This window comes from Natronomonas sp. (genome assembly GCF_046483325.1).
GTDB lineage: Archaea > Halobacteriota > Halobacteria > Halobacteriales > Haloarculaceae > Natronomonas.
On record NZ_JAWODL010000033.1, the window covers coordinates 1 to 50,050 of the forward strand.

The following is a 50,050-nucleotide window of genomic DNA, read 5'->3' on the forward strand; positions in this document are numbered from 1 at the left end:
TGCAACAGAACCGTCGCCATGCGTCGCTACAGTTCGCTCCACTCGTCACTTTCCTTCCGCGCATCGACCGTCTCGGCGGTTTCGGGATCGAGTTCTGGAGCGACTTCGGCCCACCACCCGACAGCACGAGCGCCGAGTTTCTTCCGGCTCACGAGCCCCTCTTCAGCCATCACTTTGAGGCGGTTCCGAACTCCTTCCGAAGTCATGTGCTTCCCGAACCGCCGTAGCCCTTCCGCGACTTCCGAGGTCGTCAACACCGGATCATCCTCGTAGTCAAATACTTTCAAGATCTCCTGTTCGGTAACGGTCTCCTCAAACCGCCCCGCATCGTCCCGTCCTTGACTCATACGTCTACCATAGCGATTCAATTACATAACCGTTTGGTTCGTGCAAACCGGGATGGTGCTGATAGCGTCTTTTAGTTGAAAACCACCGGATAGCGAGGGTATTAAAACGATTCTTTCACGCGGCGTGACGAAACCCCGGCGAGTCCACTTATATACCTAAACCGCAAGACTGCGACAGGGTATTTATCATCTGACTACCAGAGAGTTCGTTATGATTCGTGTCGGGGGTGCTTGCTGGCTTGCGATTCGCAGATTCAACTCGGAGAGTGTGGGGGATAATCAATCGGCCTTTGAGCCTCAATTTCATGCGACCAGATCGTCTGAGAGGTACTGCGAACAATCAACCGGGATAGCATCCCAAGCTGCTCGAATCGCTTGATACCCCGTCCAGCCTTCACCACGAAGCATTTCCCCACAGGTCTGACAAAACTCTTCGACAGTACATTCTCCCGCATCAAGTAGTAGATACAGCAGGAATGTGGGAGCAACCGCCTTCCCAGTTGTTCCTTCTGCATCGTCAAAGACACGATTGATGGATCGTCGTCCGTGTTTATCCATCAGAATCGCAAATCGGTATGCGTCGATGTGCTGTTCGATCTCCGTCTGAATCGATTTCTCGCCAGCATCTTCTCCATGCGGTCGCGGGACACACGTGACCACGGTGAAGGAGTTACTCAGGTCATCATCGAACGGCTCAAGTGCGTTCTTGCTTCCCTCGTAGATCCATCGTTCCCTCGTTCCTTCGGGCGCGTACTCGGATCGCTCTCGGGTGTGTCGTTTTAGTTCCTGATAACAGACGTTCGTTGATGTGAGGTTCAGTGTTTCCCTGATACGAGGCCAGAGACTCGTGTTGGCTACGGCGATTAGAGCGTCAGTATCGACGATGACTGGGTAGCGCTTTTCGTCATCCGCCATCGCTACTGCTGGAAGACTCCCGTCCTGTCAAGCTCCGACGCCTCTTCGAAGGCTTCTCGCTCACGTTCGATCTCTTCTATGGCATCCCCGAGAAGGATCGTTGCAACCTCGTCAGAGAGGTCACCCTGCCTGTACCGCTGGTGAAGGGTGATCTTCTCCTCGTCGGAAAGAGCTTCTTGGAGTTTCTCTCGGAGCCCCTGTCGGGCCAACTCGCTGATGTTGATCCCCCCGAGCCGCATCTGATCGACGATCTGTGTCGCTTCCTTCTCGGCTTCCCCCCGGAACTGAATCTTGTCGTTGTTCGTCGCCATCTTTGACTGTATATTTGTCACCAACCGATATAGGTGTTGTGACAAGCCATCCGTGTCAGTACAAGCCGTTGTAAGCTGACTACCACTCACGAGATCCCCAGACAGCGGCAGAATTTAATCGGTTCTTTCGCGCGGCGTGACGAAACCCCGGCGAGTCCAATTATATACCTAAACCGCAAGACAGCGGCGAGGTATTTATATTCTTATTGCCAGAGAGTTCGTCACGATTCGTGTCGGGGGTGTTCGCCGGCTTGCGATTCGTCGATGCAACTCTGAACGTATGGGGGAAAATCAATCGCCCATTGAACGAACAGCCAGTTCTACTTCAACGTCTATCGCAGTTTGCTCGCAGGGAGAAGCAGAAGCCAGTACAGCGATAGCACCTCTCTGAGTTACCCAAAGGGCCCAAAGCAGACTCATTTCGGCCACGCGTTCGTCGATGTAAGCATATTTATTACACCATATGAGTACCATCAGTATGGCGAGATCCGTAATTGGATACTGACTCCAGCTTCGGTGTCTGAGTTGGTCCTATACTAGGTGCCAAGTTTCGAGCTGCCAGGTGGCTTGTCGTTGGCTGCCCTGAACTCGAGAAAGTCGTCGTACTGATCGACGACGAGAGTCGTGTCATCCCGTGGCTTTGCAGTGCAGAGCAGCACGTAGCCAGCTTCGCGGTCCTCGTCGTAGTACCGACGTGCGTTCGGGTGGACGACCTTACCGTCGATCAGGCGGGCAACACACGTGGTACACCACCCCTGCTGACAGTCCGCCGGAAGCCACACCCCCGCCGAACGCGCGGCCGCGAGGATCGTTTCGTTCTCGTTGACTTCGAGGTTCGCCGTTTTCCCGGCTGCATCCAGCGAGGACTCCTCGGGGATCTCAATCGTGACGGTCCACATTTCCTTCGACGACTGTTTCATAAGGGCGACAGGGGGGTATGTAACTGACTGTCAGCCGATCAGGCAGAGTCGTTGAACCGATTGTTCGTCGAGTACGGGGCGTCGCCGGGTTCACCACGAGCGAAGTGGCCGGCCGGATTGATCTCACCGTCGCGTTCCTTGCTCAGGAGCTCGATGAACCACGCCTCGTGATCCATCTCTTCGTTGAGGATCCGCTGAGCCATATCGTAGGTGCGCGGATCCGCTTCCCGAGTCATGTCACAGATCTCGCTCCAGGTCCGAATCGCACACCGCTCGGCTTCCAGCAGCACTTCCAGGATGTCTTCGACTTCGAGGTCAGAGGTGTCGAAGTTACCGCTATCGTCCATCGGTGTCGGCACTTCGGCATCAGGACAGGATGCTCGGTCGGCGAAATCGCGGATGTCGTTCGGGAGCGACCCTTCGAGTTCGTAGATCCGCGGAACGACGAGTTCGAAGTGCGCTCGGTCTTCGAGACGAGCGTCTTCAGTGATCTCCTTGTAGTCTTCCTCACCAGCGAGGTGCATCCGGAGATTCGTGTAGTAATAATAGGTCGTGAACTCCGCGCCGATGGCGTCGATCAGTTTCTCGCGCAACTCTTCGGGGTCGACACCGCGCTCGCGGATGACTTCGGCCCCAACTCGCTTGCTCGTATCTCCCGGTTCGACAGCACCGCTTCCGTGCTTTTTCTCGTTTGACATCGCAACTCAACATACTGCGGGGAGTGCAATCAGATTTGACTTAGCATAAGCTAATTTCAACTAGGTTGATAAAGAAAAGACCGTTAAAGCCGGGCTTTTGTTCTAGTATCTATTTATCAATAAGCAAGATGAGCCCAGATTCGACGGCGATAGAGGAAACACGTGAGTTCGAGTTCGTTCTCCGATTCGACTCTGGAGCAGACGAATTAATGGATGTCTTCCGTCGACACAGTAGCCTCTCGCTTTGGTCGTCTGCCATTTTTGTGGGCGGTGATCATATGTGGCGACTCGATCACGCTAAAGGGACTGCTGAAGCGCTGAGTGCCTTCAATGAGGTGTTTCTCGATGAAACCCGATGCAACGAGTGTTTTGATGTCGATAGTTGTGAGACATCTCGCACATACCACGTGCTTGATTCACAAGAAACAAGCCAAACGATCTACACGCTCCGCCGCGAAATTAGCGAGTGCCAATCTCTTCCAAACTTCATTCGAAACCACGTTCGGAAGGGAACTGTATTTAAATCACGTCGAACGGACGATGAGTACCGCTGGCGCGTTCTCTATCCAGGTAGCTACCCTATTGGCGATGTCTACGACCAAATGGAGTCACATCTTCGTGAGGGAGTGTCACTCTCGGTGTCACATATCACCAGTGCCGGCAACTGGCAAGCTGTTGAGAGGATCGTTGCGGAGCTCTCACCGGAGCACTGGCGTGTCCTAAATGCTGCTGCATCTCACGGCTACTATGAACGACCGCGAGCAGTTTCCGTCGCCGATCTTGCATCAATACTAGACGAGCCCCGTTCAACTGTTCAGTATCGGCTCCGGACTGCCGAGGATCGTATTATTTCCCAATTTGTCAAGCACACACTCTGAGCGTTGGTTAGCCGTAGAGAACTCACCGAATCCCGATTTTCGGTGCTCAACGCCTTCCCGCATTTCTGTACTGATGTATTATTGTGAGATCAAAACCAGAGAGGGGTTTCTTCGATCTCAAAATATAGTTGGTTAGCTTGTGCTAAACGGGAAGTCACAGATGTCCGAACGAACAGTAAGACAGTGATATCCAATGAGCAACACCGGCGGCTATTCAAGCCGTTTCACCGACGACGAGTCGATTGAGACGCTCCTCAGAACACTTGCGGACGGTGACTGCCGGCGTATTCTTCAGTCTCTCCAGCAAGCATCGATGTCCGCACCGGAGTTAGCCGAGTGCTGTGAAATTGCACGTTCGACAGTCTATCGGAAGCTCGATTTACTGGAACAGACTGGACTCGTGAGCACACGTATTCGACTGAGCAAAACTGGTACGCACACCACAGAGTACGACCTCAACTTACAAGCGTTGCGTGTCGAACATGGCCCGGATGGCATCGAACTCGTCGTCCGATATTACGATGAGGATAGCCAAGCCACCAAGCAAAGATTGCTACCCAAATCCGGCTCAAGTTCTAGTTAACATCGAATGTTTTGCTACACAACAGTCTACATCAGTTATTTCGGCCGAACCACCAGAATGCGCCGGGATTAAAACGATTCTTTCACGCGGCGTGACGAACCCCCCGGCGAGTCCATTCCTACTTATTTCCCGGTCAGAAGTGTTCTGTAACCGATTTTCGAAGGGTGCGATCAACTCCTCGTGAATCCATCACGCTCCATGAGGGATGCCATTTAATGAGTGGCACCTCCCCAGCGGCCGCTCTCGTGTTCAGTCCAGCGGCAAGATTTTGTATATGTAGGAGTAAAGCATGCGTATATGTCTAATGCAGATACCACGGTTGGCGACGACGGGCCAGAGATGGTCCAAATCAACCTCCGGCTGAGCAAGGCGTTTCTCGAAGATATCGACACAACGTGGAAAGAGGAAGGATTCAATTCTCGGAGTGAGTTCCTCCGATACGCAGCACGCGACGCGGTGAAACACCCTGAGTTTTCTCGCGAGGGATGGAAACAGATTGCTGCCAGTGAACACGAACTGCGGTCTGGCGACGCAGAGTTAGTGTCGCGTGAGGAAGTCGTGGAGATGATGGGTCGAGACGAAGATGCCGAGTGACGAGTGGACGTGGAACTTCACGACGAGGGTGGTCGATCAGTTCGAATCTCTCGATCCGCACGTACAGGACCGAATTGTCTCGAAGTTAGACGAGATCGTCGAGTCAGAGTGGCGCGACCCCGACGAGTTCCTCAAACCACTGACCGGTGGTCCGTTCTCGAAACTACGCGTCAGGCAGTACCGGTTAGCCTGCGTTCTCGACCGGAGTGAGTCGGTGCTGGAGGTACATCGAATCGGACATCGAAGCGGGGCCTACACTGCTGACGACGACTGAGGGAGCCGATCTGCAATCGCTTGACAGCACGGGGTTCGAACGGATTCTTTGAAGCAGTGTCCCGGAATCCCGGCGAGTCCATTTATATATCTAAACCACCAGAAAGCGGCGAGATATTTATATACTGACCGCCGGATCGTTCGTCATGATTCGTGTCGGAGGTGCTCGCCGGCTTGCGATTCGTCGATGCAACTCGAGCTGTTATCGAGGTTACCAATCCCTCATTGAAGATAGCTATGTCACCTTCAGATTCTATCACCCAGTTTGAGCACCGAGAAAGACGGGACGTGCTACGGCGTTTGAACCTATTCAACTACTGATAATAGGAAGCTGCTGAATAGAGACGATCAAAAGCTAAATGCCGTGCCCAATCTACCTCAGTAACGATAGTGTATCAGATCACCCCACAATTACCCATTAATGGGCTTGTCTTTCTCCTCGCTGTCTCACTGGCAGCGTACGGTGGGGTGCAGTATCACTGCCGCGGTCACCAGTCAGATCTGCTCGCATTCACCTCACTCATGCTTGCGATCGGCCTGTGGAATCTCACGACGATCTTCATCCATGTCGTAACGTCAGCCGAGCTGATGTTGCTGGGGTTCGATTTCCTCAACACCGTCGTCGTGTGGCTATTTGTCTACTCGTTCTTGTGGTTCGCATTGGCGTATTCCGACAACACCCGGTGGGTGAATCGCTGGACCGTCGGGATCGCCGTTACTACGATCCTCGTGACCAGTACTGCTGGCATCCTCAGACCAGGGTTCATGTACGACGTCAACGGACTCGTTACCCGAGGACCAGTGACTATTTTGGGTGTTACTTTTCAAGAATGGGTAGTTCTTGACAGAGATCTCAAATCTCCGTTTCTACTCTCCCAGCTGTACGGTTATGCCGTCATGCTAATCGGTGGTGGTGTCCTCGGTCAGTATCTCCATCGGAATCGCGGTGACCTATACACCGGACAAGCCACTGCCCTCGCTGTCGGCATCGGGACGCCACTGGTCGTCAACTTCCTGTTGTTTGCTGGGATAATACCGCCGGGGGTGGGTGCCACTAGTATTGCCTTCGCTGTTACCGGTATCGCCTTCGCAATCGCCATCTTTCGGTACCGGCTCTTGCGGGTCGCCCCCTTAGGACGGCAGCAACTCGTGGATCGAATGGCCGATGCAGTCGTGATGCTCGACGACGAGAGACGGGTCGTCGACTGCAACCTCGCTGCCAGAGGTCTAGTCGATGCACCCGCGAGATGGCGAGGGATGGCTGCTACGGAATTTTTCGCGCCGTTTCCCGAACAGGTCGAAGAGGTCGCTGGACAGGCGTCAGTCCCCACTGAGATCAGCATAGAGGACGATGGGCAGACACGTCACTTCGAGCTGAATCGTTCTCCCATTGAGGACGGAGAGAACATCGCTACGGGCCAGTTGATCGTACTGCGGAACGTTACCGAGCAGAGAGAACGCGAGCGACAACTGCAACGACAGAACGAGCGGCTCGATCAGTTCGCCAGCACTGTGGCTCACGATCTTCGAAACCCACTTCACGTGGCCCAAGGGTATCTTGAACTCGTACAGGGCGAGTCTGAGAGCGAACATCTTGCTTCTATCAAGAACGCACACGAGCGCATGGAAGCCCTGACTAATGATCTGCTGACGCTGGCCCGAGCCGGGCAGACCGTCGAAAACCCTGCGTTGATCGGACTCGCGAACGTTGCCGGAGCCGCTTGGACTCACACCGATCTTGCTAATTGTGAGTTCACCCCCGGTGTTCCAGCGGGGACGAAACTAGAGGCCGACCGTGATCGGCTGTTGCAGGTCTTTGAGAATCTCTATCGGAACGCAGCCGACCACAACGACACTCCAGTAACCGTGCGCGTCGGGATGCTTGGCGACCGCGAACCGTCCACTGACGGTGGCCAGCGAAGGGGCTTTTTTGTCGAAGACACTGGGGATGGCATCCTAGACGAGCAGCGTGAGGAGATTTTCGAGCACGGCTACACAACTAGCGCTGACGGGAGCGGATTCGGGCTCTCGATCGTCTGGGATATTGTCAAGGCGCACGGGTGGGACATTCGGGTGACAGCCGGATCCGACGGCGGCGCACGTTTCGAGATCACCGGCGTTGGGTTTACGGAAAATAGCGCTGAAATCACCCACCTGATCTCCGAGCGATAGCGGACCGATTCCCCCGTGTCCGCCCGAATCGTGATACGGGATACTCACAACGTGCGAACTACCGATGGAGGTGATCCGCGCCGTCGAAGTCAAACCCGACGTCCCCGACGAGTCCGCCTGAGCCGATTTTGTCGCCCGACGCGGGATCCATAGCATAGCGTTTCCACGGCGTCCGAGATCGGCGGTTCCGCGTACCTGGTTGGACCTCTCCCGTCTCCACAACGCACTAGTTTTTACCGCTCCCCCGAGACCACCCGCGCATGGATCGGACTCTGATCGCGGTCCCGAGAGACGAAGGCGGGGTCGAGGAGTCTCCCGAATGACGCTCAACAGGTTCCGATCGATTTCGAATCGGGTGATCGCGCCGTTCGTGTCGGTCGCCGACCGTCTCGGACTGACGCCAAACGCGGTGACGATGGCGTCGTTGGTGGTCGCCGTCCTCGCCGGCGTCGCCTTGGCGGCCGCCGGTGGCAACTCGCTGTGGTATCTGGTGGGTGGCGCGTTGGTGTTGTGCAACGGCTTTCTGGACGTACTCGACGGGGCGCTCGCGCGGCAAACGAACAGCGCGACGCCGGAGGGGGACTTCCTCGATCACGTGGTCGATCGCTACGCGGACGTCGTCATTCTTGGCGGATTGGTGGCCGGCGTCGGACGCTTCGATCTGGGTTTCGTCGCGATCGTCGGCGTGCTGTTGAACGCCTATCTCGGCACACAGGCGCAGGCGATCGGGCTCGGACGGATGTACGTGGGGCTCGTGACGCGGATCGAGGTCCTGCTGCTCGTCGGCGGGGTGAGCATCGCCGCGACGTGGATCCGCGCGGAATATCTCGGGATGACGATTGTGGGGTGGCTGCTCGTTTTCTTCGCGATCGCGAGCAACCTCACCGCACTCCAGCGCGTGGTTCAGTCGTGGCAGTTGCTTCGGGAGGAGTGAGCGTTTCGCCCGGTCGTGTCCCTCGACCGACGAATTTCACCTGCGGACGGGGATCGAGATGGGTATGACCGCTCACGTACTCCCGATTATCGAGTGCTACGCTCGAGCCACACTCCGCAGGTGCTGATCGGAGCGCGTCCCACGGTGGATCCCAACGACGGGCGTCCGGTGAACGCATACGGACGTACCCCGGGAATTCGATCGGTAAGAGAACCATACTAACTTTATAGGTGGATCCTAATGGTACCACAAGGCCGATGTCAGACATTCACTTTCCACAGGAAACGAAGGGCTGCTACTACCAGCGCCCCAAGAGCTGCTGTGCGCTCTGTTATTTCCGCCTCGTCCGCTCGATTCTGACACCCAACTGAGCGCCGTCTCCCGATCGACCTCGGCGGCGCGAAAGAGCCATGCCGGTCGCCTCTGAACGTCGCACATGGCCGTCGTGAGCCTCGACCTCGACGGGACGCTCGTCACCTGTCCCGAACCGCGCGAGCGCTCCTTCGAACACGCACGCGACGAAGCCGACCTCTCGGTCCCGCTCCCTCCCGTCGAACCGTATCGCAGCGCGTTTCACGAGTCGCTGCTCGGCCGGTTTCCCGAGCGTGCTCCCGACGCCCCTGTCCGCCGTCGCGCCCTCCGTCGGGCCTTCGAGAGCGCTGGAACAGCCGTTTCGGACGCTGACATCGCGGCGTTTGCCGACGCTTACCGTCGTCGTCGGCTGGATCGACTGATCCCGATGGACGGCGCTGAAGCCCTCCTCGACGCGCTTTCGGCGACCCACGCGGTCGTCGTCGTCACGAACGGTCCTGCCGAACTCCAGCGCGAGAAACTCGACCGAACCGGCCTCACGGCCCGCGTCGACGCGCTCGCGGTCGCTGGCTGCTGTGGGACGGCCAAACCCGACCCGACGCTCTTCGAGATCGCCTTCGAGCGCGCCGGCGAGTCGATGGCATCCGCAGTCCACGTCGGTGACGCCCGCTTCGACGTCGAGGGGGCGATTGCGGCCGGACTCGATCCGATCTTTCTCCGTCCCGGCCCTGTCCCCGAGTGGCTCCCGGCGGACGTACCGACGTGTCGATCGCTCGATGCGGTTCGCCGGTTAATACTAGATGACTCACCTCACTCGGCGTCCGGGTAGAGCCGTTCGACGCGCTCGCGGAGGTCGTGCGCCTCGATGTACGTCACGATCGGATCGGGAACGTGACTGGCCCACGGCTCTCTTTTTGCCATCGCTCGGCGGATCTCGGTACCGCTCACCGTTCGGGTCCCCCGTTTGTACCGAACGGCCCGACCGTGCTCGCGTAGCGTTTCGATCTTGTGTTCGTGCCACGCTTCGAGGACGTTGACGTAGTGGATCGCCCACGGCGGCGCGTAGGCGTCCCACAGCTCCGGGCGGTTGATCGGGAACGGTGTGATATCGATCGCACAGTTTAACGCGGCGTCGTCGAGCGCCTCTCGGATCATTCGCTGACGTTCGTAGTAGGTGAACGGGTTGTTCTCGGGACGGTGGCGATCGGGATCCGCGTCTTCTCGTGCCGTGTGCGCCGCGTCGGCGTTCGTTATCCCGACGACGAGCCGATCGCCCGAGTGCTCGCGTGCGGCCCACCGGACGTACGCGAGGTGCTCGTCGTGAAACGGTTGAAACCGCCCGTGGACGTGTGCGACCGGTGATTCGGAGCTCATACTCGATCCCCCTCGCCGACGCCACATGGGCGTTGCTACCGCGCCGGCGCTCCGACGTCGAGGTACCGATCGGCGTCGACGCCACGCTCCCACTGCAAATCGCCCTCAGTGGGGGTCAATTCGCCGATTCGTGTCGGGGCGGTCCCAGCGCAGTCTGTCAGTCGCCCTTCGAATCGGTCGAGTGCAGCCGGCGTTCCGATCGCCGCGATCGGACCGTTCGTCTCGACGGTCGCGTCGGGGACGAGCCACCGGTCGCGGACCGACGCGAGCGTCTCCCGGTCGGAAAGCGGAAGCGACGTGAGCCGCACGCCACACCCCGCGGCCTCCACCGCGTCAGCGAGCCCTCGAATACCCGGTCCGGAAACGTCACCCGCCCATTTCAGATGCCGATCCGGATCGAAGGGCTCGTCGGGTCGGGGACACGACGCCGCGATCGCCTCGGCGACGGCGGCGTGGTCTCGCGACAACGCCTCGATCGCACGGTCGCGAACCGCCGTTCCGGGTGACTCAGCCAACCCCACCCACCCCGCGTACAGCGCGAGGCCGCCCAGCGCCCGGTGGATCGACACTTCATCGCCCGGTTCGACGCCCCCGATCCGAACCGGCGGGATCCGATCCGTCGAGGCGACGACCGAGGCACCGAACTGCCAGCCGACACCGTCGTGAACGACGACAGACGGGTCGTACACCGACGTCTCCTCGGCGACCGCCGCCTCGTACCAACGCCGAACGCGATCGGCGGTCAGGGCCGTCCCGCGCGGGACGCCGACGATCGGTCGCAGCTCCCGCCCGGCCGCCGCCCCCTGCGTGTAGCAGTCGTTGAGGGCGTGTGCGGATGCGATCGCCGCCTGCGTCGTGGGATCGAGCCCCGGAAACGCGTGGATCACGTCGACGTTTACCGCACGATACCCGTCCGCCCGTCGGCCGGTCGGCCGGAGCGCCTCGCCCCAGACGACCGAGCCACCGTCGGTTTCCACTTGAATCGAGTGCCCTTTCAGGATCGTCGCCCCGCGCTCGCCCGCCCACCGTCCGTACACGTCCGCGAGCAGCGATCGAAACGCCTCGACGTCCGAACCGGCTGCGGCATCGACGAACGCCGCGGCGACGAATCGGCCCCTCCCGCGGTTCACAACGTCGTGATCCGTTTCGACGACGGTGCGATCCAGCCCGGTGGTGTTCGGAAGCAATCCGGCTTCCAGATCGCCGGCCACGTCGACCGGGGCTGACTCGCTTCGGATCGCCGCGAGTGCCGGCCGAACGATGCGGTCCAATGGGGTCTTTCCCGCACACCCACATCTGGTCGAAACGGCTTCGATCGGGTTCCCTCCCGTCGGTTCGCTTTCACGACCCGTCCGTCCGCTCTCACTCCCCATCGCGGCTCATCCCTCCCCCGGTCAGCGGGCGAACGTCGATCGTCGGCACCGTCCCGTCCCGTGGTGTCCGCCTGAGCCCGTCGAGGAGCACCCGATCACCGAGCGCGCGGGCGATCCTGAGCAGGTCGTCCCCCGCGATCCGACCGACCCCGCCACCCGCTGCGGGACGCTCGCCGACGCGGTCGACGCCGTCGGTCCGGGCCGTCGGTGCGACCATCGTCACCGGGACCGGCTCTCCGGAGTGGACGACGTTCCTCTCGCTCGGCGTCGTGTGGTCGGCGGTCACGACCGTGACGAGGTCGTCGTCGAGGACGTGATCGACGAGGGTCGCAAGCGACGCGTCGATCGCCTCGATCTCACACGCCTTGTCGGTCGGCGTCTCCGCGTGAGCGACCTCGTCTGGTTCGGGGTAGTGGGCGTGGACGAACTCGTGGGATTCGAGCGCGTCGAGGACGGCCGCCGCGCGCTCGTCGTATCCCTCGGGCGGGTCGATCACGTCCATGCCGAGCGTTGCCGCAAGCCCCGCGAGCACCGGCTTCGACGTCAGAGAGGCCGCGCTCATCCCCTGCGTCTCGGCGAACGGTTCCGGGTGGGTGGGCGCGCCCGCCCACTTCGAAAGGACGGCGTCGCTTTCGCCCTCGTTGAGTCGGTCGATCGACCAGCGGGTGTACGTCGCGAGCGCGTCGGCGGTTCGAGTCGCCGCCTCGGAATCGTCTGCCGCTACCGTCGGCTCGGGGTGGGTGATCGGAAGCCCCGACTCGAACGGATCAGTGTCCGTCACGCCCGGGTCGAGCGGTTCGTCGGCGGTTAATCGGAGTATCCCACGATTCTTCCAGGTGTATTCGAGCGATATCGTAACGCCGTCCGTATCGAACGCCGAGACGAGTTCGGCATCGTCGCGACAGCGCGAACGGACTTCGGAGAGGGAGCGATCCCCGACCGTCCACGATCCGTCCGACGATGATTCGATCCGCGCGAAGTTCGCACTGGCGGTCACGCCGCTGTCGGGTACGTCGACGCCGAGCCCCCGCGCTTCCAGGACGCCGCGACGCGGAACGCTCGCGGGATCGTATCCGAAGAGCCGCGCGTGGGCGCGGTCGCTCGGCATCGGCACCCCTGGCGGACCGATATCCGCGATCCCCGAGATGCCGGCCGTCGCGAGCCGATCGAGTGTCGGCGTCTCGGCGGCTTCCAGCGGCGTCCGTCCACCGAGTTCCGCCGCGGGCCGGTCCGCCGCACCGTCGAGGAGGACGAGCAGGATTCGATGGCCGTCGCCCCGCATCTCACTCCCCGAGGCCGAGCGTCTTCGCGATCGTCGATTTCTGTATCTCCGTCGCGCCGGCCGGAATCCGGAGGTTTCGGGCGACGCGGAAGACCCGTTCGACGCCGCCCGCCCGCATGAGCCCGTGGCCGCCGAGTACCTGTATGGCCCGGTCGGACCACTCGAACAGTTGGTCCTCGGGGTAGTACTTCAGCATCGACAGCAGCTGTCTCGCCTCGGGCGGTTGGCGGAGGTCCTCGAGGCTCGCGATCGACTCGTACTCCTCGATCAGTTGGATCGCGAACGCTCGCGTCGCCTTCAGCTCCGTCGCCGTCTCGACGATCGGCCACTGGACGGCCTGGTTGTGCCCGATCGGCTCGCCGAAGGCCTCCCGGTTCTCGGCGTGCGAGAGCATCCGATCGAGCAGGTACTCGCCCATGCCGACGCACATCCCGCCGCGGTTGATCCGTCGCCAGTTGATCCACGCGAGTGCGAGCTGAAGTCCCTGGCCCACTTCGCCGACCACCTGATCGTCGCCGACTCGGCAGTCGTCGAGGTGGACGTCCGAAGTGATCCCGTCCATCATGAGGTTGGTGTTGATCTTACCCGAGCGGATGCCCGGATTCTCGTTCATGTCCACGAGGAACATCGCCATTCCATCCGCGCCGTCGGCCCGGTCGGTTTTGGCGAGAATCTGGGCGGTGTCGGCGTAGGGGCCGTTCGTGATGTAGCGTTTGTGCCCGTTGAGCACCCAGCCGTCGCCGTCGCGTTCGGCGGTCGTCTGTATCGCGCCGACGTCCGAGCCGGCACCGGGTTCCGTGATCCCGATGCAGGCGGTCTTTCGCCCCTCGACGAGCGGCGCGAGCCACTCTTCGCGTTGCTCCTCGTCGAGATGTAAAAGCGGTGCGGAGGGCCCTTCGGTCCACGCCAAGACGGACTTCGTCAGCCCCGACCCGTGCCCGGTGCCGTACCGGAACACCTCCTCGATCACGTAGAAGTGTTCGAGCTGTGAGAGCCCGCCGCCGCCGACTCCCTCCGGGAGGTGGAGCGCGTAAATCCCCTCCTCGGCCGATCGTCGCCGGACTTTCGATTGGGCCTCGTGGAGCTCCGGGATGAGCTTGGCGTTCTCGTCGAGGTGATTGACCGGATCGCCGAAGTACTCCTCGTACTCCTTTTCGATCTCCTTGACGTCCGTTCGGACGAACTCTCGGACGCGCTCTACGGTGGGTCGAACCGACTCCGGCGGCTCGAAATCGCCCGCGAGTTGGTCTGGGTTCCAAGACATACGTTGACAATCCGACACCGCACAGATCAATGTTCCCCCAGCGGTGTTCACCCCCGCGGAACCGCGTCGACTGATCGAGGCTCTCGTCACGCGGTCGTCGTTCCGGTGGAAGAGCTACGACTCGCGTTGCCGTTTCGCACCCTTTTATACACCGCGGACGGTTGTACCGAGCAGGCTAACATATGAAACTGGGTCAATTCACAACGACGGACAGCACGCGACCGAGAGCGGGCGCGATCACGGACGCCGGTATCGTCGACCTCGCCGACGCCGGCGAGCGGGCGGGCGTGGCGCTCCCGAGTGAGACGTGCGAGATGTTCGGCGTCTGGAACTGGCGTGAGAAGGCCGAACTCGCCGTCGAATACGCGACGGAAACCGGCGAGGCGGTTCGCCCCCGTGGGGAAGTCACCGCGTCCGCGCCGATCACGGACCCACAGAAGATCATCGCCATCGGTCTGAACTACATGGATCACGCCGACGAGGGCGACATGGACGTCCCCGAATCGCCGCTGATCTTCTCGAAGTTCCCACAGGCGATCGTCGGGCCGAACGACCCGGTCGAGTGGGATCCCGAACTGACGGCGGAGGTAGACTACGAGGCCGAACTGGTCGCCATCATCGGCGACCGTGCCCGCAACGTCGACGTCGACGAGGCGCTGGAGTACGTCGCCGGATACACCGTCGGAAACGACGTCTCCGCACGCGATCTGCAGATGTCGGACGAGCAGTGGGTCCGCGGCAAGAGCCTCGACACCTTCGCGCCACTGGGTCCGCACGTTGTCACCCCCGACGAGCTCGACGACGTCGGTTCGCTCGACATCTGGACGGAGGTTAACGGGGAGCGACTGCAGGATGCGAACACCGAACAGCTGATCTTCTCGATCGCCGAACTCGTCTCCTTTTGCAGTGAGGCGTTCACACTCGAACCCGGTGACGTGATTTTCACCGGGACGCCCGACGGCGTCGGTTACTTCCGAGAGCCGCGTATCACGCTGGAGGACGGGGACACGATGACAGTCGCCGTAGAGGGCATCGGCGAGCTCACGAACGAGTGTCGTCACACCCCCTAAGAACGGTCGAGTAAACGCAGTTCAGTTCGGGTACTTCGGCTGTCGCTTTTCGGCGCGTCCGAGCGCCGTCTCGACGACGTCTCGAACGTCGCCGTGGAACTCGTCGCCGTGGCCGGCGTACATGTGTTCGACGTCGTCGCCTATCGCGTCCAACAGCGTTTCGATACTCCCTATGAGCCGCTCTCTGGACTGGCCGGCCATGTCGGTCCGTCCGAAGCTTCCGTAGTCGAACGCGCCGTCGTTGTGGACGACGACGTCGCCGCTGAACAGCGTCGTCTCGGAGACGAACGAGACGTGGTCGTCGGCGTGGCCGGGCGTGTAGACCACGTCGAACGCCTCGTCGCCGATGAATACCTGATCGCCCTCGTCCAGTTCGCCCGCACGTTGTGGGTGATCGGCGTAGGCGTACAGGGGCGCGTCGAAGGCGTCCAAGACGGCGTCCAACTGTGCGATGTGGTCGCTGTGTTGGTGCGTCAACATGATCGCATCGAGCGTTTCGGTGTGCGCTTCGACGGCGTCGATGACGCCGTTCCACGCGCCCGCATCGACGAGCACCGTCCGATCCCCACCGACGAGGTAGGCGTTGCAGGTGAACACGTCCGCGTCCGCCGTGACGTTGAATACGTCCATACCGGTCGCTCGGCCCGCGGTGTATTCATACCCACGGACGGGACCGCCACGTCGCGCCACCGGATCGCCGTGTGATTTACAACCCCGACGGTGGTACGTACACCCATGGGGTTCGGAAGCTACGACGAGTCCGAACAGGGAAACCACGACATCGACACCGAAGACCTCGACGGTGACGGCCCGAAAACGGCCGCTGCCCACGACGGCGAACTCAACTTCGAGTACGGCGACGCCTCGAGTGAGGACCTGCTCGAAGCCTACGAGGAGTTCAAGAGCCGGTGAAAGCCGGCCGCCGGGCGCTCGGGATCGCCGAGTCGTACCGTGGTACCGACGACGGAGCGACGAGCACGCTCGGCGGAGCCGTCGTTCGCGCGAACCGCGCCGTCGACGACTTCGCGCTCTCGACGTGCACCGTCGGCGGCCGCGATTCGACCGACGCCGCCGTCGATCTGTGGGACCGACTCGATCGCCCCGACGTTCGGTACCTCTTCGTCGCGGGCGTCGCCCCGGCGTGGTACAACGTCCTCGATCTCGACGCGCTGGCGACCGCGACCGACCGACCCGCGTTGTCGATCTCCTTCGAGGAGAGCGACGGCCTCGAAGCGGGCATCGAGGACGCTTTCGACGGCGACGAGCGATCGGCTCGCCTCGACGCCTACCGATCGCTTCCCGATCGCTCTCGGGTCTCCGTCGACGGAGACCCGCTGTTCGTTCGGAGCGTCGGTCTCGACGACCGGGACGCGAAAGCCGTCGTCGAGGCGTACACCCACGAGCGCCGGCCGGAGCCGCTTCGCGTCGCGAGAGCGCTCGCGAGGCGGGTCGACGCCGCTCGCCGCGACGGCCGCCTCGCCCCCGACTGATCCGGGGAGGTTAACTCCCGCCCCGCCGATCGGGTTGACGTGACCGACGAGATCGACGTGGTCGACTGTACGCGGTGTGCGGAGCTTTGCGCCTCGCGGAGCCGGATCGTCAACGGCGTCGGCCCGACCGACGCGGCGCTTTTGTTCGTCGGCGAGGCTCCCGGGCGGCAGGAGGACGAGACGGGCGAGCCCTTCGTCGGCCGCTCCGGCGACGTACTCGACGAGGCGCTCCGCGACCGCGGGCTCGCCCGTCTCGACGTCCGGATCACGAACTGCGTCCGGTGTCGCCCCCCGGACAACCGGGATCCGCGCGCCGAGGAGCTGGAGAACTGTCGATCGCATCTCGAACGCGAGATCGACGCCGTCGATCCGGACGTGATCGTCACGCTCGGAAAGGTTCCATCGGAGCACCTGCTCGGCCGATCGGTCGCGGTGACTGCCGAAGCGGGGTCGATCCACGACGTTCGAATCGCCGGGACGCCCCGACGAACCCTCGTTTGCGTCCACCCCGCCGCGACGCTGTACGACCCGAGCCAGCGCGAGACGTTCGCCGCGGCGCTCGACGCGGCTGTGGAGTTCGTCGACGGCGGCGATCAGTCACAACTCGGCGACTTTTGACGCCTCGCCACCGCCGGGATGGAAACTCACTTTGCCGGCCGCCGCGGATCGGGACGTATGAGCACCACCCAGCGGACGGCGGAGGTCGTCCTCGTCGATTACGGGCTCGGTAACCTCCGAAGCGTCACCCGGGGGTTAGAGCGAGCCGGCGCGGACGTGACGCTAACGGACGACCCGGCCGACTTCGCCGCCGCCGACGGCATCGTGTTGCCGGGCGTCGGGGCGTTCAGCGAGGGGATGGAGAACGCCGGACCGTTCCGTGACGCGCTCGTCGATGTAGCCGAGGAGGGGCGCCCGCTGTTCGGGATCTGTCTCGGCATGCAGATGCTTCTCACCTCCAGTGAGGAGGCCGAAACCGTCGGACAAGGCGACGTCACGGGACTCGCTCTCGTTCCGGGAACGAACCTTCGGTTCGACGGGGGACAGAAGGTGCCGCACATGGGATGGAACGAACTGACCGTCCGGCGCGAGCATCCGATCGCCGAGGGGATCGACGGCGAGTACGCCTACTTCGTCCACTCCTATTACGCCGAGCCCGACGACGAGAACGCCGTCGTCGCGACGACCGACTACGGTGTCAACTTTCCCGCGATCGTCGCCGACGAGGCCGGCAACGTCTTCGGCACGCAGTTTCACCCCGAGAAATCGGGCGAAACGGGGTTGAGGATCCTCCGGAACTTCGTCCGGTACTGTCTTGAGTGAGCGGTCGATGCTGGTGACGACGTCGGACGAGTTCGAACGAGGACCTCGCCATCTTCCGATACCGTTGGTACTCGTCGACCGCTTTCAGAGATAGTATCACTGAACCGATAAAAGATCTATATATCTCTGTATATCGGTACTGTGGTATTTTAACCGCTATGATGAGCTCGTATCACCCGTTACGTCTAACAAGTGATTCGTGCTTCCCTGTGTCCGAACATATAAATATTATTATAATTTAATATCGCGAGGCGGATGTCGTCGTACGATGGGAACCAACGACCCACAACGGCGTCGACAGTTATTGAAAACCTCGGCAGCGGCGGTGACGTTCGGTTTAGCAGGTTGTATCGGTTCGGAGTCTGCCGACATCGGCGGCAACGGGGGAGGCGAAGATCCCATGCTGGCCGACGACAGCGAGTTCGAGTTCTCCAACCCGAACTGGGCCGAGAACAACTACCTCGCCTCGCCGCTGATCGACGCCGGCTACGAACGGGGCCAGAAAGCCGACCTCGAAAACATGGGCGACCGCGAGGTCGACGAAGTCCCGCACGGTGAGCCGGTCCGCGAGCCATCGGGCGACGAGTATCTCGATCCCGACACGCTTGTCTTTACTGAGAGCCCCAGCGAGGACGTCGAGGGTCGCTACGAAGAGGACTTCGAGGCCGTCTTCGAACGCATCCGCGAGGAAACCGGTAAAGAGGTCGAGTACAGCCGCGTCGACAGCTATGCGGCCTCCGTCGAGGCGATGCGCTCGGAGCGGGCCCACATCGCCAACTTCTCGACCGGCGCGACGGCGTTCGCGGTCAACCTCGCCGGCGCGGTGCCGTTCGCGGTCGGCCTCGCCAGCGACGGCGCGTTCGGATATCGGCTGTTCGCGACGACGCGGGCCGAGGCCCACGACATCCAGAGCGTCGACGACTTCGCCCGCGATGAGGTAACCGTCGGTCACGCCGAAGAGTCCTCGAACTCCGGGCACCAGGCACCCTCGGCGCTGTTCGACCAGCAGTTCGACGTAACGCCCGGCGAGGACTACGAAGTCAACTTCTCCGGCGGCCACTCCAACACCGCTCGGGGGATCGCTGCCGGCGACTACGACGCCGGGCCGATCTGTTCGACCTGTCTGAAAGACACCGTCGATGGCGACAGCAGCCTCGAATTCGACGATTTCAAAGTCGTCTGGGCGTCGAACCCGTTCCCGAACGGTCCGATCACCTACCGGTACAACCTCCATCCAGACATCGTCGAAGGGGTCGAAGCGGCGTGGCTCGACAGCGACTTCTCGGGGACGGACTACGCCGAACGAACCGATTACACCGAGTTCCTCCCGATCGAGTACCGGCGACACTGGTACGACATCATGACGATTCAGGGATACAACGACGTTCAGTACGAAGAAGGTGCGCTGAGTGAGTAATGCTGACAGTCTCTGACCTACGGAAGACCTATCCGACCGGCGACGAGGCCCTGCAAGGCGTCGATCTCTCGGTCGAAGGCAGTGAGACCGTAGCGATGATCGGGCCGAGCGGCGCAGGCAAGAGCACGTTCATCCGGTGTGTCAACCGGCTCACCGAGCCGACCGCCGGGAGCGTCGTGCTCGACGGGGAAGATCTAACGGCCCTCGATGACGATGCACTCCGCGCGGCTCGCCGCGACATCGGCATGATCTTTCAGGAGTACAACCTAGTTGAACGTCTCACCGTGATGGAGAATGTTTTGACGGGACGACTCGGATACGTCTCGGCGTGGGCTGCATTCAGGCGGGACTTTCCGTCGACATCGATCGAACGCGCCTACGATATCCTCGACCGGGTGGGTCTCGGTGAGATGGCCGACAAACGCGTCGACGAACTCTCCGGCGGGCAACGACAGCGGGTCGGTATCGCGCGGGCGGTGATCCAGGAACCGAAGATCCTGCTGGTCGACGAGCCGACGTCGAGCCTCGATCCGGAGACCTCCGAGACCGTCATGCGTCTGCTGACGGAGATCGCCGCAGAGCGCGAGGTGCCCGTCCTCATCAACATCCACGAGGTCGACCTGGCGATCGAGCACGCCGATCGGATCGTCGGCCTCCACGACGGTGAACTCGTCTTCGAGGGGACACCGGACGACCTCGACGAACGCGGACTCGATACCGTGTACCGCGGCGCGGATTCGAGAAGCACGAATTCGCGGGCCGCGAACGACGACGCCGAGCAGACCGACGGCGACCGTCTCGTGCTCGGTCAAACTGAACCGGCCGACGGAGGGCTCTGAGGTGTCGACCGGTCGATCGACGTGGGACCGCCCGACCGTCTTTCCGCGCCGGGAATTCAAGTGGCTCACCTACCTCGCCGTCGTCGCGTTCTTCCTCTGGTCGGCGTGGGGCCTCGGTGCCGCGCCCGGACGCGTCCTCGAGGGGATCGGGAACGCCGTCACGCTGGCCGGCGATTTCGTCCCGCCGGAGGCGACGCCACGACAGCGAAACAGAATCATAGAGAAGATGCTCGAGAGCGTCGCGATCGCCATGGTGTCGACGCTGACCGGCGTCCTCATCAGCGTGCCGATCGCGTTCATGGCGGCCGAGAACATCTCACCGCGGCCGCTGTACGCTCTCAACCGCGGACTCATCGCCATTTCGCGGGCGTTCAACGCGATCATCGTCGCCATCATCGCGGTCAAAGCCGTCGGCTTCGGCCCGCTGGCCGGCATCCTCACGATCACGTTCAAGACCGTCGGCTTCTTTTCGAAGCTGCTGGCCGAAGACATCGAAGACATCGATATGGGAAGCGTCGAGGCTGTGCGGGCGACCGGTAGTTCGCCGATCCAGACGTTACTGTACGGCGTCGTCCCGCAGATCGTCCCGCGCTTTGCGGGCCTGTCGATCTACCGGTGGGACATCAACATCCGAACCTCGACTATCATCGGCATCGTCGGCGCAGGGGGGATCGGATCGGTGCTTCTCACCGCGTTCAACCGCTATGACTACGGCTACGTCTCGGCGATCCTGCTCGCGATCATCGCGGTCGTGCTGGTCGCCGAGGGCGTGAGCGCCGTCGTCAGACGGAGGTACCAGTGATGTCGAGTGAAACACCGACGTGGGAACGGTTCGATCGGCGTCGTCGATTCGGTCGGTTCTTCGCCCTCCTCACAACCGCGGTGACGGTCCTCGTCTCGTGGCGGTTTCTCTCCATTGAATTCGTCGCCCTCGATACCGTCCCGCGGGAGGTCGCGGACCTCCTCACTCGGATGTATCCGCCCGACGTGGCGTACACTCCGGAGATCGTCGGCCCGCTGATCGAGACGGTCCACATCGCCGCGCTCGGCACCATCGGCGCGGTCGTGCTCGCGATCCCGGTCGCGCTGTTGGCCGCCGAGAACACGACGCCGAACGCCCTCACGTACTGGCTCGGCAAGGTGCTCGTGACGGTGAGCCGCTCGGTGAACACCATCATCTGGGCGCTGATCTTCGTCGTCATGTTCGGGGCCGGCCCGCTCCCCGGCGCGATCGCGATCGCCTTCCGGTCGGTCGGCTTTCTCGGCAAACTGCTCGGCGAGGAGATCGAGGAGATCGACTTCGGCCAGGTCGAGGCGGTGCGGGCCGCGGGCGCGTCGCCGGTCCAGACGCTGCTCTACGGGATCCTCCCGCAGGTCAAACCCGCGCTTGTCGGGCTCACCGTCTACCGGTGGGAGATCAACATCCGGGACTCGACCGTCCTCGGGTTCGTCGGCGCGGGGGGAATCGGTGTCGAACTCTTCCGGGCGATCGACGCCTTCGCGTGGCGTTCCGTCTCGATGATGTTGATCGCGATTCTCGGTATCGTCGTCCTCAGCGAACTCATCTCGAAACAGACCAGAGGGATGGTGCGCTGAGATGGCTCACCGACACGCCAATACGGCTCCGGCGTCACGATCGGGTGTGGACGACATGGGCCGACGACTGCTGTTGTTCGATATGGATGGCGTGGTGATCGAAGGTCACGGTACCGATCCGGCGGTACACGATCACGCTCTCGAAGATGCCATCGCGGAAGCCGACCTCGCGGTCGACAGCGAGACCCGATCGTTACTGGCCGGCTACGAGTACGACACCGACTTCGTTCGCGGCTGCAAGCGCCTCGGAATCGACCCCGTCGAGTTCTACGGCCGCCGGGAACGACACAGCGCGAGCCGCGCGATCGAGCGACTCAAATCCGGCCACCGAACACCGTACCCGGACAGCGACGCCCTCGACGAGCTGGCCGACGACTGCAATCTCGGCCTCGTGAGCAACAACTACGACGCCGTCACCACGTTCGTTGTCGACCACTACGGACTCGACGCCTTCGATTACGTCTGTGGCCGTGAACCGGGCGTAAGTGGGTTCTACCGCCGAAAACCGGATCCGCACTACCTCCTGACCGGTCGTGACGCCCTCGGCGGCGTCGGGGGTATCTACGTCGGCGATCGGGCGACCGATGTACTCGCAGCGACGCGTGCAGGGCTGAACGCCGTCTTCGTCAGACGTGCGCACAACAGTGACGTATCGCTCCCGCACGAACCGGTGGCCGAAATCGAGTCGCTGACCGAACTGCCAACGCTTCTCCGCGGGTCGCTCGACGGTCTATGAACGACCCGACCGTGCTCGTCGTCGGCGGCGGTGCGACCGGCGCCGGCACCGCTCGAGACCTCGCCCTTCGAGGCGTCGACGTCACGCTGGTCGACCGCGCTGGACTCGGAAGCGGGACCTCAGGTCGATCGCACGGTCTGCTCCACAGCGGGGCTCGCTATGCTGAGTCGGACCCTGAAGGTGCGAGGGAGTGTCTCGAGGAGAACCGCATCCTCAGAGAGATCGCCGGCGCGTGCATCCGCGAGACGGGCGGCCTCTTCGTCCAGCTCGCCGCCGACGACCCCGAGTACTTCGACACCGAACGCGACCGGTGTGCGTCGACTGGAATCCCGACGAGGGTTCTCGATGGCGACGAAGCTGGAGCGATCGTTCCGGAGCTCTCCGACGACGTCGCCCGCGCGATGGAGGTGCCCGATGCCGTCGTGTATCCCTCGCGATTGGTCGCCGCCAACGCGGCCGACGCCCGCGATCACGGCGCGACGGTCGCCGTCGGTGCGCCGGTCGGAGGGATGATCGTAACAGACGGGCGGATCACGAGCGTCGAACTCGGCGGCGGCGAGCGGATCGAACCGGACTACGTCGTCAACGCGGCCGGCGCCTGGGCCGATCGGATCGCCACGATGGTCGGTCTCGATATCGAGATGCGACCGACGCGCGGGGTGATGATTTCGATCGAATACGACGACCTCGGGCCGGTGTTGAACCGATGCCGACCCCCGAACGACGGGGATATCATCGTGCCGCACGGGTCGGCCGTCGTCCTCGGAACAACCAGCGTTCCGGTCGCGGACCCTGATGACTACCCGGTCGGCGAGTGGGAGATCGAGCGAACCCGCAGGGAGTGCGGCGCTATGCTCCCGCCGATCGTCGACGCTCCGGCCGCCCGCACGTGGTGGGGCGTCCGTCCGCTGTACGCACCCGACGAAGACGGGCGCAACGGGCGTGGGATTTCCCGCGGATTCTTCAGACTGGACCACGCCGAGGACGGCGTCGAGAACTTCGCCAGCATCGTCGGCGGCAAGCTCACGACCTATCGGAAGATGGCGCAAGAGACCGCCGACCTCGCCTGTGAGCGTCTGGGCATCGATGCCGAGTGCACGACCGCCGAGCGCCGCTTGCCCGGTTCGGACGACCCCGCTCAACTCGACGCCTTCGTCACTGAGTTCGACGGACAGGGACCGACTGACGCCGACGTGGTCGGTTCCGAACGCTGAGGGCGAACCGAGCGGAGGCTCCCCACGATAGAGATACATCTCTCCGCCGACGGGTGTGTTACGGGGCGCTCATCGCAACGTGGGTGCGGCCCCGCCCTCAGTACTCCAGGTCGAACTGCTGGTTCTCGGCGACCGTGTTGAGCACGACGCTCGTGTTCGACTCCTTGATATCCGGGTCGATGAGGAGCTCTTTGATCTGTTCGTTCATGTGATCCGTGTCGGTGAACTTGCCGATCGCGATGATGTCGTGGTCGCCGGTGACTTCGTACACCGAGACCATGTGTGTGTGTCCCTGTAGTCGGTCCGTGATGTCGGGCAGCGCGCTCCCCTCGACTTTCAGCTGGATGATCGCGGTCACGTCGTATCCCAACTCGCCGTAGTCGACGATCGGGGCGTATCCGCGGATGATCCCCTCCTCTTCGAGATCGGAGATGTGGTTCGACACCGTCGTAACCGAGACGTCGAGATCCTCCCCGAGCGATCGGAGCGAGGCACGGCCGTCTTCGAGGAGTGCGTTTACCAATTTACGGTCGAGATTTTCGTACGTCATTATACCCCGATACTGGATGCAGGGATTAGAAGTTTACGAATATTCAGTTCCCTAGCGAAGTCGGGGAGATTTGCGCAGATCAGCAAGGTTTTAGTACGGGGACACGTCGAAACGAGCGACGAGAAATATGACGAACGAAAACGTAACCGCCGATGGCGGCCTCACCGCGGAAGCACAGGCCGTCCTCGACGAGATCGACGAGCAGAACGTCGGGTTCCTCCGACTGCAGTTTACGGATATTCTCGGAACGGTCAAGAACGTGGCCGTCCCGGCGGCCCAGGCTGAGAAGGCATTTACTGACGGTATCTACTTTGACGGCTCCTCGATCGAGGGGTTCGTTCGCATTCAGGAGTCCGACATGCGGCTCATTCCCGATGCGAGCACCTTCGCCGTCCTGCCGTGGAGAAAACGCGAGGACGGCGCATCGGCCCGAATGATCTGCGACGTCTACAACACCTCGACCGGCGAGCCATTCGAAGGTGACCCCCGCTACGTCCTCAAGCGCGCGATTTCGCGCGCCGAGGAGATGGGCTACGAGATCAACTTCGCACCGGAGCCGGAGTTCTTCCTCTTCGAGGAGGACGAAGACGGCCGCGCGACGACCGAAACCGCCGACCAGGGCGGTTACTTCGACCTCGCGCCGAAGGACCTCGCGTCCGACGTTCGCCGCGACATCATCTACGGGCTCGAGGACATGGGCTTCGAGATCGAGGCCTCCCACCACGAGGTCGCCCGCGGACAACACGAGATCAACTTCGAGTACGACGACGCCCTTACGACGGCGGACAACGTCGCCACGTTCCGGACGGTCGTCCGCGCGATCGCCGCCCAACACGACCTGCACGCGACGTTCATGCCAAAGCCGATTCCGAAGATCAACGGCTCCGGTATGCACACTCACCAATCGCTGTTCAAGGACGGCGAGAACGCCTTCCACGACGAGGACGACGAGTTCAACCTCTCGGAGACGGCGCACTCGTATCTCGCCGGCATTCTCGAGCACGCCCCGGCGATCACGGCGGTTTCGAACCCCACGGTCAACAGCTACAAGCGACTCGTCCCCGGCTACGAGGCACCCGTCTACGTGGCGTGGTCCGATCGCAACCGCTCGGCGCTCATCCGCAAGCCGGCCGCACGCGTTCCCGCGGCGAGTCGGATCGAGGCGCGTTTCCCCGACCCCTCGTGTAATCCGTATCTCGCCTTCGCGGCGCTGATCCATGCGGGTCTCGACGGCATCGAGCAGGGTCTCGAAGCGCCCGATCCGATCCGCGAGAACATCTACGAGTTCGACGAGACCAAACGCCAAGAGTACGGCATCAGCACGCTCCCGAGCAACCTCGGCGACGCCGTCGAGGCGCTCGAAAGCGATTCGGTCATCCTCAATGCCCTCGGCGATCATATCAGCGAGAAGTTCATCGAGGCCAAAACGCAGGAGTTCGAGGAGTACCTGGTCGACGTCTCCCAGTGGGAGATCGATCGGTATCTCGAGACGTTCTAAACGCGGTCAACCGTCCCATTTCTTTCGTGCGCTTTCGCCGTAGCGACGCGTTCGCTCGATCCCGACGCTGGTTGGACCACGGAACATCGAGGAGGAAGCCCGCGAGTTCAATCGTGGGGCACTGACGCGGTTCAACCGATACGGTAGCTCGGCGTCCGCTTCCTCAAGAAACGAGCGAAGCGCCCACCGAACGCTCGAACAGCCGAGTGGCCGCGAACGTCGCCACGTCCGCAACGTGGTAAATGGAGCCTCGAACGGGTTCGTAGATGAAGCACTCCGATACGAGTGTGACGTTTTCGCGTTCGATGACGTGACCCACATCCGCGAACGGACTGGTGCGTCGTGGGGGCACACGTGGGCGTTCCGAACGCTGTATTAACAGGTGGCGTACAGGGCCGAAGCGGTCGACATCTCGGTGAAGTAAGTCGGTTCGGCGTACACGTCGACGCGGCGTGCCGAGTGTGGATTCCCTGCAGACGGGCATCGCCCGACTCGCGACGATCTCCGGTGTCAAAAGCGCGACTCGGAAGCGAACGCAGAGTACGACGCGGCGAAGAACACCGGTATGCGATATGTCCGTCGAGGCCAACAGTCGTCCCGGCGGACGGGCAACAGTCAGCTCGCCCTGAAGGCTGGAACGATGACGTCCGCAGGTTCCGTGGAAACCCGATGGGCCGCACGAGAGCGTGGCCCCGGTGAACACCGAGTGGCGGATCACCGCCCGCCTGAATGGGTTCGAGCCCGAGCGTATCGACGACCAACGCGGTCGAATATCCCCCGCCCGCCGCATTGAAGTCGGCCCTCCGTCGGGCCGACAGGCCCCCGAGGTCGCCCCGGACATGACACTGCGCGTCGAGGACATCCGTGCGACGGCCGACGCCCGAGTCCGCTCGACGGCCTGACGAGCGGCGTCTTGTACGTCGGTACGGGCGCGGTCCGGCCGTCGTCGCCGTCGCGTTGCTCGTCTCCACCGCCGCGATGTGGTTGTGGACCGGGACGGCCGATCCGTCCGCAACGGGCGCGCCGACCGACTGATTCGGTATCGAACAGGGTCGTCGCCAACGGTGATATATATATATGGGGTCGAAACGCCACACATGGATCGTCTGCGAATCGGGGTCGCGCTTTACAACACCGGTCACTACCTGGCCGCCCACGAACCGCTGGAAGCGTTGTGGCTCGACGCGCCGGCGGGCGAGCGCGACGACTGCCTCCAGGGGGTGCTTCAGGCGAGCGTTGCGATATATAAGGCGCGAAACGGCAACGACGCAGGCGCTGTCGGACTCGCTGAGAGCGCGGTCGGGTACTTAAATAACTGCGGCGATCTCGCCGTCGACGACCTCGCGGCGTGGCTCGACCGGCTCGCCGTCGATCCGGATCTCGGTCGCTCCGAGCGCTCGCCCGAACTCCGGATCGACGGCGTGGCGATCGATGTCTACGACCTCGCACCCGACGAGGTGATCATCGCGGGCGAGGCGGTCGCCGAAACTGCGTCCGATAGCCTACTTAAAAATGCTGTGGCGTACGCCGAATCGGATTTCGAAGACGGCGAGGAGTCGACCCCGTTCGTGGGGCTGACACTGGAGTATCTAAACGACCCTCGGCCGGTCGTCCGACGGCGCCTGCGGGGGCACGTCGAACGGCGGCGGACACGCGAGTCGGACGTCGAAGGGCTTTTTTGATCGATCTCTTTGAATTAATTTTAATATCCTCGAATATGTTCTCCCGGATGAATATGACAAAGCCACTCAAGGCGAGCGGGTTTCTCGGACTCGCAGTCATGATGGCAGTTGGGGTACATCAGTTCGTACTGCTTTCGCGGGGCGGGACGGTGCCACCGTGGATGATCGGCGGGCACGCACACCTCGGCATCCTCTCGATCCGGGCGATCGTGATGGGCTTCGCCGTCCCGGCGCTCGACGTGACGGGGACGCTCCGAACCGCCGTCACCGTCCTCTTCATCGCGGGACAGTGAGGCATCCCCGGAATCGTCTGGCTGGGTGAGGGCTTCGGCCTGCTGTTTTTGCTGCCGACCGGCTTCCTGTGGGGCGGGGCGCTCATCGTTTCGATGCTCATCATGCTGTACGCGACGGTGACGCAGGATACGTCGTCGATCGGCGGCACACAGGGACCGTCGCCCGCCGACGACTGAACGGGTCACTCCGTTCGTTCGTCGCCGTTCCACTCCGCGGAATTGTCCCGTGGCTGGTAGCCAAGCACTTTTTTGGCGCGCTCCAAGGAGTAGTACTTGCGGTCGTTATCCGAGATGCCGTAGACGATCTCGTAATCGTACTTCGCTTGCAGCGCTCGGTCGTGGATGTGCGCACAGTCGCGGTAGGAGAGCCACATCGCCTGTCCGCGCTCGTAGTCGATGGGGGGGTGGCCGCGGGTGAGGTTGCCGATCCGGATGTTGCAGACGTCGATGCCGTACTCGTCGTGGTAGTAACGACCGATGACCTCGCCGGTCGCCTTCGAGACGCCGTAGTGGTTGCCGGGGCGGGGCAGTTCCGTTCCGTCGAGCCTGAACTCGTCGTCGGTTCGATAGAGGTCGGGCTTGCGCTCGGTTTCGAAGTGGCCGACGGCGTGGTTCGAGGAGGCGAAGACGAACTTCTCGACGTCGGCCTCGACGGCGGCGTCGTAGAGGACTTTCGTCCCGTGGATGTTGTTCTCGAGGACCGAGTTCCACGGCGCGTCACGGCGGGGATCGCCGGCCAGATGGATCACCGCACCGACGTCTTCACAGGCCTCGGCGACGAGTTCCTCGTCGGTCACGTCCCCGACGAGGTAGGGGTGATCCGGCTCGAACGGCGGCGGGTTGTGAAACAGGTAGCGCCAGTCGTACTCGCCGGCCAATCCATCGCGGATCGCCGTCCCGACGGATCCCTTGGCCCCGGTGAGCAGTACGGTCTCGTCCATTTGGCTACGAGGACGCGACAGTCGGGTAAGAAACGTGCGGTTCCGGCCCGACGACCCACTCGCGTACCTTTGACAGGGCCCTCCGTCGTCGATACGCGGGAAACCTTCTTTGCCGTCCTCCCCGACGAATCGCGTATGTTCAAGGGGTTTCGCGTCGGCTCCATCGCCGGGATTCCGATCAAACTCGACATTACGCTCCTTTTGATCCTCCCCGTGTTGGCGTATCTCATCGGTAACGGGATGGGCGAGGTCGTGAACGCGCTCAACGTCGGCCTCGACGCGGGCATCGACGCCGCCGCGTTGTCGCAAGGGATGGTTCCGTGGGGGCTCGGCTTGGCCTCGGCGATCGGTCTCTTCGTCTGCGTCCTCCTCCACGAACTGGGCCACGCCGCCGTTGCTCGACGCTACGGATACGAGATCGAGTCGATCACGCTGTGGCTGCTCGGAGGGCTCGCGAGGACCGTAGAGCAGCCCCGTCGGTGGAACCACGAGCTGTGGATCGCGTTGGCCGGTCCGATCGTCAGCGTCGCCGTCGGCGTGGGCTGTTTTCTCGCCTTCGACGCCGTCCCGTCCGATCCCGCACGCTTCGTGTTGGGCTACCTCGCGGCCTTGAACGTCGTCCTCGCCGGGTTCAACATGATCCCGGCGTTCCCGCTCGACGGCGGACGGGTGCTCAGGGCGTTGCTCGGCCGAACGCGAACCCGCGCGGCGGCGACAGAGCGCGCCGTCAGCATCGGAAAATTCTTTGCGATCGTACTGGGCCTGTTCGGCGTCCTCGTGTTCAACCCGTTTCTCGTGGCCGTCGCCTTCTTCGTCTACATCGCGGCGGCCGCGGAGGGTCGACAGACGGCGATCGAAGCGACGTTCGAGGGCGTCCGCGTGGGTGACGTGATGACGCCGGCCGCGCAGATCCGAACCGTCGAGCCGACGCACTCGCTCGCCGACGTGCTCGATCGGATGTTCCGCGAGCGCCACACGGGCTATCCGGTGTTGGACGACGGCCGGCTCGTCGGTATCGTGACGCTCGACGATATCCGTGACGTCGATCCTGACTCGCGGGCGATGGTGACCGTCGGCGAGACGATGAGTACCGATCTGGAGACGATCGCTTCCGATACCGAGGCGATGGATGCGATGCGCCGGATCGGGTCCGGCGACGTCGGCCGATTGCCGGTCGTCGACGACGCCGGTTCGCTCGTCGGTCTCGTGACTCGTTCGGATCTCGTGACGGCGATGAACGTCATCCGCGAACGGCGGTCGGTCGGCGACGTGGCGATGTCTTCGGAGTGACTATCTCCCTTCGAACTCCGGCTCCCGATCGGCGCTGAACGCGGCGATCCCTTCGACGAAATCGGCGCTGTCGAACAGACGCTCCTGTGCGCGCGCCTCCGCCTGGAGACTCTCCTCGAGCGATCGGTCGTGGCTCCGGTAGGTCAGCCGCTTCGTCTCGCCGATAGCGAGCGTCGGCCGACTCGCGAGGGTTTCGACCCGTTCGTCGACCGTCGACTCGAACGCCGAGACCGGGATGCATTCGGTCGCGATTCCCTCTTCGACCGCGGCGTCGGCGTCGACCCGCTCGCCGAACGCGAACAGCTCCATCGCCCGGCGCGTGCCGACCAGCCGCGGGAGGACGTACGTCGCGCCGGTGTCGGGTCCGAGTCCGACGTTCGTGAAACTCCACTGGAAGAACGCGTCCTCGGCGGCGTAGACGAAATCGCACGCGGTGGCGATCGACGCGCCGGCGCCCACCGCCGCTCCCCTGACTTTGGCGACGGTCGGCTTAGACATTCGGAGCAGCCGTCTGACGATGGCGTTCAGCCCGATTTCGAGCTCTCCCTCGACGCCCAGCGAACCCATATCGCCGGCCAGATCCAACCCCGAACAGAACGTGTCGCCCCCGCCCGTCACGACGACACAGCGGATCGAATCGTCGTGTGCGAGTTCGTTGACGCGTTCGGCCATCGTCTCGGCGCCCGGCGCGTCGATGGCGTTCTTTCGGCCCGGGTTCGAGACGGTCAGCGTCGCGATCGGCGGGTCGCGCGTACAGTCGATTTCCATGGTCGATTCCGCCCCGCCAGTGACTTGAGTGTACCCGTCGGATGCTGTCGACCTCGCCTGCCAGTCACCGCCAGTGTTTGAAGATGAGCCGCTTGATGTCGTCTTTCGTCCGTACGCCGGTCGTCGAGCCGTTCGGCAGATCGACCTCGTAGGGCTCCTCACCGTCGGATTCGCGCCAGCGGTCGTCGTGGGCGTCGAGGAGGCTCATCGCCTGCTGGAGGGTGTCCTCGGGTGATTCCGCCCCCGCCCCGTCACGCCCATCACCGGCGTCGCCTTCGCCGTCGTCGCCGCTGTCGGATCCATTCGCCGCCTCCGCCTCCGCCTCCGCCTCGCCGATGGTCGCCGCCGCGGCCGCGATATCGATGGCCTGTTCGGGACCGATCCCGTCGACCTCGGCGAGCGCTTCCGGATCGGCGTCTCGAACCGCCGCGACGGACTCGAATCCGGCCGAAACGAGCGCAGTCGCGGTCACCTCGCCGACGCCGTCGATCGCGGTCAAGCTCTCGATCGCCGCATCGGATGTGTCCGCGTTCGCCTCGTCGTTCGCGTCCGCGTCCGGCGACGTGTACGTGTCCAGTAGATACTCCAGCGCGTCCGCGGGCCGGACGGAGCCGTAGTCGCCGACGTAGACGGCTTCGAGTTCCACTGCGATCTCCTCGAGTCGCTCGAGTTGCGCGTCGGAGACGGAGAGGTCGGGCATACCCGAGATGGGTGCGCCCGCTGGCAATAAGCTATCGGGCGGTTCGGAAGGTAGTGTTCAGCCACGCGATGAACGGCGTCAGTGAGCCGGCGGTGTGGAAGCCACCGGCGGCCTCGCGCACGCGCAGCCGCACATTTCTCACCCCGTTCGATCGCGAGCACGCCCAAGAGGCATTGTGTCGTGACCTGCTCGAACGACTGTACGCTGAGGGCGTTGATACCGTGTATCCCGGATATCTGACCGACGTGTTGGACACCCACTGGTCGGTTGAGACGAACGCAACGACCCACAACTTCTGGGCGTTTAAGCAGTTTACCGAGCGACTGGCCTGTACCTCCGCAGAATACGGTAGCTCGGTCGAGGGTCGGTCGGAAGCGTGGACCAGCCAAGTGTGCCCGCAGTGCGGTTCGACAGACCGAACGACACGCCAGCAGGATACGCTCACCTGTCCGCGTGGGTTCGAGGGCCACGCCGACCTCACGGCGTCGGAAACATTCCTAAAGCGGCAAACGAGCAACGCAGTCAGGCCGATGGCACGGCCCGTGCGGTTCCAGTGGGACGACCACGCGTGCTCGGAGTCACCACGCTCTCACCGTCCCAACGAACAGCGCACAGACCCGAGTACCGTCCACCACAACGGGAATGGTGCCTCCGGGGACTCTCTGGCCGTCTGAGACTCCCGTCGGAGAGGAAACCGTGCCGTTCAGGACGCGGAGGATGTCATAGTTCCGTCCTCCTCATTCGAACACCGTCGTTCGTGGAGTGATGCGTCGATTTATCCGAAGGGCCACCCTGTCTGAAGTATGGACGAACGGAATTCAGCGCCAGCGAGGCGGTCGGATGCGTCTGTCGACGCCGCCGTCCCCACGGACGCCCCCGACGAAGGGCTCGTCAGCATCCGCCGCGGACTCGTCGGCTTGGGGTTCATCTGGCTGACCGCGGTGTCGGTCGTCGGCGCGGTCGGCGCTGCGGCCTACGGCGTAACGGCGTCGACCGTCTACCTCCTCGTCGCCGCCGTCGCCGTGGCCGTCGCGATCGCGGCCGGATCCGCCTCGCTCAAACAGTTCGGCTATCGGTAACGTCTTTTCGACGCTGAAACACGGGGCTTCCTCCTCGCACTCCGGCAACCGCCGAGCGCTTGCGTTCGCACGAGACGTTTACCGCACCCCTCACGTGGACCTTCACTCCTCGTCGGTGCGGATGCCGCGTCGATTGGTGATCCCTCGATCCGACTGCCGCGTGCGCGGGGTAGGCCGGCCGTCGCCCACCGCTCGACGACGCCGATCTCCGAGCTCCGCCGGTTCGCGAACTGGCGGGCGGCGCCGGCGCGTCGGGGACGCCGGGACGGGAGATGGACGGCCGATCTCGTTTTTTCATGTGGCGCGCCCCTCTTTCCGCGCGCGCTCGCGCGAAGGGTTCAACCGTCTCCGAGCCCTAAACTACGTATGAGTGATCGCGAGATCGGCAAAGAGGCTCGTTCCGTCGAGTACGACCGCGTCGACGTGTCCGTGCTCGTTATCGGCGCCGGTGCCGCCGGTGCGAGGGCCGCCATCGAACTTACCGAACGCGGCGTCGACGACGTGCTGGTGATCGGGAAGCGCAGCCACGGCGACGCCCACACCACGTGGGCCCGCGGCGGAATCAACGGCGCGCTCGGAACCCACGACCCGGAGGACTCGCCGGCGATTCACGCGGCCGACACGCTCAACGAGGGGCACTTCCTCAACCATCCTGCGAAAGTCGAAACGGTGACCGAACAGATGCCCGACCGGCTTCGGGAACTCGACGAGTGGGGGATGGAGTACTCTCGAACCGACGACGGGCGGATCGACCAGCGGTTCTTCGGGGCCCAGTCGTTCCGGCGGACCGCCTTTGCCGGTGACCACACCGGCGAGTCGATGTTGGATGCGCTTGTCAACCGCGCACGGGAGCTGTCGGTCCCCTACCGCGAGAACGTTATGATCACTAGGCTCGTGTCCGACGGCGATCGCGCGTACGGCGCGGTCGGATTCGACATGGACACCGGGGAATACGTGCTGTTCAACGCCGGGCAGATCGTGCTCGCTGCCGGGGGACACGCCGCCGTGTACAACCGGCACACCTCCCGAGACGACGAGAACAACGGTGACGGGGCCGCGCTGGCACACGACGCTGGAGCGTCGTTGATGGACATGGAGTTCGTTCAGTTTCACCCGACCGGGATGGCCGTGGATGAAGACGATTCGGAGTGGTCACCGTGGAGCGGTCGGCTCGTCACCGAAGCCGTCCGCGGCGAAGGGGGCCGCCTGTTCAACGCCGACGGCGAGCGGTTCATGGAGCGATACTCGCCGGACCAAATGGAGCTGGACGCCCGAGACGTGGTGGCCCGCGCTATCGCGCGGGAGGTCGCGGAGGGGCGAGGGACGGAGAACGGTGGCGTCTATCTCGACATTTCGCACCGCGACGCCACGTTTATCGGTGAACGGCTGCCGCGGATGTACGAGCGGTTCTCGGAGCTCGGGGTCGATATGGCCGCGGAACCGGTCGAGGTCGCTCCGACCGCTCACTACGGGATGGGCGGCGTCGCCGTCGACAGCGACGGGGAGACCGATATCGACGACCTGTTCGCGATCGGCGAGACGATGGCCGGCGTGCACGGGGCAAACCGGCTCGGCGGGAACTCGTTGGCCGAGACCGTCGCGTTCGGCGTCGTCGCGGGCGAGCGCATCGCCGAGCGGGCCGCCGGTCCCGGCGATATCCCGGACGAGCTCCTTGCGGATGTCGTCGAACCGCATTTCCGTGACCTGACCGAGACGGCCGGCCGGAGTGGTGAGCACGATGTGGAGACAGTGATCGCGGAGCTACGGCAGCTGATGTGGGATCACGCCGGGATCCTCCGTGACGAGTCGGCGCTCCGCGAAGGGCTCGCCGCCCTCGACGACCTGCGCGAGAAGGCGGAACGTGTCGACGTCGGTCCGGTGGCGAGCGAGTCGTTCGAGTTCGCCATCGACCTCGGGTTCATGCTCACGGTCGCGGAAGCGATCTTCCGCGGAGCGCTCGAACGGACGGAGTCGCGGGGTGCACACTACCGCACAGATCACCCCGAAACCGACCCCGACTGGCGGGTGAACGTCTATTTCGACGCCGCTGACATCGGCGGGATGATCCCTCGCACCGACTCGATTCCGGAGCCGAGCGAACGTGTTCAGGCGGCCCTCGACGAGGGACACGAACTGGACTACCACCAACTGGAGTGACTGCGCCGGAGGTCCTCGTCGTCGCGCGGTGTGGGTCGACGACGGACGTCGACCGGACGCGCCGACAGTTCGAGGACCCATCGATCGTCCCGGCTGGGACGAGCTGAGCGTCGTCGGACACGATCGGGTGTACGTCGACGGGAGCGCGCACCTCGCCGGATCGACGTCGCGGCTCGTCGACGCGGTCGAACGGCTCGCGGCGCTGCGTCATCCCGAGACGTTCGGGACGGTACCGTCCGATGTCCTCACGTCGTAATCGACCGGCTACGCCGCCTCTTACACGTTCGGTTCGTCGCTGACGCGGACTGTGAGCACCGGAATCTCCGCCCCTCGAACCACGCGTTCCGTGACGCTTCCGAGCAGGTATCGATCCAGCCCGCTCCGACCGTGGGTCCCCATCACGATGAGGTCCGCACCTTCGTCGTCGGCGTACTCCAGTATGGCGCGGTGTGGCGTTCCGTCCTCGATCGCCGTCTCGATCTCGACGCCTGCGTCGTCGGCGCGTTCGCGGATGTCTTCGATCGCGTCCTCGCCGATCTGTCGGAGGCGGGCCTCGACTTCGCCGTCCATCATCTCCGGGGCGTAAGGGATGTCCTCGACGACGAAGAGCACGTGGAGTTCGGCATCGGTCTCCGCCGCGAGCCCGATCGCCTGCTTGACCGCGCGGCTGTTTCCACGGCTTCCGTCCGTCGGGAGGAGGATTCGTTCGTACATATAGGCGCTATCGGCACGAATATATAAAGACGTGATCCCGTGTCGCATCGCGTGGGATCGATCGGTCGGACGGAACTCGGCTCACGCGTCTCCTTCCGATTGGTAGGGCTCCCCGACCGCCTCGCGCGGAAGCACGTTGTGCAACGCCGTTTCGATATCGGTGCTGGAGTCGAACGTCTCGCTGTCGATCTCCGAGATCAGGTCACCGAGGTTCTCTTCCCCGTCGGCCAACAGCAGCGTGACTTCCGAGAACTCGGCGGCGGCGTTCGCCTGTTCGATTGGGTACTCCAGTTCGTCGAGCGATTCCTCGATGCGGCTGAGTTTTACTTCTTCCACCATACCGCGGAAATACGCGCGCAGGTATCTTCAGCGTATCTCCGGTTCTCATTGCTTCGACGGCGTCACCCACGATTCGCCCTCACGCGAGCAGTTCGGCGTGTTTCTCCCGCAGTTTGGCCAGCTTCGGGTTGATGTTCACCGTACAGTAGGTGTCGTTCGGGTGTTTCTCGAAGTAGTCTTGGTGGTACTCCTCGGCCGGGTAGAACCTCTCCAATGGTGCGACCTCGGTGACGATCTCGTCGTCGTACAGCGGCTCCAGATCACCGATAACCGCCCCCACGGTTTCTCGTTGTTTCTCGTCGTGGTAGTAGACGGCCGATCGGTACTGGCTGCCGACGTCCGGTCCCTGTCTGTTCAATGTCGTCGGGTCGTGGATCGCAAAGAACACTTCGAGCAGGTCTCGGTAGCTGATTATCTGGGGATCGAACGTCACTTGAACGACCTCCGCGTGTCCGGTTTCGCCCCGACAGACCGCCTCGTAGCTCGGGTCGTCGACGTGACCGCCGGCGTAGCCGGAAGTGACGCGCTCGACGCCGCGTAGCTCTTTCAACGCCGCCTCGATGCACCAAAAACAGCCGCCGGCGAGGGTCGCGGTTTCGGATTCTGACATACCGCCTCTTGGGGCTCGAGGGTATTGAATCGTCTCCCCCGCAGTTTCCCGACTGGAGCCTACCGCCGGCCGAACAGCCGTTCACGAAGTGAGCGATCGGTCGGTCGTTCGGCCATGAGCACCGACGTGTCGAGATCGAACAGTTCCTCGATCCCCCGGTGTGAGAAGACGGTCCTCGTTTCGGTCTCGACGCCCGTCGTCGCCGCATCGGCCGTCGCTGCATCGAGCAATCGTTCGGATTCGGCTCTGAGCCGGTCGTCCTCGGTGGTCTGTGTCATCGCCTGTCGGCTTCACCGCCGCGCCCAACACGGGGCTTTCTCCTTGCACTTCGATAGAGAACGCTGCAGAGCCGTATCTCCGGCGAGGCCACCAATCGTCTGGTCGGAGGAGCGTCAGTCAATACGCTCCGAAGGCCGGTTCGAGGATGCCGAGGTAGCCAGATACACTGGCTCACCCCACCGGGGTCAGAGGCCGGGGACACTGACAAGCCCCGGGACTTGATCCCGGGGCGACTGACCGGCTGTACACTGTTCTGTTGCCGGCCAACGGGCCAAAATCAACTCCTCGTGACTAGTTCTGTGACCCCGTAAATAGGAGCTCATGGCGATTCCGTCGGCTTTGGACTCGTAAAGTTAGTTCATTGGGCGACGCTCTTTCCTTCCTGGAATTTGATGTCGAGCGGGTCTTCGATCTCACCCATCACCGCTTCGAGGGCGTCCGTCGCGGTGATCAGTCCCACGATGTTCTCTTCGTGCTCTTCGTACACGAGCGCGAGTTCTTGGTGTTCGTCCTGAAACCGGTCGACGGCATCGCTGATGAGCGTGTCTGCACGGAGCGTCATCGGCGAAGCCGCGATATCCTCGAACGTGACCTCGCCGCGCCGGAGCTCGTCGACTTGCTCGACAACTGCAGGGACGTAGACAACCCCTCGATACTCGGCTGGATCGTCACCAATCAAGGGAAATCGCGTGTGCGGGCTCGCTCCGATTCGATCGAAGTTTTCCCGCGCGGAGACGGCTGTCGAGAGAAAAATAATGTCCTCACGATCGGTCATGACTTCACTGACGGGCCGTTCGCCGACAGTGAAGGCGTTCAGGATCTCTTCTTGCCGTTCCTCGGAGAGGTTCCCTCGGTCGAGCAAACTCCCGAGGCGGTGGCGGAGGTCTGCCCGCGATTCGACCCGGTCGGTTTCGGTCTCCAGCCAGGCACCGGTCATCTCGACGCCAAACAGCCCGAGTGTCCATTTGGCGACGCTGTCTCCGAGCACGATAACCGGGTAGAGCAGTTTGGCAAACCAATAAAGCGGTGTCGCGCCGTATCGAGCGACGAACTTTGTCCGCTCGACCCCGAGATACGTGGGGGTCTGTTCGCCGTGGGTCAGGTGGAGCAGATTGATAATGACGAACGCGAGGATGCCACCCGCACCAATCGACGTGAACAGCGTATTCTCGAACACTGGATCGATCAACGATGCCAGGGCCGGTTCCGCGACGATGCCGACGGCGATACTCGTCGCAGAGATACCGACCTGACAGCTGGTGAGATAGATTTCGAGGTCCTGCGTCATCTCCCAGGCCCGCTCGAGTCCCGGGGTGTCGAACTCGGATTCTGGATACTGCCGCACGCGAGTGAGCGCGAACTCGATTGCGACGAAGAACCCGTTCGCGAGGATGAGTAAAACACCGCTGACCAGGCGGAGCGTTAGTTCGAGACCATTCATTTACTAGGGCTATCCCCCTTGGCATCAAGAATTCCACTATCTCGCTCGCCGGGACGAGCCGATTCACCGAGCGAGGGCTCGGTATCTCCTGTATCGGGGTCGGGTCCCCGGACCGTCAACACCGGAATCGGCGCATCCGAACGAGATATTCGGTGACACTAGCAAGGGCGTATCGATCAACCCCCGTTCAACCGTGGGTGTCGACGACGACGAGGTCGACATCCAGGAGTCGAGATCGGTCCGCTCAATGCATGGCAGTAGTTGATCGAGCGAATCAGTCGTGTGGAGGATGTTCTTTATCAAACAAAAGCGTAGTACAGACGGTGTGACCGGAAAATCAGTACTACGGCTCAGTTGCTGTCGTATGATGATTGCGTGGGTTGGGTAATAACAGCCCTTATCACCCATACAATACAATACAGTATTGTGACGTATACACAAAACAATTCGGCGAGTCGGATAGGATCACTCACTCAGCTCCAGTGGCTGGCAGTTGCGTTGGTCGTCATCACTGGTGTCCTCCACGTGTATGCTGGTATCGTCGAGGGGCGGATTCCTGTTGCACTCGCAGGCGTTGGTTACGCCGGTGCACTTGTGCTGTTCTTCTTCGACTATCGGCGTCGACTGCTCTACCTGATCGGGATTCCGTACACGGCCGTCCAGATCCCGCTCTGGCTCGTGGCCAAGTCGGAGTACGGGTTGATCGACTACGTCGACAAGGCGGCTCAAGTCGTCTTGATCCTCGTGTTGATCTACCTCTATTTGAACACGCCCTCCGGGTCGGCCGGAAACACGGCAACGGCAGCGGACTGAGCTAACAGATTCACGGAGCGTATACCACTTTTAATTATCTCGAATTACCATCGTTTTCACCCGGTTGACCCCGTCGAAGTCACGAAGGCGGTAGGTCAGTTCCCGAACGCGCTCGCCGGTTCCCTGGCAGAACAGGGACTCGAGACACCACTCACCCTGGTGTGTGTGACTCGTGTTGAGAATCACGTCCTGATAGTCGTGCTGGACACCGTGGAGTTCCCCAATCACCGCGTGATGGCGGTAGTCAAAGGCGACCAGCGCGATAACGTCCTCGTTGAGGTTTTCGAGTCGAGAATGCGACTCGATATACTCCTGCATCGCTTCACGAACTGCCCGTGATCGGTTGTCCATTCCCTCGTCCCGCCAGACTTGGTCGAACTCCTCGACGACCGAATCCGGGATATTGAAACTCGTCCGCATACAGTTCCGTTCAGTCTCCGCGCACAAGAGTCCCGAGTATGACGGTCCGCTTAATTATTATCCCAACGCTCGGAAATCCTCGCCCGTTAGGGCGGGGAGGATATCAAGCATCGACAACGGGTATTCGGCGCTCTTGTCGAGTCCAGGGGACGATGATGGTATCAAGAGACGCTTTCGGTCTGTTGCTCGGTGCGGTCGCCCTTGGGGCTGTCCGTGAGGTGAAGCCGGGCCATGGGTGGCCTGTCGCCGCCTCGTATGCCCTGGACCAAACGAACAACTAGCTCTACGGCTTTGCGGCGAGTTTTATGATCGGTGTCGGGTATCTTGTCACGGGTCTCGCAGTGGTTGGCGTGTTCTCCCATACGAAATCATATTTCAGTCTCACCCAAATCAACGAGCCACTCGCGATCCTCGGTGGTCCCCAGATCGGCGGGCCGGTCAGTCTGGTTGCGGGTGTCCCGCTGATCGGCCTCGGTGTTCGAGAACACCGCTACGATCACCCGCATGGCGGCCACGATACCGAGAACTCCTGCCAGTACGAGAGTCCCAACCACGAGTCGACGAACTTGCGTACGACCTCCTCCTGGGACTTCCTCGTCCACCAGAGTCGCGGACTCCGCTCGCGGGTCGTCCGCGGCTCGCTCGTCTTGGACGTCCTCTACGACGTCGATTGCTCGGTGCTGTTGGCTGAGACGAAACACGAACGGGGGCTTCGAGAGCGGCTCTCCGGCGCTCGGACGAACGCAAAAAAGGTCGTGTCGGGGCGACGACTGGTACGGATCGTTGTACCGATGTACCGGCTCTCCTCGGTATGGATCGGCGACGGTCAGTGGGCGACCACAACGATCCGTATGACGGCCGCTGAGATGGGGATCGTCTCGACGGGCGGTTAGGAGGTGGTGAATCCGGCCCCGCCGTCGTACTCCTCGAGAACCCATTCGAGCTCTTCGATCGCTCGGAGGATCGCTATCTCGGCCGTATCCTCCAGTTCCGAGGATGGCGGGTCGTAGTCGTCGTATCGTGATTCCAGTTTCTCGATCCGTTCGCGGATCTCCGCTTCGGTGCGCATACTCGAACGGAGCGTCGCAGCCCCCTTTGTGTTTGCGGCACGCTGCGCTTCGTCTCCGGCACAACGACAAAGCCCTTCGAGCGCCAAGAAGGGGTATGGATGGCGATATCCCCACGACCGACGCGGAGTGGCGCGAACGGCTCACCGACGAGGAGTATCGGATCCTCCGCGAACGGGGGACCGAACCGAAGTTCTCCGGAGAGTACCTCGGCAAACACGACGACGGCACCTACCGGTGTGCCGCCTGCGGGGCCGAACTCTTCGACTCGGAGACGAAGTTCGACTCGAACTCGGGGTGGCCGTCGTTTTATGACGCCGAGGAGGGCGCGGTCGAACTCCGCGAGGATCGGAGCCACGGTATGGTGCGAACCGAGGTCGTCTGTGCGCGCTGTGGTGGCCACCTCGGGCACGTTTTCGACGACGGACCCGACCCGACCGGCAAGCGCTACTGCATGAACTCGGTCGCCCTCGATTTCGACGACGAGGCCTGATTCTCGACCGGACTCCCCCGAAGTTTATATACGACGACGGGACCAGACCGCCTGTGAGCTAACTGACGGACGGCGATCCTCCGAGGCGGGAGCGCGGTGAACGGATCGTCAAAGCGACTGCACCGCCTGTACGCACGCATCCGGGTCGAGGACTGCCGCGTCGCAGACACCCCGGCGGATTTATACGTGGGAATCCAACAGGCCCCCATGTCCGACCTCTCGCTCGACGCGGAGCAACTCGATCGGTACTCCCGACACATCATCATGGACGAGATCGGCCCTGCGGGACAAAAACGGCTCCTCGACGCGTCGATCCTCTGTATCGGCGCGGGGGGCCTCGGCTCACCGATCCTGCAGTACCTCGCGGCCGCCGGAGTCGGAACGATCGGCATCGCCGACGACGACGTCGTCGAACGATCGAACCTCCAGCGGCAGGTCATCCACGGCGACCCTGACGTCGGGCGTCCAAAGGTCGACTCGGCGCGCGAGTTCATCGAACGGCAGAACCCCGACGTGACCGTCCACACCCACGAGACGCGCGTCACCGAGGACAATATCGAGGGGCTGCTCGACGAGTACGATATCGTCGTCGACGGCTCCGACAACTTCGCCACCCGGTATCTCGTCAACGACGCCTGCACGCTCGCGGGTGTGCCGTTCGCCCACGGCGCGATCCTCCGTTTCGAGGGGCAGGTGACGACGTTCGAAGCGAACGAGGGCGGCCCCTGCTATCGATGTCTCTTCCCCGAGGCTCCGGAACCTGGCACCGTTCCCGACTGTGCGACAGCGGGCGTATTGGGCGTCCTCCCCGGCACCGTCGGCTGTATCCAAGCGACCGAGGGGATCAAACTCGCCCTCGGGTACGGCGAAACGCTCGACGGTCGGATGGTGTTCTACGACGCCGCAGACATGACCTTCGAGGAGATCCGGATCGAACCCCGTCCCGACTGTCCGATCTGCGGCGAGGACGGGATCGAATCGATCCACGACGTCGCGTACGAGGAGACCTGCGCGATCTAGTTTTGATCGCCCACCGACGAACCTGTCGGCCCGATCGGCGGCTCGCGCTGATCCCGCGTCATCGCCCGGTAGTGGCGAACGATCCGATCGACGAGTTCGGCGTCGACGCCGAACTCCTCTCGGATCCGATCGCGAGTCCAGCCGGCGTCGACGAATCCGTAGAGGACAGCATCGATCGTTTCGAGCGGGGCATCGATCCCGTAGTTCCCGGACTGTCCGGGAAACTGTCCAACCATCGGTTGCGCCTCCGTGACGAACGACGGGAGGTCGAGGTCGTCGCCGAGCGCTTCGGCTTCGCTTCCGTAGAGTCCGCCCAACGGAAACAGATCGGCAGCTCCATCGCCGTGTTTCGTGACCGACCCGAGGAGGAACGCAGTCCGAGTCGCTGACCCGACGACGAGGCGGTCCGTCGCGTTCGCCGCGAGATACGTCATCGCCATCCGAAGCCGGGCGACGAGGTCGGCTCGGACGATCGGGTCGCCGTGGAGGTCCGTATGCGCCGGAACGATATCGCTGACGCACATCAAGAGGGGCTGGAGGTGTATGGTATCCGCTTCGATATCCAGCGCCGTGGCGATCGCCTCGGCGTCCTGAGCGCTCCTCGAGCCGAGTTTACTGCTCGGGAGGACGATCCCGTAGACGCGCTCTGATCCGAGCGCGTCCACCGCCATCGTCGCGATAGCACTCGATTCGAGCCCGCCGTCGAGTCGGACGACGACGCCCTCGGCTCCGGCGTCCTCGACGGTCGTCTTGATGAACGACGTACACTCGGCCCGTAGCTCGGAACCGTCGCGCCGGAACGCCGCCGTTCCGTTCGGAACCACATCTCTCATGAGCGTCGATCGCCCCAGCGGCGATCGGACGTTCTTGCTTCGAGCATTTCAATTACGAATACAGTATTAGCGCCGTATAAATGTTATCTGTGGTCATGTTATTATTCATTTTATATTCATATGGTCGTTGTTTGTTGAAAATAATGAAATATTCACACAGGCGCGATTGGCTCGAGACGGGTGGATCGTCGAACAGTTCGATCGCTCGACTCGACCGGTCAGGCCGTGCGAAGCGGGATCACGAGCGTTTGGCGGTCCGTTTCCGTGATCACGTCTTGGGAGACGCTGCCGAGCATTCGACGCTCGTGGCCGTCCGCACCGCGGGTACCCATCACGATGAGGTCGGCCCCGATCTCGTCGGCGTACGCGAGGATCTCCTCCCCGGGGCGGCCGCGGCGGACGACCGCTTCGTGTTCGAGTCCGGCGGCTGTCGCGGCGTCCGTGGCCGCTCGGACCGCGGATTCGGCGTTCGCGGTGAGTTCGTCCTCGACCGCGTCGGTCAGCCCCTCGTCGAGCGTGAGAAACACGCCCCGGTCGATGACCGAGAGTGCGTGGACGGTCGCCCCGCGCTGTGCTGCGATATCGACGGCCGCGTCTATAACGGAGTCCATCTGTTCGCCGCCGTCCGTCGGAACGAGAATGTCGTCGTACATCGGTTTCGTCTGGCCGTTGCCGCCGCGGGAAGTAAACGGATTCGAATGTCGTTCGAATAGATGAGACGCTCCGAGCGACGCCGTTCAGTGACCCATTCCACCACCGAGTGGCTGGTAATGTGGTAGCCGGGGGTGCGGGAGGTGGATCCCGATCGCCATCAGCCCGTGCGCCAACAGAACGTATCCGAGAACGACGAATACGGCACCGAGCAAGCGGTGCAATCGGCGGCGGTGAACGGCATCGACCGACTCGATGAGCGTTCCGTACAGGAACACCGCCGGAATCGTCCCAATCCCGAGCGCGGCGAGCGCGACCGCGCCGGAGATCGCCGATCCGGTGGCGAAGGCGAACAGATATGCGGGGTACAACATCGGGCACGGAAGCAGCGCGTGGAGCGCGCCGAGGCCGACGATGCTGGGGCCGTTCACCAACCGCTGGACCCGAACGGCGAGCCAGCTTATTCCTCGCCCGACACCTGGAATCCGAAGCCCAGCGCCCCCGCCGCCGAGCAGATACTTTCCGCCAGCGACGATGACGAACGCCCCGACGGCGATACCGACGCCGCCGCGAACAAGGTCGGCAATCGCGGTCAACTGATCGGCGGTGACGAACACGAGCCCGCCGAGCGCTCCGAACGCCGCACCCAACAGCGTGTAGCTCGCCGCTCGCCCCACGTTGAACAGCGCGTGTTGTCGCACCTCATACAGCGTGAGGTGTCCCGGTCCCGCGGGCCGCGTTACGGTTTCGGTCCCGCCGTCCGTTTGGGGCCGCATCCGATCGGAGTACATCGTCACGAGCGGACCACACATCCCGATACAGTGTGCTCCGCCGAGTAGTCCGATCGCGAAAAATAAGAGAATATCTATCCGGAGCATGGATTCAAACATGTTCAGATATTATCTACTCGGCAACGGCTCACATTAGCGGTTCTGGTGCAAACGACAAAAGAGGCCGACAGCGGTCGGACGACGATGTGAGAACCAGCGATCGTCGGCAGTACCGGGGAGAGGACCGATGGGCGATACGAGTGTAAATACATTTCGCCCGTTCCGAATGCTGGGAGTCGCCGAAACACATACGTTGGTTCTCCGAGCAATTCCGAGCATGTACGACAGCATTCTGTTGCCAACCGACGCCAGCGCGGGAATGAACCGAGCGGTCGAACACGCCATCGACCTCGCAGATCGGTACGACGCGACGTTGCACGTACTCTACGTCGTCGACACCGACACGTACAGTTCCTACTCCGGCGACGAGTACGTCCACGAGTTTGAGGGCTTAGAGAGCGCGCTCGAACAGGCAGGCGAAGAGGCGATTGCGGAGGTCGTCGAGGCAGCCGACACCGCAGGCGTCGAGACGACCGCGGTCGTTCGACACGGCGTTCCCCACGAGGAGATCCTCGCGTACGCCGACGAGGCCGACATCGGGCTCACGGTGATTGGCTCGAAGGACCGGCCGGGAGAGTACCGCCGCCTCCTCGGCAGCGTCGCCGAACGCGTCGCCCGAATGGCGGAACGTCCCGTGACCGTCGTGAAAACGCCGGTCGACGGATAACCCGCGTTTGATCGACAGCCCGATCAGTTCTCGACGCTCGAATCCGACGTCTCAGCCTGGTCATCGTCCGGACGACTCGTCGATGTTGCGCCGATGAGCTACGTTCGCTTCGGTGATCGTCTCGACTCGGTGTCGACTTTGCGTATCGGGTGTGAATCGATCAGAAAACCGGAAGACGTGGCAGGGATCGTGCGGTGATCAGACGACCCGAACCGATTCGGGATCGAAGCGATCGCCGCGCCAGCGCCAACTCGCGATCGGCGGCTCGTCGGCGAGCGAGACGATCACGTACGAGTAACCGGGCCACGCCGCAAGCCGAGCGTCGGTGTCACTAGGTTCGAGGGGGCCGCGCGGGTGGGAGTGATAAAAGCCGACGATGTCGAGCTCCGATGCGTCGATCCGTTCGAGCAGTTCTAACTCTTCGGCCGGCGCGATTTCGTATCTGACTTCGGGCCTCTCAGCCGCGTTGGTCGCCCGATACGCCCGCTCGACGCGCGATGGGTCTCCGTGACGGCCGACGAGAATACCGACGACCTCCGCTGGCGATCCCGACCGGGCGTCTTCGACGATCCGGCATCGAACCGCGTCGGGAAGTTCGAGCGTCATTCGAGTGCCGAAAACGAGGTCGCCATCCACGGCTCCTGGACGTCGAAGCGCTCCGGCTGGAGCAACGCCGCGAGCGTCTCCAGCGTTTCGACGACGCGCGGACCGGGGCGGTTCGTGAGGTGGTGGCCGTCCATCGCGTACGCCCGGTTCATCCGGACCGCGCGCAGACTCGACCACCCCTCCCGCTCTGTCAGATCGGTGCGGTTCTCGGCGGTCTGATCGAGTTCGAATCCGCAGGGGGCAGCGACGAAAATGTCCGGGTCGTACTCGCGGATCTCGTCCCACTCTCGCGGCGTCGAGGCGTCTCCGGGATCGGCGAGGTCGTACTCGCCGCCCGCGAGTTCGACCAGCTCGGGCACCCAGTGGCCGGCGACCATCGGCGGTTCGAGCCAATCGAGCACCGCGACGGTCGGACGGATCGGACTCTCGGCCGCCGCCGCGGCGACGCCGTCGATTCGTGCACGAAGCGAGGCGAGGAGTTCCCCCGCGCGATCCGCTCGTCCGAGCGCGTCACCGATCGCCTCGATGTCATCCAGAATGTCGTCGACGCTGTGGGGATCGGTCGTCATCAGTTCGCAATCCAACTCGAGTTCCTCGATCGCGGACTCGACGACTACCGTGTCGACGGCACACACGTCACAGATCCCCTGAGAGATGACGACGTCCGGATCGGCGGCCGCCAGCGACTCGCGGTCGATCCGGTAAACGCCCCCTTCCGTCGCCGATTCCTGGACCTGCTCGTCGATCTCGGCGCTTGACGCCGATGCGTCGATGCGCGACTCGATGACCGACGGCGTGTTCTCGACTGTCGGCGGGTAGTCACACTCGTGTGAGGTCGCGACCGGCTCGACGCCGAGGGCCGCGACGATCTCGGTGGCCGACGGCAACAGCGACACGACGCGTGGGGGCACGGTTCTCTGAATCCTCCTACCCGTTGTTTGACCGCGGGAGAAATGAATCTGCTGGCGCGCGATGGGCTACATCGACTCGGGCGCTTCGACCCCGAGGATATCGAGAGCGTTCGCGACGGCGTGTCCGGCGGCGATCACGAGCGCCAGCCGGGCAGCCCGCGTCGCCTCGTCGTCGGCCGTGATGACCGGACACTCGCGGTAGAATCCGTTGAATCGGTCGGCGATCTCGCGGGTGTAGGTCGCGATGCGATGCGGTTCGTGGTCTTCGGCCGCGCTTTCGATGACTCCCGGGAAGCGGGCGATCGTCCGGAGTAACTCGCGCTCGGCGTCAGTCGAGAGTACTGAGACGTCGAGTTCGGGAGCGATCCCGTCGGCCTCGCCGATGATTCCACAGCAGCGCGCGTGGACGTACTGAACGTACGGGGCCGACTGGGCCTCGAAATCCAGCGCGCGTTCCCACTCGAAGGTGATCGCCTTCGCGGGCTGTTTCGAGACGATATCGTACCGGACTGCACCGATCCCGACCTGTCTGGCGATCCGCTCGACGCCGGATCCGTCGAGCTCGTCGTCGCGGAGTCGGTCGTCGAGGCGGCTTTCGACTTCCTCGCGTGCGCGGTCGATCGCCTCGTCGAGGAGGTCGTCGAGCTGGACGCCGGTCCCGGCGCGGGTAGACATCTTCCCTTCGGGCAGGTTCACGTACGAGTAGACGACCGTGTCGAGTCGGTCGGTGTCGCTGCCGAGATCCTCCAGGGCCGCGCGGAGTTGGCGGGCCTGCAGTTTGTGATCCTCGCCGAGCACCGTCACCGCGCGATCGTAGTTGTCGAACTTCCACTCGTGGTGGGCTAAATCGCGGGTCGTGTACAGCGAGGTGCCGTCGGCTCTGAGGAAGACGAGGTTCTTGTCGATCTCCTCGAAGGTGAGTTGCCACGCGTCCTCCTCGTAGACCGCCCGTTCGTGTGCTTTCAGCCGGGCGACCACGTCGTCGGTCGAGCCGTCACGCATGAATCGGCTCTCCTTGACGAACTCGTCGAACTCCGCGGGGAGGCGGGCGAGGCACTCGCGCATACCACCGAGCACGGCGTCGACGACCCTGGTGACGCGCTCGTAGGTCCCTTCGTCGCCCTCCTCGAGCCCCTGAAGGATCGCCGTGATCTCGGCTTCGGCCTCCTCGACGGCGTCGGGGTCGGCGTTTTCGAGGTACTCGTTGCCCTTGCGGTAGTAGCGGACCATCCGGTACTCCGCGCGGTCACGGGCCGGTTCGGGAAGTTCGGACTCGTCGAACGTCTCGTAGGCCCACGTGAAGACGGCCATCTGTCGGCCGGCGTCGTTGACGTAGTAGTGGCGCTCGACGTCGTAGCCGGCGTAGTCGAGCAGGTTGGCGACGGCGTCGCCGACGATGGGATTTCGCGCCCGCCCGACGTGGACCGGGCCGGTCGGGTTCGCGGAGGTGTGTTCGACGACCACGGACGTGTCGCGCGAGTCGAGCGAGCCGTAATCGTCCGCCTGGGCCGCTTCGAGCGTCCCCGCGAAGTAGGCGTCGCTCGGGACGAAGTTGAGGTACGGCCCCTGTGCGTCGATCCGGCCGATATGTCTGTACGCGTCGGCGTCCAGTTCGTCGAGCAGTTCGGCGGCGACTTGTGGCGGCGGCGCGCCGGCCTCCGAGGCGAGTCGGAAGGCGACGCTGGATGCGAACACGGCGTCGACGTCCTCGGGGGGTTCTTCGAGCCCGAGGTCGTCCGTCGGATAGCCACGGGCGGCGAGCGCGTTGGTGAGCGCCTCCCGGACTTCCTCTCGCAGGGGGATGTACATACCTGATGGTCCTCCCGCCTCATAAAGGGACTTTCGAAGACGTGGATACGAACGTGAGCCCGACCATCCGCTCGCGTAATCGCGACCTTTAGGGCGCTGTGTACCAATCGATTCGTATGCCCAAGCAGGTCGACGATCCCGACTACCACAGCGAAAACCACACGGCCGCCCAGACCTGCGGGTGGACCGCCAACGCCCTGCGCGGCGAGGGTCGCTGCTACAAGAACCACTTCTAACTAACCACGGGTTCTATAAGAAACACGTTCGTAGGGGTGACTGTAGTTATGACTGTCACCGACGACCCACCCCACCGATACAAAGGTGCCTTGAAGCGACTCGGGAAAGCCGATATTCCCGAAGCGGACGAAACGCATATCCGTGAGTTCCTTGATGCGATCGACCCGGAGATCAATACGACCAACTTCACGAACGATAGCGGCAAGCGTGAAACCAAATCCTACGGAACGCTCGCGGCATACACCCAAGCATTGAAACGTGTGTCCGAACTTGCGGAACGGCCACTAACCGAGTTCAAATCAGCCGAGGAGATTAACAAGCTGTTCGAAGGCTTCCGACGGGGAACACACCCGAATGTGAAAGACGACGGCTACGGGAAGAGTACACTCGGTCAATGGGAAAGCGCCGTCACCAAGTTTTTCGAGTATCACTCCCACTTCGGGATTGACCAAACGGAAATCGTTATTGATGCGAACCCGGAAACGAAGGTTGACGACCGGGATATGTACACCCGAGAGGAGATCGAAGCCCTTCGGAACGCGGTGACGAATGACCGCGATCGGTGTATGTTGGAGCTGTTTTTGAACACGGGCCAACGAATCCGTGCGATCCAAACCCTTCGGTTGAAGGACGTGGATACCGACGAAGGTGTGTATTATCTGAACACCGAGGACGACGGGTTGAAAGGGGCCGACAAGAACGGCCGCAAGCGGCCGCTGCTTGGCGCTAAGCGCCCGGTGTATGACTGGGCGAAGAAACACCAAGGCGGGCCGGAAGACTACCTCATAACGCCGCTGCCGAGCGCGAACGGCGGCATACATGGAGAGAAGCTTTCCCAGTCAACCATGCGCCGATCCCTTCGGCGACTGGCCGACCGCGCCGACGTGGACAAACCACCGAATCCCCACAACTTCCGGCACTATTTCGTGACGACGTGCAAGCGTGATTACGGCATGGACGACGCGACGATCAAGCACTTGATCGGCCACGGACAAGGCAGCCGGATCATGGAAACGACGTATCAACACCTCAACGACGAGGACCATATCAAAGCGGCCGAAACTGCTGCCGGGCTTCGGAAAGAAAAGAATGAATCGCCACTCACCCCACAGGCGTGTCCGACGTGTGGTGAACCGTTAGATCAAGGCTCGAAGGCCTGTCCGGGTTGTGGTACTGTGTTCGCTCCGAACGCCAAGGCAGCCGAAGAGCAGATCCAAGAAGGAATTAAAGAATCCTACAAGCAAGCGGACCCCACGGACACGGAAACGATGGAGGAAATCGAAGCGGTCGAAGAGGCGCTTGATGAAAACATGGAGCAGATCATGCAGAGCGACGAATTGATGAATCAGATAGCGGATAAGGTGGCCGAACGAATGGCCG

Annotated in this window: 59 protein-coding genes and 4 pseudogenes; 36 read left to right on the forward strand and 27 right to left on the reverse strand. The window is 62.7% G+C overall.

All coding sequences use genetic code 11. The features are described 5' to 3' along the window. Nucleotides 1-26 precede the first annotated feature (26 nt). The 5 genes from R6U53_RS09600 to dps form a co-directional block, all read right to left on the reverse strand. On the reverse strand, nt 27-347 hold the full coding sequence (locus R6U53_RS09600; RefSeq protein WP_410322145.1) for a winged-helix domain-containing protein: 321 nt from the start codon (nt 345-347) through the stop codon (nt 27-29). Nucleotides 348-650: 303 nt separating this feature from the next. Beyond that, nucleotides 651-1,262: a hypothetical protein gene (locus R6U53_RS09605; RefSeq protein WP_410322146.1), complete on the reverse strand. Its 612-nt coding sequence runs from the start codon at nt 1,260-1,262 to the stop codon at nt 651-653. 2 nt (nt 1,263-1,264) lie between these two features. Beyond that, a complete protein-coding gene (locus R6U53_RS09610; RefSeq protein ID WP_410322147.1) occupies nt 1,265-1,573 on the reverse strand; it encodes a hypothetical protein in 309 nt (102 codons plus the stop codon). A gap of 536 nt (nt 1,574-2,109) precedes the next feature. Beyond that, a complete protein-coding gene (locus R6U53_RS09615; RefSeq protein WP_410322148.1) occupies nt 2,110-2,493 on the reverse strand; it encodes a 2Fe-2S iron-sulfur cluster-binding protein in 384 nt (127 codons plus the stop codon). Nucleotides 2,494-2,531: 38 nt separating this feature from the next. After that, nucleotides 2,532-3,191: a DNA protection during starvation protein gene (dps, locus tag R6U53_RS09620; protein ID WP_410322149.1), complete on the reverse strand. Its 660-nt coding sequence runs from the start codon at nt 3,189-3,191 to the stop codon at nt 2,532-2,534. Nucleotides 3,192-3,319: 128 nt separating this feature from the next. On the opposite strand from dps, the gene R6U53_RS09625 reads away from it, so the two are divergent. The 7 genes from R6U53_RS09625 (at nt 3,320) to R6U53_RS09655 (ending at nt 9,766) form a co-directional block, all read left to right on the forward strand. Continuing rightward, entirely contained in the window at nt 3,320-4,069 is a 750-nt protein-coding gene (locus R6U53_RS09625) for a helix-turn-helix domain-containing protein (RefSeq protein ID WP_410322150.1), read from the forward strand. A 193-nt stretch (nt 4,070-4,262) separates the two neighbouring features. Beyond that, the gene (locus R6U53_RS09630) at nt 4,263-4,652 is read left to right on the forward strand and encodes an ArsR/SmtB family transcription factor (protein WP_410322151.1); all 390 of its coding nucleotides are present in this window, start codon (nt 4,263-4,265) and stop codon (nt 4,650-4,652) included. A gap of 297 nt (nt 4,653-4,949) precedes the next feature. Next, the gene (locus R6U53_RS09635; RefSeq protein WP_410322152.1) at nt 4,950-5,246 is read left to right on the forward strand and encodes a ribbon-helix-helix domain-containing protein; all 297 of its coding nucleotides are present in this window, start codon (nt 4,950-4,952) and stop codon (nt 5,244-5,246) included. Further along, complete coding sequence (locus R6U53_RS09640; protein WP_410322153.1) at nt 5,236-5,520, forward strand: type II toxin-antitoxin system RelE family toxin; 285 nt, start codon at nt 5,236-5,238, stop codon at nt 5,518-5,520. Before R6U53_RS09635 ends, R6U53_RS09640 begins: the two co-directional genes overlap by 11 nt. A gap of 389 nt (nt 5,521-5,909) precedes the next feature. Further along, complete coding sequence (locus R6U53_RS09645; protein WP_410322154.1) at nt 5,910-7,691, forward strand: histidine kinase N-terminal 7TM domain-containing protein; 1,782 nt, start codon at nt 5,910-5,912, stop codon at nt 7,689-7,691. A 319-nt stretch (nt 7,692-8,010) separates the two neighbouring features. Further along, nucleotides 8,011-8,625: a CDP-alcohol phosphatidyltransferase family protein gene (locus tag R6U53_RS09650; RefSeq protein WP_410322155.1), complete on the forward strand. Its 615-nt coding sequence runs from the start codon at nt 8,011-8,013 to the stop codon at nt 8,623-8,625. 436 nt (nt 8,626-9,061) lie between these two features. Further along, a complete protein-coding gene (locus R6U53_RS09655; RefSeq protein ID WP_410322156.1) occupies nt 9,062-9,766 on the forward strand; it encodes an HAD family hydrolase in 705 nt (234 codons plus the stop codon). Here R6U53_RS09655 and R6U53_RS09660 read toward each other — a convergent pair. Genes R6U53_RS09660 through R6U53_RS09675 form a run of 4 tightly spaced genes read right to left on the reverse strand, consistent with a single transcriptional unit; the run spans nt 9,748 to nt 14,230 of the window. Then, complete coding sequence (locus R6U53_RS09660) at nt 9,748-10,311, reverse strand: hypothetical protein (protein WP_410322157.1); 564 nt, start codon at nt 10,309-10,311, stop codon at nt 9,748-9,750. The genes R6U53_RS09655 and R6U53_RS09660 overlap by 19 nt on opposite strands. Before the next feature lie 35 nt (nt 10,312-10,346). Beyond that, on the reverse strand, nt 10,347-11,684 hold the full coding sequence (locus R6U53_RS09665; RefSeq protein ID WP_410322158.1) for a hypothetical protein: 1,338 nt from the start codon (nt 11,682-11,684) through the stop codon (nt 10,347-10,349). Further along, a complete protein-coding gene (locus R6U53_RS09670) occupies nt 11,674-12,966 on the reverse strand; it encodes a hypothetical protein (protein ID WP_410322159.1) in 1,293 nt (430 codons plus the stop codon). Before R6U53_RS09670 ends, R6U53_RS09665 begins: the two co-directional genes overlap by 11 nt. Before the next feature lies 1 nt (nt 12,967). Further along, nucleotides 12,968-14,230: an acyl-CoA dehydrogenase family protein gene (locus R6U53_RS09675; protein WP_410322160.1), complete on the reverse strand. Its 1,263-nt coding sequence runs from the start codon at nt 14,228-14,230 to the stop codon at nt 12,968-12,970. A 182-nt stretch (nt 14,231-14,412) separates the two neighbouring features. On the opposite strand from R6U53_RS09675, the gene R6U53_RS09680 reads away from it, so the two are divergent. Further along, nucleotides 14,413-15,300, forward strand: coding sequence for a fumarylacetoacetate hydrolase family protein (locus R6U53_RS09680; RefSeq protein WP_410322161.1), 888 nt, complete (start codon nt 14,413-14,415; stop codon nt 15,298-15,300). Between the two features lie 21 nt (nt 15,301-15,321). Here the strand turns inward: R6U53_RS09680 and R6U53_RS09685 are convergent, their stop codons facing one another. Beyond that, on the reverse strand, nt 15,322-15,930 hold the full coding sequence (locus tag R6U53_RS09685; RefSeq protein ID WP_410322162.1) for an MBL fold metallo-hydrolase: 609 nt from the start codon (nt 15,928-15,930) through the stop codon (nt 15,322-15,324). 105 nt (nt 15,931-16,035) lie between these two features. Here R6U53_RS09685 and R6U53_RS09690 point away from each other — a divergent pair, with 105 nt between their 5' ends. The 10 genes from R6U53_RS09690 to R6U53_RS09735 all read left to right on the forward strand — a co-directional run bounded on the left by R6U53_RS09690 (nt 16,036) and on the right by R6U53_RS09735 (nt 23,912). Continuing rightward, nucleotides 16,036-16,212 (forward strand): DUF5786 family protein, encoded by a 177-nt coding sequence (locus R6U53_RS09690; RefSeq protein WP_410322163.1) that lies wholly within the window; start codon nt 16,036-16,038, stop codon nt 16,210-16,212. Beyond that, a complete protein-coding gene (locus R6U53_RS09695; protein WP_410322164.1) occupies nt 16,209-16,790 on the forward strand; it encodes a DUF99 family protein in 582 nt (193 codons plus the stop codon). The genes R6U53_RS09690 and R6U53_RS09695 overlap by 4 nt, the downstream gene beginning before the upstream one ends. 39 nt (nt 16,791-16,829) lie before the next feature. Beyond that, nucleotides 16,830-17,408 carry a uracil-DNA glycosylase family protein gene (locus R6U53_RS09700; RefSeq protein ID WP_410322165.1) on the forward strand — a complete coding sequence of 193 codons (579 nt, stop codon included), beginning with the start codon at nt 16,830-16,832 and terminating at the stop codon, nt 17,406-17,408. A 57-nt stretch (nt 17,409-17,465) separates the two neighbouring features. After that, nucleotides 17,466-18,110: an imidazole glycerol phosphate synthase subunit HisH gene (gene hisH / locus R6U53_RS09705; RefSeq protein ID WP_410322166.1), complete on the forward strand. Its 645-nt coding sequence runs from the start codon at nt 17,466-17,468 to the stop codon at nt 18,108-18,110. Nucleotides 18,111-18,510: 400 nt separating this feature from the next. After that, complete coding sequence (gene phnD, locus R6U53_RS09710) at nt 18,511-19,527, forward strand: phosphate/phosphite/phosphonate ABC transporter substrate-binding protein (protein ID WP_410322167.1); 1,017 nt, start codon at nt 18,511-18,513, stop codon at nt 19,525-19,527. Beyond that, the gene (phnC, locus tag R6U53_RS09715) at nt 19,527-20,366 is read left to right on the forward strand and encodes a phosphonate ABC transporter ATP-binding protein (protein ID WP_410322168.1); all 840 of its coding nucleotides are present in this window, start codon (nt 19,527-19,529) and stop codon (nt 20,364-20,366) included. Before phnD ends, phnC begins: the two co-directional genes overlap by 1 nt. 1 nt (nt 20,367) lies before the next feature. Further along, nucleotides 20,368-21,168, forward strand: coding sequence for a phosphonate ABC transporter, permease protein PhnE (phnE, locus tag R6U53_RS09720; RefSeq protein WP_410322169.1), 801 nt, complete (start codon nt 20,368-20,370; stop codon nt 21,166-21,168). Further along, complete coding sequence (phnE, locus tag R6U53_RS09725; protein WP_410322170.1) at nt 21,168-21,962, forward strand: phosphonate ABC transporter, permease protein PhnE; 795 nt, start codon at nt 21,168-21,170, stop codon at nt 21,960-21,962. Before phnE (R6U53_RS09720) ends, phnE (R6U53_RS09725) begins: the two co-directional genes overlap by 1 nt. A 55-nt stretch (nt 21,963-22,017) precedes the next feature. Next, the gene (locus R6U53_RS09730) at nt 22,018-22,698 is read left to right on the forward strand and encodes an HAD family hydrolase (RefSeq protein WP_410322201.1); all 681 of its coding nucleotides are present in this window, start codon (nt 22,018-22,020) and stop codon (nt 22,696-22,698) included. Continuing rightward, nucleotides 22,695-23,912: an FAD-dependent oxidoreductase gene (locus tag R6U53_RS09735; RefSeq protein WP_410322171.1), complete on the forward strand. Its 1,218-nt coding sequence runs from the start codon at nt 22,695-22,697 to the stop codon at nt 23,910-23,912. Before R6U53_RS09730 ends, R6U53_RS09735 begins: the two co-directional genes overlap by 4 nt. A 97-nt stretch (nt 23,913-24,009) precedes the next feature. Here R6U53_RS09735 and lrp read toward each other — a convergent pair whose 3' ends face one another. Beyond that, entirely contained in the window at nt 24,010-24,462 is a 453-nt protein-coding gene (gene lrp, locus R6U53_RS09740; RefSeq protein WP_410322172.1) for an HTH-type transcriptional regulator Lrp, read from the reverse strand. Nucleotides 24,463-24,589: 127 nt separating this feature from the next. Here lrp and glnA point away from each other — a divergent pair, with 127 nt between their 5' ends. The 6 genes and pseudogenes from glnA to R6U53_RS09770 all read left to right on the forward strand — a co-directional run bounded on the left by glnA (nt 24,590) and on the right by R6U53_RS09770 (nt 28,112). Continuing rightward, nucleotides 24,590-25,960 (forward strand): type I glutamate--ammonia ligase, encoded by a 1,371-nt coding sequence (glnA, locus tag R6U53_RS09745; RefSeq protein ID WP_410322173.1) that lies wholly within the window; start codon nt 24,590-24,592, stop codon nt 25,958-25,960. 172 nt (nt 25,961-26,132) lie between these two features. Next, a pseudogene (locus tag R6U53_RS09750) lies at nt 26,133-26,753 on the forward strand (zinc ribbon domain-containing protein); the annotation flags it as partial. Further along, a complete protein-coding gene (locus R6U53_RS09755) occupies nt 26,656-26,862 on the forward strand; it encodes a hypothetical protein (RefSeq protein WP_410322174.1) in 207 nt (68 codons plus the stop codon). The pseudogene R6U53_RS09750 and the gene R6U53_RS09755, both read left to right, overlap by 98 nt. A gap of 195 nt (nt 26,863-27,057) precedes the next feature. Further along, nucleotides 27,058-27,642 (forward strand): DUF309 domain-containing protein, encoded by a 585-nt coding sequence (locus tag R6U53_RS09760; protein ID WP_410322175.1) that lies wholly within the window; start codon nt 27,058-27,060, stop codon nt 27,640-27,642. Between the two features lie 53 nt (nt 27,643-27,695). Next, complete coding sequence (locus R6U53_RS09765) at nt 27,696-27,935, forward strand: hypothetical protein (protein WP_410322176.1); 240 nt, start codon at nt 27,696-27,698, stop codon at nt 27,933-27,935. Between the two features lie 48 nt (nt 27,936-27,983). Beyond that, the gene (locus tag R6U53_RS09770; protein ID WP_410322177.1) at nt 27,984-28,112 is read left to right on the forward strand and encodes a hypothetical protein; all 129 of its coding nucleotides are present in this window, start codon (nt 27,984-27,986) and stop codon (nt 28,110-28,112) included. 5 nt (nt 28,113-28,117) lie between these two features. Here R6U53_RS09770 and azf read toward each other — a convergent pair whose 3' ends face one another. Then, nucleotides 28,118-28,876 (reverse strand): NAD-dependent glucose-6-phosphate dehydrogenase Azf, encoded by a 759-nt coding sequence (gene azf, locus R6U53_RS09775; protein WP_410322178.1) that lies wholly within the window; start codon nt 28,874-28,876, stop codon nt 28,118-28,120. A 135-nt stretch (nt 28,877-29,011) separates the two neighbouring features. On the opposite strand from azf, the gene R6U53_RS09780 reads away from it, so the two are divergent. Beyond that, nucleotides 29,012-30,166: a M50 family metallopeptidase gene (locus R6U53_RS09780; RefSeq protein WP_410322179.1), complete on the forward strand. Its 1,155-nt coding sequence runs from the start codon at nt 29,012-29,014 to the stop codon at nt 30,164-30,166. Here the strand turns inward: R6U53_RS09780 and R6U53_RS09785 are convergent, their stop codons facing one another. Both R6U53_RS09785 and R6U53_RS09790 read right to left on the reverse strand, forming a co-directional pair. Continuing rightward, complete coding sequence (locus R6U53_RS09785) at nt 30,167-30,934, reverse strand: enoyl-CoA hydratase/isomerase family protein (RefSeq protein ID WP_410322180.1); 768 nt, start codon at nt 30,932-30,934, stop codon at nt 30,167-30,169. A 64-nt stretch (nt 30,935-30,998) separates the two neighbouring features. Continuing rightward, on the reverse strand, nt 30,999-31,634 hold the full coding sequence (locus tag R6U53_RS09790; RefSeq protein ID WP_410322181.1) for a helix-hairpin-helix domain-containing protein: 636 nt from the start codon (nt 31,632-31,634) through the stop codon (nt 30,999-31,001). 152 nt (nt 31,635-31,786) lie between these two features. On the opposite strand from R6U53_RS09790, the pseudogene R6U53_RS09795 reads away from it, so the two are divergent. The 4 genes and pseudogenes from R6U53_RS09795 to R6U53_RS09810 all read left to right on the forward strand — a co-directional run. Next, nucleotides 31,787-32,308, forward strand: a pseudogene (locus tag R6U53_RS09795) (zinc ribbon domain-containing protein); the annotation flags it as partial. 129 nt (nt 32,309-32,437) lie between these two features. Beyond that, nucleotides 32,438-32,713, forward strand: a complete 276-nt coding sequence (locus R6U53_RS09800) for a hypothetical protein (protein WP_410322182.1) — start codon at nt 32,438-32,440, stop codon at nt 32,711-32,713. A 366-nt stretch (nt 32,714-33,079) separates the two neighbouring features. Next, complete coding sequence (locus R6U53_RS09805) at nt 33,080-34,870, forward strand: L-aspartate oxidase (protein WP_410322183.1); 1,791 nt, start codon at nt 33,080-33,082, stop codon at nt 34,868-34,870. A gap of 28 nt (nt 34,871-34,898) precedes the next feature. Next, nucleotides 34,899-35,126, forward strand: a complete 228-nt coding sequence (locus R6U53_RS09810; protein ID WP_410322184.1) for a hypothetical protein — start codon at nt 34,899-34,901, stop codon at nt 35,124-35,126. A 20-nt stretch (nt 35,127-35,146) separates the two neighbouring features. On the opposite strand, the gene R6U53_RS09815 is transcribed toward R6U53_RS09810, so the two are convergent. The 5 genes from R6U53_RS09815 to R6U53_RS09835 form a co-directional block, all read right to left on the reverse strand. After that, nucleotides 35,147-35,584 (reverse strand): universal stress protein, encoded by a 438-nt coding sequence (locus R6U53_RS09815; RefSeq protein WP_410322185.1) that lies wholly within the window; start codon nt 35,582-35,584, stop codon nt 35,147-35,149. Nucleotides 35,585-35,665: 81 nt separating this feature from the next. Next, on the reverse strand, nt 35,666-35,923 hold the full coding sequence (locus R6U53_RS09820) for a hypothetical protein (protein WP_410322186.1): 258 nt from the start codon (nt 35,921-35,923) through the stop codon (nt 35,666-35,668). A 79-nt stretch (nt 35,924-36,002) separates the two neighbouring features. Further along, the gene (gene msrA, locus R6U53_RS09825; protein WP_410322187.1) at nt 36,003-36,533 is read right to left on the reverse strand and encodes a peptide-methionine (S)-S-oxide reductase MsrA; all 531 of its coding nucleotides are present in this window, start codon (nt 36,531-36,533) and stop codon (nt 36,003-36,005) included. A gap of 59 nt (nt 36,534-36,592) precedes the next feature. Further along, nucleotides 36,593-36,811, reverse strand: coding sequence for a hypothetical protein (locus R6U53_RS09830; protein WP_410322188.1), 219 nt, complete (start codon nt 36,809-36,811; stop codon nt 36,593-36,595). Between the two features lie 359 nt (nt 36,812-37,170). Further along, the gene (locus R6U53_RS09835) at nt 37,171-38,253 is read right to left on the reverse strand and encodes a CNNM domain-containing protein (RefSeq protein ID WP_410322189.1); all 1,083 of its coding nucleotides are present in this window, start codon (nt 38,251-38,253) and stop codon (nt 37,171-37,173) included. Nucleotides 38,254-38,679: 426 nt separating this feature from the next. On the opposite strand from R6U53_RS09835, the gene R6U53_RS09840 reads away from it, so the two are divergent. Next, the gene (locus R6U53_RS09840) at nt 38,680-39,066 is read left to right on the forward strand and encodes a hypothetical protein (RefSeq protein WP_410322190.1); all 387 of its coding nucleotides are present in this window, start codon (nt 38,680-38,682) and stop codon (nt 39,064-39,066) included. A 30-nt stretch (nt 39,067-39,096) separates the two neighbouring features. Here R6U53_RS09840 and R6U53_RS09845 read toward each other — a convergent pair whose 3' ends face one another. Next, nucleotides 39,097-39,486, reverse strand: coding sequence for a CopG family ribbon-helix-helix protein (locus R6U53_RS09845; RefSeq protein ID WP_410322191.1), 390 nt, complete (start codon nt 39,484-39,486; stop codon nt 39,097-39,099). Between the two features lie 155 nt (nt 39,487-39,641). On the opposite strand from R6U53_RS09845, the pseudogene R6U53_RS09850 reads away from it, so the two are divergent. Then, a pseudogene (locus tag R6U53_RS09850) lies at nt 39,642-40,028 on the forward strand (hypothetical protein); the annotation flags it as partial. A gap of 347 nt (nt 40,029-40,375) precedes the next feature. Here R6U53_RS09850 and R6U53_RS09855 read toward each other — a convergent pair. Next, nucleotides 40,376-40,555 (reverse strand): hypothetical protein, encoded by a 180-nt coding sequence (locus tag R6U53_RS09855; RefSeq protein WP_410322192.1) that lies wholly within the window; start codon nt 40,553-40,555, stop codon nt 40,376-40,378. Nucleotides 40,556-40,650: 95 nt separating this feature from the next. On the opposite strand from R6U53_RS09855, the gene msrB reads away from it, so the two are divergent. Next, nucleotides 40,651-41,046: a peptide-methionine (R)-S-oxide reductase MsrB gene (gene msrB / locus R6U53_RS09860; RefSeq protein WP_410322193.1), complete on the forward strand. Its 396-nt coding sequence runs from the start codon at nt 40,651-40,653 to the stop codon at nt 41,044-41,046. A 207-nt stretch (nt 41,047-41,253) separates the two neighbouring features. Then, on the forward strand, nt 41,254-42,066 hold the full coding sequence (gene ubaA / locus R6U53_RS09865) for an SAMP-activating enzyme E1 (RefSeq protein WP_410322202.1): 813 nt from the start codon (nt 41,254-41,256) through the stop codon (nt 42,064-42,066). Here ubaA and nadE read toward each other — a convergent pair. From nadE to R6U53_RS09880, 3 genes are all read right to left on the reverse strand, one after another. After that, nucleotides 42,063-42,899: an NAD(+) synthase gene (nadE, locus tag R6U53_RS09870; RefSeq protein WP_410322194.1), complete on the reverse strand. Its 837-nt coding sequence runs from the start codon at nt 42,897-42,899 to the stop codon at nt 42,063-42,065. The two genes, ubaA and nadE, sit on opposite strands and share 4 nt — an antisense overlap. Before the next feature lie 218 nt (nt 42,900-43,117). After that, complete coding sequence (locus tag R6U53_RS09875; RefSeq protein WP_410322195.1) at nt 43,118-43,552, reverse strand: universal stress protein; 435 nt, start codon at nt 43,550-43,552, stop codon at nt 43,118-43,120. An 84-nt stretch (nt 43,553-43,636) separates the two neighbouring features. Then, on the reverse strand, nt 43,637-44,440 hold the full coding sequence (locus R6U53_RS09880) for a sulfite exporter TauE/SafE family protein (RefSeq protein WP_410322196.1): 804 nt from the start codon (nt 44,438-44,440) through the stop codon (nt 43,637-43,639). 217 nt (nt 44,441-44,657) lie between these two features. On the opposite strand from R6U53_RS09880, the gene R6U53_RS09885 reads away from it, so the two are divergent. Beyond that, nucleotides 44,658-45,107 carry a universal stress protein gene (locus R6U53_RS09885; protein ID WP_410322197.1) on the forward strand — a complete coding sequence of 150 codons (450 nt, stop codon included), beginning with the start codon at nt 44,658-44,660 and terminating at the stop codon, nt 45,105-45,107. Between the two features lie 198 nt (nt 45,108-45,305). Here the strand turns inward: R6U53_RS09885 and R6U53_RS09890 are convergent, their stop codons facing one another. From R6U53_RS09890 to argS, 3 genes are all read right to left on the reverse strand, one after another. Next, entirely contained in the window at nt 45,306-45,713 is a 408-nt protein-coding gene (locus R6U53_RS09890) for a desampylase (RefSeq protein ID WP_410322203.1), read from the reverse strand. Next, a complete protein-coding gene (locus R6U53_RS09895; RefSeq protein WP_410322198.1) occupies nt 45,710-46,624 on the reverse strand; it encodes a cobalamin-binding protein in 915 nt (304 codons plus the stop codon). The genes R6U53_RS09890 and R6U53_RS09895 overlap by 4 nt, the downstream gene beginning before the upstream one ends. A 66-nt stretch (nt 46,625-46,690) precedes the next feature. Then, nucleotides 46,691-48,433 carry an arginine--tRNA ligase gene (gene argS, locus R6U53_RS09900; RefSeq protein WP_410322199.1) on the reverse strand — a complete coding sequence of 581 codons (1,743 nt, stop codon included), beginning with the start codon at nt 48,431-48,433 and terminating at the stop codon, nt 46,691-46,693. A 116-nt stretch (nt 48,434-48,549) separates the two neighbouring features. Here argS and R6U53_RS09905 point away from each other — a divergent pair. Both R6U53_RS09905 and R6U53_RS09910 read left to right on the forward strand, forming a co-directional pair. Further along, a pseudogene (locus R6U53_RS09905) lies at nt 48,550-48,666 on the forward strand (4-demethylwyosine synthase TYW1); the annotation flags it as partial. 51 nt (nt 48,667-48,717) lie between these two features. Next, on the forward strand, nt 48,718-50,050 hold a 1,333-nt coding region (locus R6U53_RS09910), incomplete at its 3' end, for a tyrosine-type recombinase/integrase (RefSeq protein WP_410322200.1).

Excerpts from the sequence above, each read along its gene's own strand:
- R6U53_RS09615 (WP_410322148.1), bottom strand. The coding sequence starts at position 2,493 with ATGAAACAGTCGTCGAAGGAAATGTGGACCGTCACGATTGAGATCCCC.
- argS (WP_410322199.1), bottom strand. The coding sequence starts at position 48,433 with ATGTACATCCCCCTGCGAGAGGAAGTCCGGGAGGCGCTCACCAACGCG.
- R6U53_RS09760 (WP_410322175.1), top strand. The coding sequence starts at position 27,058 with ATGGATCGTCTGCGAATCGGGGTCGCGCTTTACAACACCGGTCACTAC.
- R6U53_RS09690 (WP_410322163.1), top strand. The coding sequence starts at position 16,036 with ATGGGGTTCGGAAGCTACGACGAGTCCGAACAGGGAAACCACGACATC.
- R6U53_RS09855 (WP_410322192.1), bottom strand. The coding sequence starts at position 40,555 with ATGCGCACCGAAGCGGAGATCCGCGAACGGATCGAGAAACTGGAATCA.
- lrp (WP_410322172.1), bottom strand. The coding sequence starts at position 24,462 with ATGACGTACGAAAATCTCGACCGTAAATTGGTAAACGCACTCCTCGAA.
- R6U53_RS09735 (WP_410322171.1), top strand. The coding sequence starts at position 22,695 with ATGAACGACCCGACCGTGCTCGTCGTCGGCGGCGGTGCGACCGGCGCC.
- R6U53_RS09885 (WP_410322197.1), top strand. The coding sequence starts at position 44,658 with ATGTACGACAGCATTCTGTTGCCAACCGACGCCAGCGCGGGAATGAAC.
- R6U53_RS09845 (WP_410322191.1), bottom strand. The coding sequence starts at position 39,486 with ATGCGGACGAGTTTCAATATCCCGGATTCGGTCGTCGAGGAGTTCGAC.
- R6U53_RS09780 (WP_410322179.1), top strand. The coding sequence starts at position 29,012 with ATGTTCAAGGGGTTTCGCGTCGGCTCCATCGCCGGGATTCCGATCAAA.
- R6U53_RS09670 (WP_410322159.1), bottom strand. The coding sequence starts at position 12,966 with ATGCGGGGCGACGGCCATCGAATCCTGCTCGTCCTCCTCGACGGTGCG.
- R6U53_RS09785 (WP_410322180.1), bottom strand. The coding sequence starts at position 30,934 with ATGGAAATCGACTGTACGCGCGACCCGCCGATCGCGACGCTGACCGTC.
- R6U53_RS09730 (WP_410322201.1), top strand. The coding sequence starts at position 22,018 with ATGGGCCGACGACTGCTGTTGTTCGATATGGATGGCGTGGTGATCGAA.
- R6U53_RS09790 (WP_410322181.1), bottom strand. The coding sequence starts at position 31,634 with ATGCCCGACCTCTCCGTCTCCGACGCGCAACTCGAGCGACTCGAGGAG.
- R6U53_RS09800 (WP_410322182.1), top strand. The coding sequence starts at position 32,438 with ATGGACGAACGGAATTCAGCGCCAGCGAGGCGGTCGGATGCGTCTGTC.
- phnD (WP_410322167.1), top strand. The coding sequence starts at position 18,511 with ATGCTGGCCGACGACAGCGAGTTCGAGTTCTCCAACCCGAACTGGGCC.
- R6U53_RS09765 (WP_410322176.1), top strand. The coding sequence starts at position 27,696 with ATGACAAAGCCACTCAAGGCGAGCGGGTTTCTCGGACTCGCAGTCATG.
- ubaA (WP_410322202.1), top strand. The coding sequence starts at position 41,254 with ATGTCCGACCTCTCGCTCGACGCGGAGCAACTCGATCGGTACTCCCGA.
- phnC (WP_410322168.1), top strand. The coding sequence starts at position 19,527 with ATGCTGACAGTCTCTGACCTACGGAAGACCTATCCGACCGGCGACGAG.
- R6U53_RS09675 (WP_410322160.1), bottom strand. The coding sequence starts at position 14,230 with ATGTCTTGGAACCCAGACCAACTCGCGGGCGATTTCGAGCCGCCGGAG.
- R6U53_RS09625 (WP_410322150.1), top strand. The coding sequence starts at position 3,320 with ATGAGCCCAGATTCGACGGCGATAGAGGAAACACGTGAGTTCGAGTTC.
- phnE (WP_410322170.1), top strand. The coding sequence starts at position 21,168 with ATGTCGAGTGAAACACCGACGTGGGAACGGTTCGATCGGCGTCGTCGA.
- dps (WP_410322149.1), bottom strand. The coding sequence starts at position 3,191 with ATGTCAAACGAGAAAAAGCACGGAAGCGGTGCTGTCGAACCGGGAGAT.
- R6U53_RS09660 (WP_410322157.1), bottom strand. The coding sequence starts at position 10,311 with ATGAGCTCCGAATCACCGGTCGCACACGTCCACGGGCGGTTTCAACCG.
- msrA (WP_410322187.1), bottom strand. The coding sequence starts at position 36,533 with ATGTCAGAATCCGAAACCGCGACCCTCGCCGGCGGCTGTTTTTGGTGC.
- R6U53_RS09650 (WP_410322155.1), top strand. The coding sequence starts at position 8,011 with ATGACGCTCAACAGGTTCCGATCGATTTCGAATCGGGTGATCGCGCCG.
- R6U53_RS09890 (WP_410322203.1), bottom strand. The coding sequence starts at position 45,713 with ATGACGCTCGAACTTCCCGACGCGGTTCGATGCCGGATCGTCGAAGAC.
- R6U53_RS09880 (WP_410322196.1), bottom strand. The coding sequence starts at position 44,440 with ATGTTTGAATCCATGCTCCGGATAGATATTCTCTTATTTTTCGCGATC.
- R6U53_RS09680 (WP_410322161.1), top strand. The coding sequence starts at position 14,413 with ATGAAACTGGGTCAATTCACAACGACGGACAGCACGCGACCGAGAGCG.
- R6U53_RS09655 (WP_410322156.1), top strand. The coding sequence starts at position 9,062 with ATGGCCGTCGTGAGCCTCGACCTCGACGGGACGCTCGTCACCTGTCCC.
- R6U53_RS09635 (WP_410322152.1), top strand. The coding sequence starts at position 4,950 with ATGTCTAATGCAGATACCACGGTTGGCGACGACGGGCCAGAGATGGTC.
- R6U53_RS09665 (WP_410322158.1), bottom strand. The coding sequence starts at position 11,684 with ATGGGGAGTGAGAGCGGACGGACGGGTCGTGAAAGCGAACCGACGGGA.
- R6U53_RS09685 (WP_410322162.1), bottom strand. The coding sequence starts at position 15,930 with ATGGACGTATTCAACGTCACGGCGGACGCGGACGTGTTCACCTGCAAC.
- azf (WP_410322178.1), bottom strand. The coding sequence starts at position 28,876 with ATGGACGAGACCGTACTGCTCACCGGGGCCAAGGGATCCGTCGGGACG.
- R6U53_RS09610 (WP_410322147.1), bottom strand. The coding sequence starts at position 1,573 with ATGGCGACGAACAACGACAAGATTCAGTTCCGGGGGGAAGCCGAGAAG.
- R6U53_RS09605 (WP_410322146.1), bottom strand. The coding sequence starts at position 1,262 with ATGGCGGATGACGAAAAGCGCTACCCAGTCATCGTCGATACTGACGCT.
- R6U53_RS09640 (WP_410322153.1), top strand. The coding sequence starts at position 5,236 with ATGCCGAGTGACGAGTGGACGTGGAACTTCACGACGAGGGTGGTCGAT.
- R6U53_RS09875 (WP_410322195.1), bottom strand. The coding sequence starts at position 43,552 with ATGTACGACGACATTCTCGTTCCGACGGACGGCGGCGAACAGATGGAC.
- nadE (WP_410322194.1), bottom strand. The coding sequence starts at position 42,899 with ATGAGAGATGTGGTTCCGAACGGAACGGCGGCGTTCCGGCGCGACGGT.
- R6U53_RS09600 (WP_410322145.1), bottom strand. The coding sequence starts at position 347 with ATGAGTCAAGGACGGGACGATGCGGGGCGGTTTGAGGAGACCGTTACC.
- R6U53_RS09630 (WP_410322151.1), top strand. The coding sequence starts at position 4,263 with ATGAGCAACACCGGCGGCTATTCAAGCCGTTTCACCGACGACGAGTCG.
- glnA (WP_410322173.1), top strand. The coding sequence starts at position 24,590 with ATGACGAACGAAAACGTAACCGCCGATGGCGGCCTCACCGCGGAAGCA.
- msrB (WP_410322193.1), top strand. The coding sequence starts at position 40,651 with ATGGATGGCGATATCCCCACGACCGACGCGGAGTGGCGCGAACGGCTC.
- R6U53_RS09805 (WP_410322183.1), top strand. The coding sequence starts at position 33,080 with ATGAGTGATCGCGAGATCGGCAAAGAGGCTCGTTCCGTCGAGTACGAC.
- hisH (WP_410322166.1), top strand. The coding sequence starts at position 17,466 with ATGAGCACCACCCAGCGGACGGCGGAGGTCGTCCTCGTCGATTACGGG.
- R6U53_RS09815 (WP_410322185.1), bottom strand. The coding sequence starts at position 35,584 with ATGTACGAACGAATCCTCCTCCCGACGGACGGAAGCCGTGGAAACAGC.
- R6U53_RS09830 (WP_410322188.1), bottom strand. The coding sequence starts at position 36,811 with ATGACACAGACCACCGAGGACGACCGGCTCAGAGCCGAATCCGAACGA.
- R6U53_RS09820 (WP_410322186.1), bottom strand. The coding sequence starts at position 35,923 with ATGGTGGAAGAAGTAAAACTCAGCCGCATCGAGGAATCGCTCGACGAA.
- R6U53_RS09835 (WP_410322189.1), bottom strand. The coding sequence starts at position 38,253 with ATGAATGGTCTCGAACTAACGCTCCGCCTGGTCAGCGGTGTTTTACTC.